Origin of the sequence: Sodalis sp. dw_96 (genome assembly GCF_018449575.1) — a bacterium.
Lineage (GTDB): Bacteria > Pseudomonadota > Gammaproteobacteria > Enterobacterales > Enterobacteriaceae > Acerihabitans.
The window spans coordinates 287,735-344,415 of sequence record NZ_JAAVUT010000003.1 but is presented as its reverse complement, the minus strand read 5'-3'; the positions used below and the strand labels follow the sequence as shown (position 1 = coordinate 344,415).

Sequence of the window (56,681 nt, the reverse complement as noted above, 5' to 3'; positions counted from 1 at the left end):
TGGGCAGCTCGCGGGATCAGCTGGATGCAGTCTGGCCGCGGGAAATCCGCGCCGCCTTGGCCACCGGCCTGTTACAGCAGGAACGGGGCGTACGCCATCAGCTGCGCCTGGCGGTGATCAAGCGCCTGACGGCGGAGAACCGGCCGGTGGATATACAGTTGATGAACCGGGTGATGAGCGAAGAGTTGCAGTACCTGAAGATGCATTGATTGCGGTAAAGCCCTGCCCGTCTCTCGGGGCGAAACGTTATAAAAATGGTTTTTTATAATTTTATCATGATGTTTTCTCTTGTTGGAGACCAAACATGCGTCATCTGCTAAGGCAAGTCTTGTTAGCGCCGATTCGTCAATCGGAAGTGCGTAAATCAAGCGCGCGTAGATCAACAATGTGGGGCTGCGTTTTCGCCTTGATGATGAGCAGCGCCGTGCCGGTGCGCGCGCTGGCGGATACGGTGAACATCGCCCTTTCCGCCGGGCTGACCACCCTCGATCCCCAGCAGGCCACGGTGGTGCAGACGGATTTAAGCGTGATCAGCCATATCTATACCCCCCTGGTGGTGCGCAACGCCGACCTGAGCATTACCGGCGTGACGGCGGTATCCTGGAAAGCGCTTGACGATCGTACCTGGGATATCAAGCTGCGCCCCGGCATCATGTTTACCAACGGCAAACCCTTGGATGCGGCGGTGGTGAAATGGAATTTTGACCATTTGCTCGATCCCAACCATAAAACCCGGGTGAAAGAGTGGTATAGCCTGATTGAAAGTGTGGATGTGGTCGCCCCCGACGAAGTGAAAATCGTCACCAGCGCCCCCTTCCCGGGATTGATTGCCCAGCTCAGCATGTTTTTTCTGATGGAGCCCACCTGGACCGCCGCCCATGATCCCAGCCGCGAGGCCATGGGCAGCGGGCCTTACCAACTGGCGCAGTACGTGCCGGGGGAACGGGTGACGTTAACCCCCAACCCACACTATTTCGGCCAGAAAGCCGCCCATGACCAGGTGATTTTTCGCATGATCAGCGAACCGGCTGTACGGGTTTCGGCGCTGCTGTCCGGCGAGCTTGATTTGGCGCTGGACATCCCTCCCACGGATATCGACCGAATCAATAAAAGCAACGTGGCCCATGCCGGCTGGGGCGAAAGCAGCCGCGCCATGATAATCAAGCTCAACAGCCTGAAAAAGCCCTTCGCCGATAACCTGAAATTACGCCAGGCGATGAATTACGCCATTGACCGCCAGTCTATTATCGATGCCATTTATAACGGCCACGGGGCCATGAGCAAGGGCCAGTTGCTGTCACCCATGTACTTCGGCTACAACGATAAACTGCAGCCCTATCCCTACGACCCGGCCAAAGCCCGGCAGCTGATTGCCCAATCGGGCCTGCCGCAGCCCATATCATTTGAACTGCAGGTCCCCCTGGGACGCTATCTGCTGAGCCAGGAAATCGGCCAGATCATCGCCGCCCAGCTGCAGGATGTGGGGCTGGATGTCAAAATCAAGGAGATGGAATACGCCAACTGGTCCAATGCCTATACCCGCGGCGATATGGGACAAGCGTCTTTCCTGGGCCAGGCCTGGCCGACCCTTGATGCCGACGGCCTGCTGGGGCTCTATCTGCCCACCGATCCCGGCGCCTACTGGAAAGACCCGGTGTTTGCGAATTTGGTGCTGAAAGCCCGCTCTACGGTGGACAAGCAAAAGCGTCTGGTCTTTTATCAGCAGGCGACGGAACGGATGCGTGATCAGGCCCCGGTGGTATTTTTGTTCAACCAGCCCCTCACCTACGCCACATCCAATAAGTTCAGTTGGAAAGTACGGGGCGATGACTGGGTACGCGTCGATGATTTGGTGGCAAAATAACAGGCGACCCGCGTGGCTAAATATATTCTGTCCAGAGTAGTGGAAGTGCTGATTGCCGTATTCGGCCTGGTGACCATTATCTTCCTGGTATCCCGTATGCTGGGAGACCCGGTATCCTTACTGTTGCCACAGGGAGCCAGCGCCGCCGACCTGCAGGCCATGCGGGAACAGTTGGGGTTGCAGCGCCCGCTGCTGGAGCAATATCTCGGTTTTCTACGCCATGTGTTGTCGGGGGATCTGGGCAACTCCTTTTTTTATCAGCGTCCGGCGCTGCAGGTGGTGCTGGAACGCATGCCGGCCACCCTGACGCTGACGTCCCTTTCCGCCCTGTTCGGCCTGGTGATCGGCTGCCTGGCGGGCCTGGTGGCGGCGCTGTACCGCAACTCCGTCTGGGAATTCCTGGTGCTCACCTTGGCCATGCTGGGGCAGGCCACCCCCGCGTTCTGGCTGGCCATCATGATGATCCTGCTGTTTTCCGTCCAGTTGGGCTGGCTGCCTACCGGCGGCACCGGCAGCGTGCTGCATCTCATTATGCCCACCGCCGTGATGTCGATTTTTGTCGCCGCCAATATTGCCCGCCTGTTCCGATCCAGCCTGCTGGAAGTCATGGGGGAGGACTATGTGCGCACCGCCTGGGCCAAGGGCTTGCCGCCGGGAACGGTCATCAGCTGGCATATGGCGCGCAACGCCGTCCTGCCGGTGGTGACCATGAGCGGATTGCTGGTGGGGGAGATGCTGGGGGGTTCGGTGGTGGTGGAAACCATTTTTTCCTGGCCCGGGGTCGGCAGGCTTATCGTCGAGGCGGTGGCCAACCGGGATTTCCCGTTAATCCAGGCGGGAGTAGCGGTGGTATCCGGCCTGTTTTTACTGGTGAGCCTGGTGGTGGATCTGTTGTATAGCTGGCTGGATCCGCGCGTGAGGCAATCCCAATGATTATCGGTACTGGCATACGAACCTTCGGCCGCAGCCTGGCGGCCAGCAAAATCGGCCTGATTGGCGGGATAGTGCTTATCATGTTGCTGCTGGGGGCGTTAAGCACCTACCTGCTGCCCCTGCCCGACCCGGTACACGGGAATTTATTGCAGCGGTTAAAGCCGCCTTCTTATCAGTTTTTCAATTTGGCATCGCACCCCCTGGGCACCGATCAGCTGGGACGGGATATGTTCAGCCGCCTGTTGTTCGGCAGCCGGGTATCCATCACCGTGGGCTGCACCGCGGTTTTGATTGGCGGCGTGGTGGGCGTGCTGGTGGGCATGATCTCCGGTTATGCCGGCGGCATCACCGATCGGGTTTTGATGCGTTTGGTGGACATGCAGCTGTCGATTCCGCTGATTTTGCTGGCGCTGATTGTTATCGCCGCCGCCGGTCCCAGCCTGGGCAATTTGATTATCGTGCTGGCGATCACCAGTTGGATCCGTTACGCCCGCCTGGTGCGCGGCCAGGTGCTGGCCCTGCGGCGGCAGGAGTTTGTCCTGTCGGCCACCGCCGTGGGGGCCGGGCCGTGGCATATCCTGCGTTATTACCTGCTGCCGAATATTCTCACCCCGATCCTGGTTATCGCCACGCTGGAGTTTTCCCGGGTCATTTTGCTGGAGGCCAGCCTGAGTTTCCTCGGGCTGGGGGTACAACCGCCCTGGCCGAGCTGGGGAAGAATGCTGGCGGAAGGACGCACCTATATCGCCACCGCCTGGTGGGTCACCGCCTTTCCGGGGCTGGCTATCGTGTTAACGGTCATGAGCGCCAATTTCGTCGGTGACTGGCTGCGCGACTTTTTTGATCCCAAACTGCATTCTGCCGGGGAGTGAACCCTATGCCGCCGCTGCTGGAAGTGCGTAATCTTACCGTCGAGGTGGCCGCTAAACGCGGGCGGCCGCCGGTGCGTATTATCGACGATATCAGCTATAACCTGGACTCTCACCAAACCCTGGGTATCGTGGGGGAGAGCGGCAGCGGTAAAAGCATGCAGGCCCTGGCGATGCTGGGACTGCTGCCGCTGCGCAAGGGTGGACGGATTCAGGGAGAGGTGCTGTTCCAGGGCAAGGACCTGCTGGCCCTGTCCCCTAAAGCGCTGCGAGAGGTCCGCGGCGGACAGATCGGCATGATCTTCCAGGAGCCTATGACCTCCCTCAATCCGGTGCTGACCATCGGGCGACAGTTGGCGGAGCCCTTGGTGCATCATATGGGCATGAGCTACGGCAAGGCGCGCCGGCGCGCCGTCGACCTGCTGGGACTGGTGGGCATTCCCGATGCCGCTGAACGGGTCAGGCAATATCCGTTTCAGTTTTCCGGCGGCATGCGCCAGCGCGCGATGATCGCCATGGCCATTGCCTGCAAGCCGAAGCTGCTTATCGGCGATGAGCCCACCACCGCCCTGGATGTCACCATTCAGGCGCAGATTATCCAGCTGATCCGGGAACTGCGCGACGAAATGCGGATGTCTATTATCTGGATTACCCATGATATGGGGGTGGTGGCCGCCATGGCCGACCGGGTGCAGGTGCTGTACGCCGGTAAAATTATGGAAACGGGGCCGGTGGATCAAGTGTTCGGCCAGCCCTACAGCGCCTACACCTGGGCATTGCTGCAATCTCTGCCCAAACGCGGCCAGCGCCCGCGGGAGCCCTTGTTTCAAATCGCCGGGCAGCCCATCAACCCGGCCCAGCGCCCGCAGGGAGATCCCTTTGCACCGCGCAACCCTTTCGCCACTCCGCGCTGCCATCTTGAAATGCCGCCGCTGCGGCCGGTGTCCGACGCCACGCCGCAGCACCGCGTGGCCGCCTGGTACGATTTGCCCCGCTGCCTGCAACAGCTACAGCAACAGGAAAACCAGCCATGACCCATGATCCGCTGCCTGCAACAGCCACGGGAAATCCAGCCATAGCCCATGATCCGCTGCCTGCAACAGCAACAGGAAATCCAGCCACCACCCGTAGCCCATTGCCCCCGGCCCGGCAGCCGTTATTGCAGGTCGAGGGTTTAAGCAAAGAGTATTCGGTCAATAGCCCGTGGTTCGGCCGGCGCGGGGTGTTCACCGCGGTGGGAGGGGTGAGCTTTTCCCTGGAGAAAGGAGAAACCCTGGGCCTGGTGGGAGAATCGGGATCGGGCAAAAGCACCGTGGCGCGCTGCCTGATGCAGTTGGAGAGGCCCAGCGGCGGCCGGGTGCTGCTTGAGGGCAGGGATCTGACGGAGCTGAGCCAGAGAGAGCTGCGGCCGCTGCGTAAAGTCATGCAGATCATCTTTCAAGACCCCTACTCCGCCCTCAATCCCCGCATGACCGCCGGCCGGTTTGTGGCGGACCCCATTCTTATTCATGAGGGAAGACAGCCCCGCCAGGCTTTAGAGCAGCGGGTGCGGGCGCTGTTCGCCAAGGTCGGACTGGACAGCAGCCATATCGGCCGTTATCCCCATGAGTTTTCCGGCGGCCAGCGCCAGCGTATCTGCATCGCCCGGGCGCTGGCGCTGTCACCCCGATTAATCGTGGCGGATGAGCCGATTACCGCCCTGGATGTCTCCATTCAGGCGCAAATCATCAACCTGCTACAGCAACTGCAAGATGAGCAGGGACTGTCTTATCTGTTTATCTCCCACGATCTGGGCATGGTTCGCCATATTTGCCATCGGGTCGCCGTGATGCTGCGGGGCTTGATTGTGGAAACCGGCTCCGTGGAGGACATTTTCAATGACCCGCGCCATCCCTATACCCAAGCGCTGCTCAGCGCCACCCTGGAAGCCGACCCGGCCCTGGAGCGCGGCAAAAAGCGGGTGTTTTATACCGGATCGCCCACGGGGTGGCAAACCGCCGGATATATGAAAGAAGTCTCAGCGGGCCATTTCGTTCGGGAAGAAACGCCGGTTCCCTGATAAAAGACCAGGCTAACAGGCAGCTTCACAATAAAATCCAAGGCTGAATTCACAACTAAATTCACTACTAAATTTACAGCTAAATTTACAGCTAAATTTGCATCACTTATGTATATACATAATATTATATTGTATATACAATAATCCTGTCATGATTATCACGCGCGCCTATGGGGCGGCGTCACCGTTAGGTTGCTTTTCGACGACAGGAGTGAGTGGTATGAGTTATACGAGCCTTGGCGATGTGATTAACGACATTCACAGCCATACCGCGCTCATCGCCAATGATGAACCCGCGGAGATCTACGCTTTTCGCACCGGCACGCTGGACAATCAGGCCGGGAGCTACGGTCAATATTTCGGTACCTGGGATATCGCGGCCGGCATGATGCGCGATTACTCCATGTATACCTATTATCCGCTGGTGCAGATCGTTGAAAACACCGATATCGACCTGTCGCAATTCATCTTTATCCTGGACAGCTTCGATCACCCCTACAGCAACTATCTGCGCTACAGCGGCTTCCCGAAAATGGGCACCCTGGCCTTTGCTTTGAGGGAGTGGCTGCCCCGGGCGCAGTCGCGACAGCAGGCGATTGAGGCCGTCAGGGCGTTCTGCATTTACACCAATAAAATGGCCGCCTGGTCTTTCCATTATTTTCCGTGGCGCCTTGGCAAAGAATTCACCTATAGCCAAACCGAAGCAGTCGCCCCCACTCTTGCCGACCCCGCGCTGCGGGTAAAGATCAACCAGGGCAGAAAGATCCGCCTGACCTGGCAACCGCTGGGAATTACCGTGGATGCCTATCTGGCGGTAAATGAAAACCCGGAGCTGTGCCAGGATGTCATTAACGCCCTGCCCTTTACCATTTTGCAGGATCATGCCGTGGTCACCGGCGAGTCCATGTATGCCTGGTGCCCGCTGGTGTCCACCGCCCCTATCCATGTGCGGGAAAGAATCTGCGATGCCCCGAAAGGGCGACTGCGTTTTTCCCAGTCCACCGGACAGAAATTTATCGTCCAATACGGCCCCACCACCGAGGATTTGGCCCAGCCGGTATTGGGAGAAGTGGCGCCGGAACATACCGATCGTCTTGACCAGGTGGGTATTGAGGTCTGGAAAAGCACCTTTGAAACCAAAACCCCCATATGGCTTACGGTAGAACTGGCCTGACCGGCGGATAAGCGGCAGGGTAACCCACTTCATAGGAAATACAGCATGATTATCTTGAAACCCGGCAAGGTGACGTTGCCGGAACTGGAGCAAATCTATCGTTCCGACGTCGGCGTCCGGCTCGATCCGGCCATGGAAGAGGCGATACAGCGCAGCGCGGCGCGCGTGGCGCAGATTGTGGCGGGAGATGTGGCGGTCTACGGTATCAATACCGGTTTCGGCAAGCTGGCGTCTGTGCGCATTCCCGCCGAAGACGTGGCCACTCTGCAGCGCAATTTGATTTTATCCCACTGCTGCGGCGTGGGAGAAGCGCTGGCCAGGCCGGTGGTGCGCCTGATCATGGCCCTGAAGCTTATCTCGCTGGGACGAGGCGCCTCCGGGGTACGCTACGATATTATCCGTCTTATCGAAGGGATGCTGGCCTGCGACGTCATTCCGGTGATTCCCGGGCAGGGATCCGTGGGGGCATCAGGTGATCTGGCGCCCCTGGCGCATATGGTGGCGGTGATGATAGGGGAAGGAGAAGCGTATATGCTTGGCCAGAGAATGCCTGCTCAACAGGCGCTGAAGCTGGCGGGACTAAAACCGGTGGTGTTGGCGGCCAAAGAGGGTCTGGCGCTGATCAACGGCACGCAGGTTTCCACCGCGCTGGCGCTTACCGGGCTGTTCGGCGCTCATCGGGCGCTGCAAACCACCATGATTTCCGGCGCCCTCACCACCGATGCCATCATGGGCTCCACCGCCCCGCTGCATGATGAAATCCACCAGTTGCGCGGCCACCGGGGACAGATAGACACCGCCCGCAGCCTCAGCCGTTTGCTGGACAAGTCCGCAATACGCCAGAGTCATCTGGAAAACGACCCGCGCGTGCAGGATCCCTATTGCATTCGATGCCAGCCGCAGGTAGCCGGCGCCGCCCTCGACTTAATCCGCCAGGTGGCGGCCACGTTATGCACCGAGGCCAACGCCGTCACCGATAATCCGCTGCTGCTGTCTGATAATACCGTGGTATCGGGGGGCAACTTCCATGCGGAGCCGGTGGCATTCGCGGCGGATATCCTGGCGCTGGCCATCGCCGAGATCGGGTCCATCGCTCAGCGGCGTATCGCCCTGATGGTGGATCCCACCTTGAGCTTCGGCCTGCCGGCGTTTTTGGTGGCCGCTCCCGGGCTCAATTCCGGCATGATGATCGCTGAGGTCACCTCCGCCGCCCTGATGAGCGAAAACAAGCAAATGACCCATCCCGCCTCGGTGGACTCCACCCCCACTTCAGCCAACCAGGAGGATCACGTCTCCATGGCCTGCCACGGCGCGCGCCGCCTGCTGAAAATGCTCGATAACCTTTACGCTATCCTGGGCATCGAAATCATGGCCGCCACCCAGGGCATTGAATTCCGCGCCCCCCTCGCCACCAGCCCTGAGCTGCTCAAGGTCACGCGGCAGGTGAGAAAACAGATCGCCTCGCTGACCACCGATCGCTACATGGCGACGGATATCGCCAATGCCGCGCAGATGGTAGCCTCCGGCGCCATCATCGGCGCCTTGGGCGGCAGCGAATTATTGCCGCAGCTGATGTAAACGTATCAACCCAGCGCCGATATAGCCGCCATGCTTCAGGTTGCGGGGGCATTGGCAATACTCGGCCCCCTCCCTTGTCCTCGCCCCTTCGGGGCCGCTGCAAGAAGCGTTCAAATCTGTTCCAGACAGATTTGTCGCTGCGTTGCCGCCTTCCTGCAATTCGAATTATTCAGGGTATAGCCTTAATTCAAGGTTCGATAATGTTTGGCCCGCAGCAGCGGCAGATTGGCCGCCAGGCGGGAGGTACGTTTATTGATATCGGCGAAGGGTTGCAGATAGGGCAGATGGACCATCATAAAAAATGACTGTTCGAAAGGATCGGTAATGGCCCGCGCTTTGGCCAGCAGTAAATCGAATACTTCACTGATGTGCGCCAAGTGATTGAGGTGGACCACATTGAGGTCGACCAAATAGTGCCGCCCCCGGCCCTCCCCCTGCGCCCACACTTTGCCATCAGCGACAAGCTGCTTCAACCAGCGCTGAAGGGTCCGTCGCGCAATGGCCGGATGTTCCGCCGACAAATCGGCCACCGTCAGAGGCTGGAATGCGTTTAAGATCGTCTGATAGACGTATTTATTGAATTCACAGGCGTAGCCGAGAGCAACGAAATGATGGCGCGATTATGGCGCGATTAATAAAATTGCACCATAAACGCGCCATCAACGCGCCATCGACATGACGTTAATGCGCTTCTCAGGCGTACACCCCGCGGTTCTTCTCGATAAAAGCCCGCACGGTAAGCGCCGGGGCGCCGGTGATGTTCTCTACGTTATCATTGGTGCCCGCGAAGATGCCCGCCTGGTAGTTTCGCGCCACTTCCACCAGGTGCTGTACCAGGAACGGCGGGAACTGGTAAACCTGCTCCATTTTTTGCTTGAATGCCTCAACGGAGGCCGGCGCATAGTCGATTTTCACCCCCAGCACCTCACTCATGGCGGCGGCGATTTCCGTATGGTTCATTTCGACGGGACCGTGCAGGGTATAGATTTTGCCTTCATGACCGACCGGATTGGCGAGAATATGCGCGATAACCCGCCCCTGATCCTCCGCGCTGATGGGGGCATGACGTCCGTTGCCGAAGGGAAATTCGATTTTTTTCCTGTCCCAAATCTCCTTGGCGAAATGATCGTATGCCAGCCAGTCGGCAAAAAAAGTCGGGCGAAGATGCGTTGTCGCCACGCCTGACCAGTCAAAGACCCGCTCGGAAATCCAATGATCCTGCGCGGCATGGCTTGCCGATTCCCGACGTGCCGATATCTGCGACATGTTGACGATCGCGGTTACGCCGGCTTCTTTGGCCGCCTGGGCAAAAAAGGCGGCGGCGCTGATAATGCCCGGCGCTATGGGATAAAGAAAATAAGCGGAGTTGATGCCCTCCATCGCGCTGCGGATATGGTCAAGGTTGGTGAAATCGCCAAAGGCAATCTCAACCCCGCGTTTGCGCAACGCCGCGACTTCTTCGTTATCCGATCGCACATAGGCCCGTACCGGCTTACCCATTTTCAGAAGTTCGTTTATGGCCGCGCCGCCGGTACGCCCGGTTGCGCCACTAACCAAGATGTTTGCTTCAGTCATTTTCTTCTCCTTATCCGAGCGCGAACCGGCCGCGAAATGATTATCCCGCGAGCGGCCTTTACGATCGATTAACCCGCCATATCGGCGAAGAATTGCTCCAATCCCTTGGGATTACTGCCCCAAAGACCGGAAATCTGTTTCGAGGTGGGATCAGGATAAATGTCTTCCTGCCCGGCAATAATGCCCTTGACGATGTCTTCGGCTGTATCAACCGTCGATGCCTTGTCGAGCGGCAAGTTTTTCGCCATGTCGGTATCAATGGGGCCGGGAAAGACGCCGATTACAGTGATATTCTTGGACTTCAAGGCCGTACGTGCCGCCTGTGTGGCGGAAAACAGCGCCGCTTTCGATGCTGAATAGCCTTCAATGCCCGGCACCGACGCCAGGCCGACAACGCTGACAAGATTTGCAATCACGCCGCCGCCGTGCTTTTCCATCAAGGGCGCAAAAGCCTGAATCATGCGAACGGTGCCATAGTAATTTACGTCCATATCCGCCGACAGCTCTGCGGTTGAGGCCGTGAGAATACCGCTGAAATTCATGATGCCGGCATTGTTCAGCAGGATATCCACAGCACCGATGTTTTGTGCGGCGGCGGCGACTTCGTCAGGCTTAGTGATATCAAGCCGTACGGGAATAACTCGCGCATCGTTAAAGTCAGGCAGGGATGAGGGATTGCGAGCACCCGCATAAACCTTGCCGATGCCGTGCTGTAAGAAGGAGCGTACAATCTCGGCACCGAGGCCGCGATTCGCACCGGTGATCAAAACTGATTTTTCTTTAAGATTCATCTTTATTCTCCTATAGCTGGCTGGGGGGTCGATGATTTAATGCATCAGCGCTGCATTGTCATGGTGGATGTTTGCACCGTTTGTCACTTGCATGATGATAGTAACAATGTCACTATCATCATGCAAGTTACTTTTGATATCTGTGGTTTTGACAGGGAGCAATCATGAAACATAAGAGTTTTGACCAGCTTGTGTGTCCTATCGCCCGCAGCCTTGATCAGGTTGGCGAATGGTGGAGCATCTTGATTCTGCGCGAGGCTTTTTACGGGGCCAGGAAATTCGACGAATTTCAGAAAGGCGTGGAAGGCATTGCGCCTAACACGTTGACGCGCCGCCTCAAAGAACTGGTGGAAGCCGGCATTTTTGAACGACGCCGCTACAGTGAACGTCCGGAGCGGTATGAATATATCCTGACGCAGTGCGGTCGCGATTTCTATCCGGTCATAGGGGCATTGCTGGAATGGGGGAACACCTATTTCGCCCCTGAGGGGGACATTGTTCAGCTCAAGAATATCAAGAGCCAAAAAATGGCTGTTCCTTTCTTTGCGGACCGAAACACCGGCAAAGAGATATCACCACAGGAGTACCGGATTGTCGCCGGACCCGGCGCCACCGACGCTGTGCGCGAAAAAATCGCCGCATCACGGCAAAACCTGGATTAGGGACTTTTAGAAGGGGCAGATGCTGATCATCAAAAACCGGGATTTACGCCAAGGTAAAAAAATGTGATGGCCGCCGATCCGACGGTGGGAGACCTCGATATATAGGGCAACCCCATCGAGATAATTCGACAGCAGCTACAGGTCATCTTCTTCGAGGAGCTGGGAGGAAGAATTTAGTCGTATAAAATCAGCTGGTTCATAAGAAGAATTGGAGCGGGAAACGAGGCTCGAACTCGCGACCCCAACCTTGGCAAGGTTGTGCTCTACCACTGAGCTATTCCCGCATAATGTTCCACAAAACGCATTTGCACAGAATGCCTTTACCGAAACGCACCCGCTCAATATTTACGAAGAGTGCCGCCGTACAAAGTATTTCTGCTGCGCTTTCAGAACATTTTCAACACAATCGATTGATTCCGTTGATATTTATTCATCTTTTTCAAAGACGGACTGCATTATGGACCAGATGTTTAAAACTGACAAGTTCTTTTTAAATGCCGGGGCTCAACCGTTCAGAACGGCAGCAGTTTCCCTAACTCGCCACCGTTTATCCCCTTGCTTAATCCCAGCGGAACCCCGGCGTCAACGTTTTGATGCGCCGTTTCCACCTAAGCCCCTCGCTGTGAGGCCGGCATTCGTCAGCATTCGTCGGCAGGTATATCGTACTATCTCGCCGCGTCCCCACGGCGATATTCAATGGTGAGTTCATCAAACCGGGCCTTGAGATCCGCCGGAAGGCTGTAATCCACCGCGGCCAGAGAATCGGTCAGTTGCTCCGCCCGGCTCGCGCCCAGAATAACCGAGGTGATGGCGGGGTTTGCCAGAATCCAGGCGATGGCCAGCTTGGTCAGCGGTTCCCCGATCTCCCCGGCGGCCACTTGCAGCTTAGCGATAGTCTCGAACTCGCGCTGATGCCAATAGCGCGCCTGATACATGGCGCCAAACTGCCCGACTTCCGCCGAGAAACGTCCCTGTTCCGGCGTCTCGTCCTGCCGGTAACGGCCTGTCAGCAATCCTCCGGCGAGGGGATTGAAGGGGATGACCGCCAGGTTTTCCTCTCTGGCCAAGGGCAACAGCTCGCGTTCGATTTCACGGAACAGCAGGTTATAACGCGGCTGCACCGAAACGAACCGAACCAATTTTAACGTTTCCTGGCGACCGATGGCGCGCGCGAGCCGATAGGCCAGGAAGTTCGATACGCCGACATAGCGCGCCTTGCCTGAGCGGACGATGGCGTCAAGTGCTTCGATTGTCTCGTCCAGGGGGGTAGCCGCATCATCCAAATGAAGCTGGTAGAGATCGACATACTCAACGTTCAATCGGCGCAGGGACGCGTCGATTGCGTCAAGCAAATGTTTACGCGAAGTACCCTGGTCCCAGGGGGAAGGACCCATGGGGCCGCCCGCCTTGGTGGCAAGAATAAAGCGGTCGCGCTTGCCCTTCAGCCAGCGGCCGGTAATCTCTTCACTGCGCCCCATGCCGGAGGCGCCGATGCCGGCCGGGTACATATCCGCGGTGTCGATGAAATTAACGCCGGCTTCCGAAGCGATATCAAAGATCCGCTTTGATTCCGCTTCGTCGGTTTGTTTACCGAAGGTTCCGGTGCCCAGGCAGAGACGGGATACGGTCAGACCGGTCCGGCCGAATGTGGTGAATTGCATATTGACTCCATGGTTGCTGAAGACAGGTCAGCCGTTGCCAACCTCCCCCGGTCGGGTAAATGTGTGAACCAACCGTAATATAGTGATCACTATATTACGATATCAGGTCTTGTCAAGATGATGTATAATGATCGCTATAATGTGAAACTATGCAGGGTGGGGTAAGCGGCAAATGGGGCGCGCGCGAGTATTCGACGTCGATAAGGCAATTGAGGCGGCAACCGAGCTTTTCTGGCGCAAAGGTTACGAACGGACATCCCTGGCTGACCTGACCAAAGCGATGGGCATTACGCCCCCCAGCTTCTACTTTGCCTTCGGCAGTAAGGACGGCCTGTTCAAGACGGTCCTGGAACGCTATGCAAAAATCCGTCTTGGCTATGCGGAAGAGGCCTTGAGTCAGCCCACCGCCCTCGGTGTCGCGGAGCATATACTGTACCGGATGGCGGATCTTTATACCGATCCGGCATGCCCGCCCGGCTGTCTTAGCGTAAATTGCTCATTGCCCTGTTTTGATGATTCGGGTCCGGTACGTCGGGAGCTCTCGTCAATACGCGAGGCCCGCCGGGCAAGGTTACGCGAGCGGTTTCAACAGGCCCGGGCAAGCGGCGATCTGCCGGAGGATCAGGATCCGGACGAGCTCGCGCGGTTTATTATGGTGGTGGGCTGGGGGATGGCGTTCGATGCGCAGTCCGGCGCGACCCGGGACGACCTTTATCGCACCGTCGCCAGGGCGCTGAAGGCGTGGCCAGGTTAATATACGCGGAGGACAGGTCTCATCGTCCCGCCACCGCCCACAATTTACATTGATATTGGCGTGCTAGGCCGCCCCGTTGTCACGGCTAAACGCATCCACCCCGGCCTGTGCGATGGACTCGTCCTGTTCAGGGGTGCCTCCCGAGACACCGACCGCACCAATGCAGACACCGTTGGCAAATATCGGCATTCCCCCTTGAATCGGCAGGCGGCCATCATTGAACGTCCCCAAGGTTGGACGAGAGAGCGTGGCGTCTTCAATCGCCTTGCTGGACTTTCTCATCATCACCGAAGTCAATGCTTTGCCCCGCGCCACCTCGGGGGTCTGGAACGAGGCGCCGTCGAACCGGACCATCAGCAGGAGATGGCCCGCTGGGTCCAGTACGGCGATACTGACCGGGACATCCGTCCTGATTGATTCGTTTCCACAGGCATCGGCAATCGATCTTGCGTCGGCGTAATCCAGTTGAAGCTCTGTTTTCATGAAAATTTATCCCCTAGCACATGTACCAGCCGCCATTAACATTGATGGTCTGGCCGGTGATATAGCCATTGCCGGCCAGCATGACGACCACAGAAGACACTTCGTCGGTCTGGCCGAAACGGCCGAGGGGGATAAGCGTCGGCTTGATGGCCGGGTTGCCTTTGAGCATCTCCGTCTCGATCAACGCCGGCGCAATCGCGTTGGAGGTGATGCCTTCCTTGGCCAGCGCGGCCGCGTAGTAGTGCGCCAGACCGATCAGGCCGGCCTTGCTCGCGGCGTAATTCGAGAAGCAAGGCGAACTCGGCACGCTGGTCATCAAGAACGGCGAGCGCGCGGCACGTCAGTTCCTGGGTCTCATCGATGAGCCGCTGCTGTGGATAAGGGTGCTGGGCCATGAGGAGACGTTCACTCAAGCGGAACGGCAGGCCGTGATTGACGAAGCAGTGGCTATCTTTCTGAACCACTATCGGGCACAACCGAAGATTTAGAACGAATCTATATGAACAGGAATGTTAAACGCAGCTAACTTGAACAGCAGTTGGATCAGCGCGTCCAGGCACTCGGCATCCCGCAGGCTTGCGCCGCAACCCTGGCCGAAACGATGGCTCGCCTGGCGCTGACAATCCTTCCCGGCCGCTGAAACGAAAAAAGGACCCGAAGGTCCTGATTTCAATGTACCGCGGAATGTCATGTAACCCCGCAGTGCTTAATTTGGAGCGGGAAACGAGGCTCGAACTCGCGACCCCAACCTTGGCAAGGTTGTGCTCTACCACTGAGCTATTCCCGCTTTGCCGATAGCGTTAAAAACGTTATCGGTATGGGGAGCGCATTATACGAGAAAACATTTTCACCGCAAGCCCCCGAGCGCCAAAAATTCCTTCTTTTCGTTTGATTGATTATTTAATCATCGATGTGCTGGTTTTCCCGGCGCCGGGAGGGGCTCGCACCGATCATAGCCGGATGAAATGCTCGCGGTAATAGGCTAATTCCGCCACCGACTCCCGGATATCGTCCAGGGCCTGGTGGGTACTATTTTTGCTCAAGCCTTCCAGTATCTCAGGTTTCCAGCGGCGCGCCAGCTCCTTAAGCGTACTGACATCCAGATAACGGTAGTGGAAATAAGCTTCCAGCGCCGGCATATAGCGAAACAGGAAACGGCGATCCTGGCCGATGCTGTTGCCGCAAATGGGTGATTTACCTTCCGGCACCCATTGGCGCAGGAATTCCAGGGTTTGCTCCACCGCGGCGTCTTCATCAATGGTGCTGGCCTTGACCCGGTCCACCAGCCCGCTGGCGCTATGGGTGCGGACGTTCCATTCGTCCATCAGCGCCAGTTGTTCATCGGACTGGTGCACCGCCAGAACCGGACCTTCCGCCAGGACTGTCAGGTTGGCGTCCGTCACCAGGGTGGCGATTTCAATGATGCGATCGCGTTCCGGATCCAGGCCGGTCATTTCCAGGTCGATCCATATTAGGCTGTTCTCGTTTACCGACATGTTTTTCTCGATGTAAAGGGTTTTACGGCGTATCTGATAGAATACTGTGTATCATAGACGTTTTAGTCGCCCCAGGCGATCCATGTGCTACAAGTGAGGCGCAGTGAGCAAAAATAAACTGTCCAAAGGCCAGCAACGCCGCGTACAGGCTAACCATCAGCGTCGCCTGAAAAAAGACCGCGGCGTCGATGTGGATGACGCGCTGCTGGGGGAGGCCCAGGAAGGCATTGTGATCAGCCGCTTCGGTATGCACGCCGACGTGGAATCCGCCGAGGGCAGCCTGCATCGCTGTAATATCCGCCGCACCCTCACCTCGCTGGTCACCGGCGATCGCGTGGTATGGCGACCCGGCACCGAAGCGCTGGCGGGCATCAGCGGTATCGTCGAAGCGGTTCATCCCCGTACCTCGGTGCTCACCCGCCCCGACTTTTACGACGGGGTCAAACCCATCGCGGCGAATATGGATCAAATCGTTATCGTCTCGGCGATCCTGCCGGAATTATCGGTGAATATCATCGATCGTTACCTGGTGGCCTGCGAAACGGTGGAGGTGGAACCGCTCATCGTATTGAATAAGATAGACTTGCTGGATGAAGAAGCCCGTTCATGGGTGGATAAGACCATGGAAGTCTACAGCCGCATCGGTTATCGGGTCATTATGGTTTCCAGCCAAACCCTGGAGGGCATGGAAGAGTTCAAGACCGCGCTGACGGATCGCATCAGCATCTTCGCAGGCCAGTCCGGGGTGGGCAAGTCCAGCCTGTTAAACGCCCTGCTCCCCGACGAACTGGCCCCCATCGTCGTCAATAATGTCTCCGACAACTCCGGTCTCGGACAGCACACCACCACCGCCGCGCGCATGTACCATTTCAAGCACGGCGGCCTGCTCATCGATTCCCCCGGGGTGCGTGAATTCGGTTTATGGCATTTGGAACCGGAACAAATCACCCGGGGCTTTGTCGAATTCAGGGAGTATTTAGGCAGTTGTAAATTTCGTGACTGTCGCCATAATACCGATCCTGGCTGCGCCATTCGCGCCGCCGTGGATGCGGGGGAAATATCGGCGGTGCGTTTCGATAATTATCACCAGATACTGGAAAGCATGTCGCAGGTAAAGACGCGTAAATCCTTTTCCGAAACCGATCACTGACCTTTATCCTTGCCGCCAGTACACTTTTTCCTCTTTTTTGTGTCAACCGCTTATGTACGAGGTTTTACGTGCTGGATAGGATGAAAATAGCATTGCAATATTTACTGCCGAAAACCGCCCTGACTCAACTGGCCGGACGGGCGGCGGATTACCGGGGCGGCTGGCTGACCAAGATGGTCATCAGCCTGTTCGTGCGTTACTACCGGGTGGACATGCAGGAAGCGCAGCAACCGGAACTCTCGGCTTACCCAACCTTTAACGCGTTTTTCGTGCGCCCGCTGCGGGACGACGCGCGGCCTATCGATGCGGACCCGAATGTCCTGGTGATGCCGGCGGACGGTATCATTTCCCAGTCCGGCCCGATCCTGGACGACCGCATATTCCAGGCCAAGGGTCACGATTATACCTTGGAAGCGCTGTTGGCCGGCAACGAGCGGTTAATGGAAGAATTCCGCGACGGGACCTTTGTCACCACCTATCTCGCCCCGAGGGATTATCATCGGGTGCATATGCCCTGCAACGGCATTCTGCGGGAGATGATTTATGTGCCTGGCGAGCTGTTTTCCGTGAATCCGCTGACGGCGGCTTCGATCCCGAATTTATTCGCCCGTAATGAACGGCTCATTTGTGTGTTCTCCACCGATTTCGGGCCGATGGCGCAAATCCTGGTGGGCGCCACCATTGTCGGCAGCATCGAGACCGTCTGGTCCGGCACCGTCACCCCGCCGCGGGAGGGCATCATCAAGCGCTGGCGTTTCCCGCAGGCAAACGACGACAGCGCGGTTGTCCTGCTGAAAGGCCTGGAGATGGGCCGTTTCAAGCTGGGTTCCACCGTGGTCAATCTGTTCGCCAAGGGCGGCGTGACGCTTAACGATCGTCTGCATGCCCGGGCCGTCACCCGCGTCGGCGAGCGTCTGGCCGACGGCATCCCGCACCAGGCCGAAAATCCGCGGCCCTGAGTTGCCCTGCAGGTTCCAGGAGGGAAAAAGCGTGCGTCTAATCATTCTCGTCATGCTGGGGTGGATGCTTTCAGCCCCGCTTTTTGCCGCCGCCTTCCCTGACGAAGCGCAGGTCAGAAAAGAGCTGCAGCAGGCTGAATCCAATAAAACCGCCCCCCACCAGGCGGATATCGTCGAATCCCTGCAAAGCACGCTGAACTTCATCACCGAAGGCAAGGCCGCCGCCGAGCGCGGCCGGCAATATCAGAAAGCCATTGACGATTTTCCCCAACTTACCGCCGCGCTGCGAAAACAGCTGGCGGGGGAACAGGGTAAGGCCGCCGAGGTCAACGGCAAACTCACCGCCGGCGAACTGGAACAGCAAATCGTGCAAACCGGCAGCCAGCTGCTGGAGCTGAGCCGTCAATTGCAGCTGGAGCAGGAACAGGCGCGGGATATCAGCGAGTCGTTGAACCACCTGCCTCAACAGCAAATGGCGGCGCGAAGAATCTTGCGAGAGGCCGAACATCGTCTTCAATCACAAAACAGCACCCCGTCATCCCCGCCGGCACGGGCGGAAAACCGAAGACTTCAGGCGGAAGCCGCCGCCCGGCGCGCCCGGGTGGATGAACTGGAGCTGGCGCAGTTAAGCGCCAATAACCGGCAGGAATTGTCGCGCCTGCGCACGGATGTGCTGAAAAAACGCCATGACGGCGTCGATCTGTATTTACAGGCGCTGCGCAACCGGCTAAACGCGTTGCGCCAGCAGGAAGCGGAACGGGCGCTGGAGCGCACCGAACTTCTGGCCGGACAGAGTGGTGATTTACCCCAGGCCATCAGCAGCCAGTTGCAAATCAATCGCGAATTGTCCGTTGCGCTCAATGAGCAGGCCCAACGCATGGATCTTATCGCCTCGCAGCAGCGCCAGGCCGCCACCCAGACCCTGCAGGTCAGGCAAGCGCTGAACACCCTGCGTGAACAGGCGCAGTGGATTGCGGATTCCCCGGCACTGGGTGAGACGTTACGCGCCCAGATATCGCGTTTGCCCGATTTACCCAAACCGCAGCAGTTGGACAGCGATATGGCGCAGCTGCGCGTCAGCCGCCTGCACTATGAGGAGTTGCTGAACAAGCTGCCGCAGCCGGCGCAGGGCAAGCAAGACGACGGCAAGCCGCTGACCGCGGAGCAGAACAGAATTTTTGCGGCGCAGCTGCGCACCCAGCGGGAATTGCTGAACTCGCTGCTGTCGGGCTACGATACCCAGATATTGGAACTCACCAAACTGAAGGTCGCCAACGGCCAGTTGGTGGACGCCATGAGTGAAATCAGGGAAGCCGCCCACCGCTATCTGTTTTGGGTGGCGGATGTCAGCCCGCTGAGCCTCGCCTTTCCGCTGCACCTGGCTCAGGATCTCAGGCGCTTGCTGTCACTGGATACCTTCACCCAGCTCAGCCACGCGTTCATTATGATGCTCACCAGCCAGGAAACCCTGATACCGCTGTTTTGCGCGCTATTGCTGGTAGGGTTCAGCGTCAGCTCCCGTCATCACTACCATGCCTTCCTGGACCGCTCCGCCAGCAAGGTGGGCAAGGTCAACCAGGACTATTTTTATCTCACCCTGCGCACGGTATTCTGGTCCATTGTGATGGCGCTGCCCCTGCCGGTGCTGTGGGCCGCCCTGGGTTACGGGTTACAGCATGCCTGGCCCTATCCGGTGGCGGTGGCGGTGGGCGACGGCCTAGTGGCCACCGTCCCGGTCTTATGGCTGTTTATGGTAAGCGCCCACTTCGCCCAACCACGCGGTTTATTCATTGCCCATCTTGGCTGGCCGGTGCATAGGGTGGCACGGGCCATGCATTATTACAGCCTGTCCATCGGGCTTATCGTGCCGCTTATCATGGCATTAATCACCTTTGATAATCTCAATGACCGGGAATTTTCCGGCACCCTGGGCCGGGTATGCTTTGTATTGCTATGCGCAGCCCTGAGCATGGTGACCAACAGTTTCAAACGGGCCGGTATTCCCCTCTATCTGGATAAATCCGGCTCCGGGGATAACGGGGTGAACCGGACACTGTGGAATTTGCTGCAGTGCGCGCCCCTGGTGGCGGCGGTGGCGGCCTGCCTCGGGCATCTGTCCACCGCCCAGGCGCTGCTCGCGCGACTGGAGACCTCGGTGGTCATTTGGTTTTTATTGCTGGTCGTCTACCATATCATTCGCCGGTGGATGTTTATCCAGCGGCGCCGAATCGCCTTCGATCGGGCCAAGCAGCGCCGGTCGGAAATCCTGGCGCAGCGGGCGCGCAACGAAGAGGATTTGTCCCCTTCTCAGCTAAACGACGCCGCCGAGGTGGACGAACCGATAGTGGATTTGGACGCCATCAGCGCCCAGTCTCTGCGTCTGGTGCGTTCGATATTGACCCTTATCGCCTTCATTTCGGTGTTATGGCTATGGTCGGAAATCCATTCGGCATTCGGCTTCCTGGAAAATATCCGGTTATGGGATGTCAGCTCAAGCGTCAAAGGCGTGGAAAGCATTCAGCCCATCACCCTGGCGTCAGTGCTGATCGCGGTGCTGGTGCTTATCATCACCGCGCAGCTGGTGCGCAACCTGCCGGCGCTGCTGGAGCTGGCGCTGTTGCAGCATCTGGATTTAGCCCCCGGCACCGGCTACGCCATCACCACGGTCACTAAATATCTGCTGATGCTTATCGGCGGGGTGATCGGTTTCTCCTGGGTCGGCATTGAATGGGCGAAATTACAGTGGCTGGTGGCGGCGCTGGGCGTCGGACTCGGTTTCGGCCTGCAGGAGATCTTCGCCAATTTTATCTCCGGTCTGATGATCCTGTTCGAGAAACCCATCCGAATCGGCGATACCGTCACCATCCGGGAACTTACCGGCAGCATCACCCGCATCAATACCCGCGCCACCACCATTACCGACTGGGATCGCAAAGAGATCATCGTGCCCAACAAGGCCTTTATCACCGAGCAGTTCATCAACTGGTCCTTGTCGGACTCGGTGACGCGCATTGTGCTGACCATCCCCGCCCCGGCGGATGCCGACAGCGAAACGGTCACTCTCCTGCTTAAACAGGCGGCGCAACGCTGCCCGCTGGTGCTGAGTAATCCCCAGCCCGAGGCGTTTTTAGTGGATTTGCAACAGGGTATCATGCTGTTTGAACTGCGGGTGCACGCGGCGGAAATGGGCCATCGCATGCCGCTGCGGCATCAGCTTAACCAGCTTATTTTGGAGGGGTATCGTGAACACGGCCTGGAAATGCCGTTCCCGCCGTTCCAGGTCCGGATGGGTGTATTGAAACGGCCCGCCGAATTCAAAGCCGGCTCGCAATAACCATCAACCCTGCCGCCAGCCGCCTTTATCACCGGCAAGGAAACCGGCGAGGAAATCTGCGGTCAACGACGATTCAAGAGCGGTTCTCACCGGCGCCAAACCGGCTTGAAGCCGTGCATCAAGACTCCTATCCATTGGAAACCGATGTTCAGCAACGTTTCAAGACTCCTATCCGTTGGAAACCGATGTTCAGCAACGTTTCAAGACTCCTATCCGTTGGAAACCGATGTTCAGCAACGTTTCAAGACTCCTATACCTTGGAAACCGATGTTCAGCGGGGGTTCAGGCTCTCTCCACCGGGAAAGCGATAACATCCGCCAGGCTGTCTGCCTTCAGCGCCAGCATCACCAGCCGATCTACACCCAGCGCTACCCCTGAGCATTCAGGGATGCCGTGCGTCAGGGCCGCCAGCAGGTGCTCGTCGATAGGCTGTTCCGGCAATGACAGGGCGGCCCGCTTACGGTTATCCTGCACAAAACGCTGGCGCTGTTCAGTGGCATCGGCTAACTCCCGAAAGCCATTGGCCAGTTCCACCCCTTTAAAATAAGCCTCAAAACGATCGGCGACCCGGTGATCCTCGGAGCTGATTTCAGCCAGGGCCGCCTGGGTGGCGGGAAAATGATAAACAAACGTCGGTTTATCGCGGCCGATAAGCGGCTCAACGCCCATGGCGAACAACATTTGCAGCAGCGTATCCCGATCCTCATCCGGCGTGCACACATCCGCCAGATCAAGTTTTGCCGCGGCGTCGCACAGCTGCGCCTTGTCGGCCGACAGGGGATCGATGCCGATATGCCGGATGAAGACCTGCTGATAGGAGACAGTCTCGGCACTATCGCAATCCAGCGTTTGCTGTAATAGATCGTCCACTTCGTTCATCAGCCGGTACATATCATAATGGGGCCGATACCACTCCAGCATGGTGAACTCGGGATTATGATGCCGACCGGCCTCTTCATTACGAAAACTGCGGCCAATCTGAAAGATCGGTCCGCTTCCGGCTGCCAGCAGGCGTTTCATATGGTATTCGGGACTGGTCATCAAGTAGAGCGTCAGGCCCTGCGCCGCTCCCGGCCCGACAAAATGGGTCTGGAAAGGCGAAAGATGCACATCCGTCACCGTCGCCTGGCTCATGGCGGGAGTTTCCACTTCCAGTAAGCCGCGATCGGTAAAAAACTGCCGGATCCGCACCATTATGGCCGCACGTTTTAATAAATTGGCGATGGAGGCGCTGGGCTGCCAGCTTGCCGTTTCGTTCATGATGAGTCCCTCCTGATTCAAACCGGGGATGAAGTCTACCCGTATCCCGCCAGCTAAACAAATTCATCGTCACGCCCGATGGCGGAGAAGTTACCGTTCTGTAGAGGGGGAGTGGCGGCCTTTTAACAGGCTAACTCGGAGATAATGGGGCGGGACGGGAAGATAGAAGAGTAAACCGTCCGCGCCAGGGATGGCGCGGATCGAGCCTCCAGGGATGGATTCACGGCGTGTTTACGATCTATCATCCTGTCCCGGCCGGACACTTGGTCAGCCGGTAAAAATATAGCATCCAAGCTATACCTAATGATATTCAGGCGAATAACACCGCCAGCAACTATACCAAATAAGCGACTAACCGATCGTCGCCATCTTTCTGCGCAGGAACGCTATCTGGGTTTGCAGCGGCAGCTGTTTCGGGCAGATATCATGGCAGGCCAGCAGCGACATACAGCCGAATACGCCGTTATCATCGCCGATAACTTCATAATAATCGTCATCGGTGCGATCATCCCGGGGATCCATACGGAAACGGGCGATTTTACCCATGCCCACCGCGCCGATAAAATCGTGCCTCATCTGTGCGGTGCCGCAGGCGGCAACGCACGAACCGCATTCTATACAACGATCAAGCTCGTAGATTTTCTCGGCCAGAGTCGGATCCATCCGCTCTTCCGCTTTGCTCAGATTGATCTCCTGCTCTTTGATATGCACCCAGGTTTGCAGCCGCTCGCTCATACCATGCATCCATTTGCCGGTATTCACGGACAGATCGCCAATCAGTTCAAAGAACGGCAGCGGGGTTAACGAAATCTCCGTCCCCAGGGATTTGGTCAACGTGCGGCAAGCCAAACCGGGCCGGCCGTTGATGGTCATCGCGCAACTGCCGCAGATACCCGCGCGGCAGACAAAATCGAATTGCAGCGTCGGATCCTGATGCTGCCGGATTTCATTTAACGCGATAAACAGGGTCATACCCACCGCTTCTTCGACCTGGTAGCTTTGCATATGCGGCTTACTGGCCGGATCCTGCGGGTTATAACGCAAAATACGCAGCGTCAGCAGACGATTCGGCGCCTGCTTCTCATTATTACCATTACCGGTGAAAGCAGCGACTTGGTCCGGGGTAAGCGGTACGTCATTGTTTTGATTTTCGTTCATAGGTAGCTCATCTATCCAGTGGCTCATCAATGCGTTCATTAAGTCCGCGCAGTTTGGCTGGCAACTTATCCGTGTAAGACATGATCGCGTTCTGAACGGCGTATCGATCTTGCCCGGCCATGCGCTGCTTGATTTCTTCAACCTCAGCGGCACGCTTGGGGGTATCGGGATGATCGATATAATCTTTGGCGCCATAACCGCGCCACCCCGGCGGAAGCTCCATCTTCATCACGTCCAGGTCTTCATACTCCAGCTCCGGCAGCGTGGCGTTATCATCCCGCCAGAACGAGAGGGTACGCTTGAGCCACTGCTGGTCATCGCGGTGCGGGAAGTCTCTGCGGAAATGGGCGCCGCGGCTCTCGGTACGCTGCAATGCGCCATAGGAAACGGTGAGCGCCAGCTTGATCATTTTCTGCACCCGATAGGCCATCACCAGCTCGGGGTTCACGCCCGGGACCCGATTGCTCACGCCGATATTACGGCTGCGCACCAACAGTTCCTGCAGTTTCGCCACCCCTTCCTGCAGGGCCTCGCCGCTGCGGAAAATCCCCACGCAGCGGGTCATGGTGTCCTGCATTTCCATATTGAGCTTAAAGGCGTTTTCAGTGCCGGTGCCTTTGAGCAAGACGTTAAGCTTCGCCTCTTCCCGCCGGCCGAACTCCTTAACCAGTCCCATGGGAATATCAAAACTGTTGCCGATGTTATCGCAGAAATCGGCGATGTATTCGCCGACGATCATGCCGGCCACCACGGTTTCCGCCACAGAGTTGCCTCCCAGGCGATTAAAACCGTGCATATCCCAGCAGGCGGCTTCGCCTGCGGCGAACAGGCCTTTCAGCGTACGGGACTCGCCGGTGGGATTGGTGCGCACCCCGCCCATGGTATAGTGCTGCGCCGGGCGGACCGGAATCCATTTTTCCGCCGGGTCGATACCCAGGAAGCTTTCGCAGATTTCCTTCACTTCGCGCAGATTGTGCTCGATATGATGACGCCCCAGCAGGGTAATATCCAGCCAGAGATGATCACCGAAGCGGGATTTGGCGCCCTTACCCTTGAGGATATGTTCTTCCATGCGGCGCGACACCACGTCCCTGGAAGCCAGCTCTTTTTTCTCCGGTTCATAGTCCGGCATAAAGCGATGTCCATCCACGTCGCGCAGCAGACCGCCGTCGCCACGGCAGCCTTCGGTCACCAGAATACCGGCCGGTACGATGGCGGTGGGATGGAACTGCACCGCTTCCATATTGCCCAACGGCGCAACGCCGGTTTCCAGCGCCAACGCATGGCCCATGCCTTCGCAAATCACCGCGTTGGTAGAGACCCGGTACAACCTGCCGGCCCCGCCGGTGGCGATAGCGGTGGCCTTGGCCACATAGGCCACCAGTTCACCGGTAATAAGATCGCGCACAATGGCCCCATAACAGCGTGAGCCGTCATGGATCAGCGCCAATGCTTCTTTACGTTCGTGAATATCGATTTTTTCGGCAATGGCGCGATCGCTGGCGGTAAACAGCATGGCGTGGCCGGTACCGTCGGAAACGTAGCAGGTGCGCCATTTCTTCGTGCCGCCGAAGTCGCGCTGGGCAATCAATCCCTGCGCCTCGTCACGCTCGGTGATGGTGACCTTTTGGCTGTTGATGATAACCTCGCGATCGCCCTTGGTAATACGGCTCCAGGGGCAACCCCAGGCGGCCAGTTCCCGCACGGCCTTGGGGGAGGTATTCACAAACATGCGCACCACATCCTGATCGGCGCCCCAATCGCTGCCGCGCACCGTATCTTCAAAATGAATGTCTTCGGTATCGCCTTGCCCCTTGATAACGTTGGCCAACGAAGCCTGCATACCGCCCTGTGCGGCGGCGGAGTGAGAGCGTTTCGGCGGAACCAGTGAAAGAAGCGTGACATCATGTCCACGGCGTTTAGCCCCTACGCCCAAACGCAGGCCCGCCAAACCGCCGCCAATAACCAGTACGTCCGTTACGATAGTTTTCATTTACCACCCTCATTTACTGATTTAACAGCCCAGGTTGGGGTGTAGCTTTCATTAGGATTATCTCTGTGTTCATAGCCGATTTTCATATAAGCCACCAGCGTAAGTAAGCCGATAACCATGAAAAATACCGTCAAACCCCATTTGATTTTTTTCAGCGTATGGCGCGGGGCATTGGGAATGCACCATTTGACCGCCAGGCGATAAATACCGATACCGCCGTGTAATTCAATGGCTATAAGCATAATCAGATAAAAAGGCCACAGCATATCGCTCCACATGCGTGCGCCGGATCCGTAAGGACCAATGAGCTGCGGCCAGAAAAACATCTGGTAGAGATGGGCGGACGCCAGGAAGAAGAGGGCAAAGCCGGTATACACTTGCCATATCCACAGCGTGGTGTCTTCGTGATGCATCCCTTTCATATGGACGCGATAGGCGCGGTATTGTTTATAGCTGCTGGGGAATTTACGCACCGCCAGCAAGGCGTGAAATACGAACAGAAAGGCTACGCAGCCCACCACGATGGAAACAATCCACGGGTAGCTTTTACCGCCGAAAAAGAAATAGCCTTCAAAAAATTTGGTAATGGTCCACATCGCATCGCGACCCAACAGGATGGATGCGACAAAAAACATATGTCCGCACATGAACAGAAATAATAACAGGCCGGATAAGCTTTGCAGCAAATCCAGCCTGGCGGGCAGACGTGACTTCTTAGCTTTATCGGCTAAACCTGCTCGGTTGATCAGTACATCTTCTTCGTTTGACATGGAGTCCCTCCATTGGAAACTAGAAAAAGCTAAAAGACTTTGTTTTGAACTGCAGAGTATAAGGGTTGGATTAGCGTGGTCTTGATTTCTGTCAATTCATAGAAGAAGCATAAGAAAAGTATTCTATTTTGTGACTAAATTAAACTGTTTTTTAATTATTTAATTAATCCAAACCTTAGAGTATAGCGGATTATATTTTGGTGACTTTTGATGCAGGTATCAAATGTCATTAAATAGTGGGGTTATAAAAATTAAGTATAGCCGACATGTGTTATTGATCGATTCAGCCTGTCGCAGCGGCGACTTTCATGAAGGCGGACCGCAGGAAGACGATTAAGGTAAACCACTCTTTTCCCTACCGTCGCGCTTGAAGCCGTAAAATAGGCTCCACAAGACCAGGGAGCCGTTTTGACGCTGTCTCACGCCACTGTCGAACCGTCATCATCGGGATAAATCTGGAGCGGTCGCCAATACGAGTTTAGTGCCCGTACCAGAGTCATGACCCGCAAGAATTCGTAGTATCAACACATCGACTATTGCGCAGTGCGCTGAATAGCCCGTCCACCGGCGGAAACATCTTCTCCAACCCCGCGAGTGGTATTACACGCCGCGAGGGAAGAAAGGATCAGCAATGCGGCGACGGCCATAATACTTTTTTTCAGCATAACAATTTCCTTTTTAGTGAGCTTTAGAAGTACGTCCCTTTAAGCTTAGTAAAAAAAGTGTATAGCGTTTGCCTTTTGCTGAAATATTTCGTGACAACTTACTTGGAGGCGGCGTGGGCGATGCTCCCGCCCAGATGTTGGACATCCTCGCCAAAACCACGAGTGGTATTGCAGCCGCTCAGTATCGCCGACATTAAAAATGTGATAACGATCAGTTTTAACGTTCTGGGTAACATAATCGCCGTATTCCTTGCTAACCTGAAAAACACCGGAAAGACCGCCCGTTGACAGAATTCCCGGTTCGTTTTTATTTCACGCGGGAGACATACTCGCCGGAACGGGTATCCACTCGGATCACTTCGCCAATCTGGACAAACAGAGGCACTTTTACAACCGCGCCGGTGGTCAGGGTGGCGGGTTTACCGCCGGTACCCGCGGTATCGCCTTTCAGGCCCGGATCGGTGTCGGTGATTTCCAGTTCGACAAAATTAGGCGGCGTTACGGCGATGGGCTGCCCGTTCCACAACGTCAATACGCACTCAGCCTGTTCCACCAGCCATTTGGCGTTGTCGCCCACGGCTTTGACATCGGCGGCCAGTTGCTCAAAGGTTTCATTATTCATGAAATGCCAGAACTCACCGTCGTTATAGAGGTAAGTCAGATTCATATCCATCACATCGGCCGCTTCAACGGAGTCGCCGGATTTAAACGTCTTTTCCAGTACTTTTCCGGAGATCAGCTTGCGAATCCTTACGCGGTTGAACGCCTGTCCTTTGCCCGGTTTTACGAACTCGTTATCAATGATCGCGCACGGCTCACCGTCTTGCATGATTTTGAGACCGGAACGGAATTCATTGGTACTATAAGACGCCATGGTGGTCCTCTTAATAAACTTGGTAATTAAGCCAAAAAAATGGCAGACATTGTAACCCGAAATACCCCAACTAGAGAAGATTGGTTGCTGCAACTTGCTGATGTCATCACCGATCCCATTGAACTGCTGCAACAACTCCATCTCGAAAACCATAAGGAATTACATGAAGGGGCCGCCGCGCGGCGACTATTCCCTTTTCGGGTGCCGAGAGCTTTTGTCCAGCGCATGGAACCGGGCAACCCCAACGATCCTTTGTTACGGCAAATATTGACGTCCCGGGAGGAATTCCTCGATGTACCGGGTTTTAGCATTGATCCCCTGGAAGAGCAACGGAGCGTGGTGCCGGGCCTGCTGCATAAATACGCTAACCGCGCGCTGTTGCTGGTGAAAGGCGGCTGCGCGGTGAACTGCCGCTACTGCTTCAGACGCCATTTCCCCTATCAGGATAACCAGGGCACCAAAGGTAACTGGGCCGCGGCGCTAGAGTATATCCGGCTCCATCCGGAACTGAATGAAATCATTTTCTCCGGCGGCGATCCGCTGATGGCAAAAGATCATGAACTGGCGGAACTGATAAGCCGGCTTGAAGCCATCGCTCATATCAAAACCCTGCGCATTCATACCCGCCTGCCGGTGGTGATCCCCGCCCGCATCACGCCCGCGTTATGCCAACGCCTGGCGGACAGCCGCCTTAAAACGGTTTTGATTACCCATATCAACCATGCCAACGAGATAGACCGGTCATTCAGAGAAAGTATGGCACAACTGCGCCGGGCACAGGTGGTATTGCTCAACCAAAGCGTGCTGCTGCGGGGTGTCAATGATAATGCCGATACCCTGGCGGCACTGAGCGAAGCGCTGTTTGCCGCCGGTATTTTGCCCTATTATTTACATGTTCTGGACAAGGTACAGGGAGCCGCGCATTTTATGGTGCCCGATGACGAAGCCCGGAAAATCATGCGGCAGCTCATGACCAGGGTCTCGGGTTACCTGGTGCCGAAGCTGGCGCGGGAAATCGGCGGCGAACGCAGCAAGACCCTGATTGACATAGGGCTGCGGCAGCAATAGTCGATGTCATCGTCCCGGTCGGCGGGACGATGGCTGGCCTGCGCTAAAACCTAAGGGCATTGATAAACCTGGCCCTGAAGCTTGCTGTCCAGCGGCACAAAACTGGACAGGTAGGTTTCCGTCTTGCTTACCGGGCTCCCGGCTTTATAAATGACGTTACCGCCCATTGCCGCGGCTTTATTGCGCAAGTCATTGGCTGCGCCGCGCATTGAGCTATCCTCGCCGCCTTGCCCCGACAGCCAGTTACTTTGTGTACCGAGCACCGAACCCAGTAGACGGCAGTTGGCGGCCGGCTGATCCTCGGTGAATTTAACCGACTGGCCGGCGGCGGTCAGTTGATTACCGGTACTGCATCCCGCTAACAACAAAGTCCCTGCGCAAAGACAGAGTAGAAATTTGATTCGCATCGTTTTCCTCGAATTTTAATTTGTCCGGCAAAAGTTTTACTGTGCGCCATGCTTCCCTTGGGCAACCGACAGCGAAATACCACTGTTAACCTTGCCCATACTGCCCACTGTTTATACCTTAAAAACGTGCCGGTTGATAATTTTTTGCCAAAAAAACAAAACCCCCGGAGGCCGGGGGTTGAGAAAACTAACGGTGAACCAGGGGCATTACATCATGCCGCCCATGCCACCCATACCGCCCATGCCGCCACCGGCGCCACCTAAATCAGGTTTGTCGTCACGGGGCAGATCGGTAATCATACATTCAGTGGTGATCATCAGACTGGCAATAGATGCGGCGTATTGCAGTGCTGAACGGGTTACCTTGGTCGGATCCAGGATACCCATGGCGATCATGTCGCCGTACTCTTCGGTTGCCGCGTTATAGCCCATGTTACCGTTGCTGGCTTTGACGTTATTGGCAATGACGGAAGGTTCTTCACCGGCGTTGGCCACGATCTGGCGCAGCGGTGCTTCCATGGCACGACGGGCAATCTTGATGCCGACGTTTTGATCTTCATTATCGCCACGCAGGTCGGTGATGCTGTTGGCAACGCGAATCAGCGCAACGCCGCCGCCGGCAACCACACCTTCTTCAACAGCGGCACGGGTCGCATGCAGAGCATCTTCCACGCGCGCTTTTTTCTCTTTCATTTCGACTTCGGTAGCGGCGCCGACTTTGATCACGGCTACGCCGCCGCTCAGCTTGGCGACACGTTCCTGAAGTTTTTCACGATCATAATCGGACGTGGCATCTTCGCTTTGCTGTTTGATGGTGGCAATACGGCTGTCGATGTCGGTTTTCTCGCCGATACCGTCGATGATAGTGGTGGTGTCTTTCGTGATAACCACACGTTTAGCCTGGCCCATGTCTTCCAGGGTGGCTTTTTCCAGTTCCATGGCGATTTCTTCAGAAATCACGGTACCGCCGGTCAAAATGGCGATATCCTGCAACATGGCTTTACGACGGTCGCCAAAACCAGGGGCTTTCACGGCGGCAACTTTGACGATACCGCGCATGGTGTTGACCACCAGGGTAGCCAGGGCTTCGCCCTCAACGTCTTCAGCGATAATCAGCAGCGGTTTGCCTGCTTTGGCAACGGCTTCCAATACCGGCAGCATTTCGCGGATATTGGAGATTTTTTTATCAGCCAACAGGATAAACGGGCTTTCCAGTTCGATGGTGCCGGTTTCCGGTTTGTTGATGAAATAAGGGGAGAGATAACCACGATCGAACTGCATGCCTTCCACGACGTCCAGCTCGTCTTGCAGGCCCGAACCTTCTTCAACCGTGATAACGCCTTCCTTGGTCACGCGTTCCATGGCTTGAGCAATAAGCTTACCCACGGTTTCGTCGGAGTTGGCGGAGATGGTCCCCACCTGGGCGATGGCTGTTGAATCGGAGCAGGGCACGGACAGTTTTTTCAGTTCTTCAACCGCGGCGATAACGGCTTTATCGATGCCGCGTTTCAGATCCATCGGGTTCATGCCAGCGGCAACGGCTTTCAGACCTTCATTGACGATGGATTGAGCCAGAACAGTGGCGGTGGTGGTGCCGTCGCCCGCAGCATCATTGGCTTTCGAGGCGACTTCCTTCAACATCTGGGCGCCCATGTTTTCGAATTTGTCTTCCAATTCGATTTCACGTGCAACGGACACGCCGTCTTTAGTGATAACAGGCGCACCGAAGGATTTGTCCAGCACAACGTTACGGCCTTTAGGACCCAAGGTCACTTTTACCGCGTCTGCCAGGACATTAACGCCGCGAAGCATTTTGATGCGTGCTTCATTACCGAATTTTACGTCTTTAGCTGCCATTTGAATTTCCCTTAAATTCGTTCAGTTCAGATGATTACGCGTGAATTACGCCTCAACGATTGCCAGAATGTCGCTTTCAGACATGATCAAGACTTCTTCGTGATCGATCTTTTCTACTTTCACGCCATAACCGTCGTTGAAAATCACGATGTCGCCTACTTTCACATCCAGCGCTTTGATTTCGCCGTTTTCCAGGATGCGACCATGGCCGACCGCCAGAACTTCGCCACGGGTGGATTTACCCGCCGCGGAACCGGTAAGAACGATACCGCCGGCCGATTTGGATTCAACTTCTTTGCGCTTGACGATAACGCGATCATGTAATGGACGAATTTTCATTGAAAGGTCTCCTTAAGAAAGTCCGTATCTGTTTCGGGATGAACGCCAGGCATGCCCTCATGCCCGGCCTCGTGGTGTTTAAGATGGGGGCGTTCAGGTACGCTTCAAGGGTAAAAAGAAGATTTTTTTTGCCCGAATGGCCATATTTTACACACTATAGATAAAACGCATTTTAAATCAAACTCTTAAATAACGTGTTTCTCCATGTACTATTTTATCTATTTTTTGTCGTCGGGGTGATGCTCGATACGGTCCTGGGGAATGTCTTTACGCTTGAACTCCCCGTCGAACGTCTCGCCGCCGCCTTGGGTACCGAATCCGCCGCCGCGCTGAAAATGCAGATAAGGCAGCAGCCGCAGGGTCAGGGAGTTCTGGACGGGGGGCAACAGCAGCAGCAAGCCGAGAAAATCGGTGAAAAAACCCGGCAAGAGCAATAAAAACCCCGCCAGCAGGACAGACACGCTTTTGATCATTTCAGCCGCCGGGCTTTCGCCATTGGCTATCTTAACCTGCATCTGGGTCAGGATGATGATGCCCTGGGCCCGCACCAGGGAAACGCCGACGAAAGAGGTCAGGATCACCAGCAACAGGGTAAACAGCACGCCGATCGCCTGCGCCACCTGGATAAACAGGGTGATTTCGATATAGACCACCAGAAAAATAACCAGCAAGGGTAACCAACGCACCAGACTCTCCTCAGAGTGAATTCGACCGCTTAATGTAACGCCTTTTGTTGTAATGGTATCCGCAGGGGCGTTATTCAACCCGTAGACCCGGCTTATTTACGTCACTTTACACCTTAAGGGTCTCTCCGGCGGGATTTGCGCACCCATTGCCGGTCTACACCGCGTGCGCTATACGTGTGGGACGTATACCGGCATCGCCGGCCAAGCCCATTTCAATTCTGTAATAAAAAAGTTAAATATTCGTGATCAAGTTAATAGCCAGCAAAGCTTTACAGCATATAATGATGCCTAGAATACCTATTGCCAGTGCAACGCGCTGGATAATAAAATGATTCCACTATTATACCTTAACACCAGTGGACATTAACGCTTTTTAAGGAAGCACGTTATGGCGAGAAATATCCGTATAGAAGAAGACCTGCTCGGCACCCGTGAAGTTCCCTCCGATGCCTATTATGGCATTCACACCCTGCGCGCCGTGGAAAATTTCCGCATCAGCAACACTAAAATCGGCGATATCCCGGAATTCGTGCGCGGCATGGTACTGGTAAAAAAAGCGGCGGCGTTGGCTAATAAAGAGCTTGAGACCCTCCCCCACGCCATTGCCGATGTCATCGTCGCCGCCTGCGACGAGGTATTGACCAAGGGCCGCTGCCTGGATCAATTTCCCATCGACGTTTTCCAGGGCGGCGCCGGAACCTCGGTGAATATGAACACCAACGAAGTGCTGGCCAATATCGGGCTGGAATTAATGGGACATCACAAAGGGGACTACCAGTTCCTCAATCCCAACGATCATCTTAACAAATGCCAATCCACCAACGATGTTTATCCCACCGGCTTTCGCATCGCGGTTTACAGCTCGATTCTCACGTTGATAGACGCCGTGGGCCGCCTGGGAGAGGGTTTTGAACGTAAAGCCCGCGAATTTTCCACCATCCTCAAAATGGGCCGCACCCAGTTGCAGGACGCGGTGCCCATGACTTTGGGCCAGGAATTTCATGCTTTCACCATTTTGCTGAAAGAAGAGAATAAAAACCTGCTGCGCAGCGCCGAACTGCTGCTGGAAGTGAATCTGGGGGCCACCGCCATCGGCACCCGGCTCAACACCCCGGACGGATATCAGGTCCTGGCGGTACAGAAGCTGGCGGAAATCAGCGGTCTCCCCTGCATACCGGCGGAAGATTTGATTGAAGCCACCTCGGACTGCGGCGCGTACGTCATGGTACACAGCGCCTTAAAGCGCCTGGCGGTAAAACTCTCCAAAATCTGCAACGACCTGCGCCTGCTCTCTTCCGGCCCGCGCGCCGGGCTCAATGAGATTAACCTGCCGCAGCTCCAGGCCGGCTCGTCCATTATGCCCGCCAAGGTTAATCCGGTCATCCCGGAGGTGGTTAACCAGGTGTGCTTTAAAGTCATAGGCAACGATACCTGCATCACCATGGCGGCGGAGGCGGGACAGTTGCAGCTGAATGTCATGGAGCCGGTTATCAGCCAGGCCATGTTTGAATCTATCCACATCCTGAACCACGCCTGCGACAATCTGCTGGAGAAATGCATCGGCGGCATCAGCGCCAATCGGGAGGTCTGTGAATCCTATGTGTTTAACTCCATAGGCATCGTTACCTTTCTGAACCCGTTTATCGGCCATCATAACGGCGATATCGTCGGCAAAATCTGCGCGGAGACGGGGAAAAGCGTCCGGGAGGTGGTGCTGGAGCGCGGGCTGCTGACACCCGCCGAACTGGATGATATTTTTTCGCTGGATAATCTGATGCACCCGACCTACAAGGCCCGGCGCTACGACGACGAAAAGCAGCTATAAGTACCCCGCCGCCAATCCAAAGGAGTGCAAGGGCACAGGACCATCAAGACTGTCGTCAGCGGGATGCACGGGTTATACTTGGCCGACATCATCACATGAGGTCATTATGGCAGCGCACCCCCCGGAACCAATCCATCCCGAAGCCCGGCCTCCCGAGGACCGCGACAGTCCAGCGACGGAGAGCGTGGTGATTCTTGCACCGCGCCCGATGAGGCCGTGGCCCGTGATTTGGCGGCCAGGCTGCTGGATGAGAAGCTGGCGGCCTGTGTTTCCCTGCTGCCCGGCGCCTTGTCTCTTTATCGCTGGGAAGGCAAAATTGAACAGCAGCAGGAAGTCCAGATGCTGATAAAAAGCCATCTACGGCATCAGCAGGCGCTGATGACGTTGATAAAAGCCCATCACCCCTATCAAACCCCTGAATTGCTGGTGCTGCCCATACTGGGCGGGGATGCGGATTATTTGTCATGGCTCAACGCGTCTTTACGCTGATTTTTTTAGCGCTGCTGCTGCTCGGTTTCCCGCCGGCGCCGGCGTCGGCCGCCCTGTTCGGCAGCAACGCCGCCCCGACTTTTGTCAAGGCCGACCAGGCGTTTGCCTTCGATTTCCAGCGGCACGGCACCGATATCCGCCTGAACTGGCAAATTCGTCCGGGCTATTATCTTTATCGCCAGCAGATCAAGCTGGAAACGGTGGATGCCGTGCTGGGCAATGTAGTCATGCCCGCCGGCAGCAGCCACCACGATGAATTCTTCGGCGACACGCAGATCTACCGGACCTCTTTGCAGATCGGGATACCGATCAAGCAGGCGTCCGAGGGCGCCTCGCTGCGGGTCACCTACCAAGGCTGTGCCGATGCCGGTTTTTGCTACCCTCCTGAAACCCGAACCGTTCCCCTGCCGATAACCTCGGGGGATATGTTCGCTGCCCTCTCCCCCGCCGGGGCCGTTTCACTCGATCCGACACCCGCCGCCTTGCCCTTCTCGTTATGGTGGGCGCTTTTGGTGGGCATCGGCATTGCCTTTACCCCCTGCGTGCTGCCGATGTATCCGCTGATTTCCGGCATCATCCTCGGTAATAACCGGGCATCCCTTAGCACCGGCCGGGTACTGGTACTGGCCCTGGTCTACGTCCAGGGGATGGCCATCACCTATACCCTGCTGGGCATCGCGGTGGCGGCGGCGGGTTTACCGCTACAGGCGGCATTACAGCAGCCGGCGGTCCTGATTGTTCTCTCAGTGCTGTTTATCGCCCTGGCGCTGTCGATGTTCGGCCTGTTCAGCCTGCAACTACCCTCTTCCCTGCAAACGCGTCTGACCCTATGGAGCAACCGGCAACGGGCCGGATCCCTGTGGGGTGTTTTTGTCATGGGCGCGCTGGCGGCCCTGTTTTGCTCACCCTGCACCACCGCCCCCCTCAGCGCGATATTGCTGTATATTGCCCAGAGCGGCAATGCCCTTATCGGCGGCGCCACCCTTTATCTTTACGCCCTGGGCATGGGCATCCCGTTGATATTGGCGGCATTGTTCGGCCACCGGCTGTTGCCCCGCAGCGGCGCCTGGATGAAACAGGTTAAAGAGGGACTGGGTTTTGTTATCCTGGCACTGCCGATTTTTTTGCTGGAGCGGATCCTGGGGGACATTTGGGGCGCCCGGTTATGGAGTCTGCTGGCGGTGGCATTTTTCGGCTGGGCTTTTTTGTTAAGCCTGAAAGGCGCCTACCGGGGCAGCCGTATCGTGCAAATCGCCTTACTGGCCGTTATGCTGGTAGCGGCGCGGCCTTTACAGGATTGGGCATTTTCCGCCGACCAGGGCGCGGGCACCGTGGAAAATCTAGCCCCTCCGCAGGCGTTTAACCCTATTGGCACGCTGGCGGAATTGACCCGCGAGGTCAATACCTCCTCCGGCAAACCGGTTATGCTGGATTTTTATGCCGACTGGTGCGTGGCCTGCAAAGAGTTTGAAAAATACACCTTTAACGCTGCCGGGGTGCGGCAGGCCATGGGGAGGATGACGTTGCTCCAGGCGGACGTGACGGCCAATACCCCGGCACATAAAACATTATTGAACGAGCTGCGCGTCATGGGCCTGCCCACCATTGTGTTTTTTGACGCACAAGGGCGTGAAATCCCGGATTCCCGGGTGACGGGCTTTATGGACGCGGCGGAGTTTCAACGGCATCTGCACCGAATTATCCCGTAAACAACCTGTTTAACGGGCATACACCAGCTTTACGGAGGCACCGATATGGAGGCACCCATGCAACGTGAACCAATTCTGAATCGCGCGTTAAACCTATTGGAGCAAAGGGGTTTCACCCTGGTCACGCTGGAGATGCTGGCGGATGAGCTTTCCATTCCTGTTGCACAGCTTCAGCAATTTTGGCCCGACCGTGAAGCCCTGCACTACGACTGCCTGCGTTATCACGCTGACCAGGTGGATAGCTGGCGCAGCAAACTTCTGCTGGATACCACCCTGGATGCACAGCAAAAATTGCTGGCGCGTTATCAGATTCTGGATGAACAGGTGCGGCTACAGCATTATCCCGGCTGCCTGTTTGTGGCCGCCTGCACGTTTTACCCCGCCACCGACCATCCGATCCACCAACTGGCCGAGCGGCAAAAGCAAGCGTCCTTTTCTTATACCCACGCGTTGCTGACCCAAATGGAAGCCGACGACGCCACCATGGTCGCCAATCAAATGGAACTGGTTCTGGAAGGTTGCCTGAGCAAATTACTGGTTAAACATCAGTTGCAGGATGTCGCTATCGCAAGGCGTCTGGCGGAGGATATTTTACGCCTGGCGCTATGCCGTAAAAACGGCGCGTTAGCATGATGCTGAGCATAAATTTGCCTGAAAAGAGAGCAATTGAGCGCAATTTGGCGTTAAAGCGCCATAAACACATTGACGAAATGCGGTCAATACGGTTTAATGCGGCCCGTTGCCCGGATAGCTCAGTCGGTAGAGCAGGGGATTGAAAATCCCCGTGTCCTTGGTTCGATTCCGAGTCCGGGCACCATTTTTGAAAAAACAGTTTTAAAGAAACCAGCTTAACGGCTGGTTTTTTGCGTTTTTGAATTGGTATGTCACATCTCCGCGCCCAGATATTAAACTTACATCTGAAAGTTTTTTATTAAGATTATCCCAGTGTATATATGCACGCTAAACGCCCTCATTTCCCTGGCCCTCTGCCCTGCCTATACCCGCTTTCGCCGATAAAAGGCAGGGCATTGTTTGTTTTGCTTTAATGATTCTCTGGTTTGCAGTATCGGGATGGCCAGATTTCCGCCGGCGTCATGCCCAGTTCTTCCGCGATTAGCTTTTCTCCTTTGGGCCAGTGTTTTGTCAGGGTATTTGCCAGGGTGGAGGAAGCCAACCCGGCTTTACGTGAAACCGCCGCCAGCGACATTCCTCGTTTTTTCAGCGCCGCAATAACCTCGGCGGGATGCCAGTCCTGCTGATTCATGCCGCCACCTCGGTAATACACCTTACGCCGTCAGGAGTGCGTATCCAGCGCGGGGCTTTTAATCCATCAGCAAGGTACCAAACCAATTCAGCCAGCAGCCCGCCGAGCGTCCTTTCCCTCTCCCGCGACAGCGCCCCGCCGGTTAAAAGCTCCGTTACAGCAAGACAGTAGTCGCAAAGCAGTTCTGAATCGGGATCAATGCCAAGAGAGACTGAGGGAAGGATATCAACCGTAAGGCTTTCGGCCAGATGGTGCGGAACGGGCTCGTCCAGCGTTGACCTCAGCAGCGCAATGCAGGCGGAAAGTCGCCCGCATAGCGCCATCCGCAGCGCCGGATCGTCGCTCTCAAGCAATGTTTCGGCAAAAAGCTCGCAGTATCCGGCCAATTCGGTGAAATCCGTAGTGGCGCTGAAAGGGATGGAAAGTAACGGGTGTAACTGGGTGAGGGGTGTAGCCATAAGGCAGCCTCCAGTGAGTAACAATTATTCCCACCACCAGAGGTTCCAATCTCAGGGTGGTGGACCGAACAAGGTTGGAACTACCGGCCTCACTGACACCGGCGCATCTTTCGATGCCCCCGCCCGGCCCACCATAATTTTGGTGCAGCTAAACGCGCGACAAAAAAAGACGCTATGGCGTCTTGTCGCCAGTGAGGTTAATCGGGGTTCCAATCCCAGCACCTGATTTTGCAGGTGCCGCTTAACGATACCGTTATCGACCATAGGCCGCAAGAGGTTTTACCAGAATAAACAGGACGTAACGCCAATTTGTAACTCGTCTCGCAAAATCGTATGGGCGCTCATGAGTTCTGGCGATGTACTTACAACGGATAAATTTAAGAAGACGCCGTTTTAAGCAGTCTAAAAAGGATCAGAAACGATAGCGACTTCATAAGACTCACAATTTGGCCCTGGCCGATATCATCATTTATATTGAAGCATTTGATAATCGCACCCGCCGACACAGCCATCTGGGCGGGGTTAGTACAGCGAGCATTCACGAGTTTCCGCGATGAAGGGGTATTCACTTAAACAGATAATTGATGAAGGTGGCTGCTGTTATGTCATCGACTCCATGCGAAACAGCAAGATTATTACCGCACAGCTAATGCTGCTGGTTCGCCTGTATCAGTTGGCGGAAAGGCGCGACCGAATAAAAGAAGCGCCCCGCCCCATTGCCATTTTTCTCGACGAGCTGAAATACCATCTGTCAAAACCTGTGCTGGAGGGATTAGGCACGGCACGGGATAAAGGCGTACACATCATCATGGCGCATCAGTCTGTTGCCGCTCTAAAAGACTGCCCGGCAGATTTGAAAGGTGACGCCGTTGTCGGCGCGGTTGTCGAGAATGCTAAATTTAAACTGGTTTACCGGATCATGGACCCGGATACGGCTGAATGGGTGGCAAGAATGTCAGGCACTATATTAGTGGATGATGAAGTCCGCAAGGCGAAAACCGATACCGTGCTGACAGAGACCATCGACAATGAACGCACCATCAGACAGGCGGAGCGCTTCTTTATCGACAGCAATATGATCCTGAACCTGCCTGATTTTGTCAGCTTCATCTTTACGACGAAAACACTCCCGTCAGCATCATTAATTTCACCGATCAAGGTGAAAAAACGCGAGCTTAAAATATTTACTGTTTCTCCTGAAATTGCCGCTTCGGCGGCATCGGTAAAAGTCTCGCTGGTTTTCAGCGAGGAAGAAAAAATACCCGTACCCACAACAACAACGCCGAATGTCATGGCAACCCGGCCCGACCTTTTCTTCACGGAGGAAGACAATAAAGCCACAAAGCCGACGCCTGACGAAGAAAAAAAACTGTCCCTTCTCGATTTTTAGGAGGCTAAATGCTTATCGCCACGCATAACGAGCGCACAGCACGCAACAGCGAGAAAATAAAAAGGCTGCTGAATTTCCTGAAAGAAGAAACCTACAGCGATTTTAAAACGCTGATGCTGCTTTTCGGCTTCAGGGATCACAAATCGCTGTATACGCTGCTGTCAAAAGTCGAGGGAATGGGGTTAATCCAAAAGCATGTGCTTGAATCACGGACGATGAAAATGTCGTTGTGGGGAATAACCAGCGACGGGCTGGTAACACTCCCTAACGGAATAGTCATCGCGGTGGAAACCGAACGCCGTCTGAAAACCAAAACCCGTTACCAATCGATCATCGCCAGCCATTTACTAGCCCGGACCCGTAAAGACTGGATTTACGTTTTTTATATCGTGCCCGACCCGCAGAAAAAACGCGCCATTGAACTGTTGTTCAACAGTATAAAATACGTCATCGTTAACCATCAGCATATCCCGCTGGAAGCACGCCACCGCCATGTTTTTCGTGTCTATACCCTCGACGAACTGCACCAACTGGAGCTGCATCACTACGCTTAAGCCAGTACTTTTGTGCTGGCAGGTTTACCCATACGGTAAGCCTGCCGCGTGGTCGATTGATGAGTAACTACTTAAGGTATATACTCACAGTATGCACAAAAAGGAGCACGACCATGAAACACAGAGTCAGCGTTACCGTGGACAAAGATAATTATCAGGTTCTGAATGCTGCCGGAGTCAATATTTCTGGTCTGGTGAATGAAGTCATCGGGAAGGAAGCCCGTCGCATAAAGGCCGAGGAATGGAAGAAAGAGAACCACGAAGGGATGGAGGAAGTCGCCAGATTTATCGCACAGAATGGCTCTTTCGCCGATGAAAACAGGAACTGGTGATCATGCAATTCACTGTTTATCAGTATAAGCGGGCAAGCCATTACAAAATGTTTGTCGATGTGCAAAGTGATATTGTCGATACGCCAGGGCGGCGAATGGTCATCCCGCTGATAGAATCGCATCACCTGTCTGAAAAAGTGAATAAAACCTTGTTCCCCCTGATCCGCATCGACGGCGAAAATTGCCGTCTGATGACAACTGAATTATCAAGCGTTTCCGTTGAGGTCATCGGTGAAATTATCGCGGATGTAAGCCATTGTGCCGATGAAATCAAAAATGCTATCAATCTCATGTTCTGGGGTGTTTAAACGCCCTCAAAAGGTTTTAAGTAAAAGAGCGGTATATCTCCCGTCACCAGAAAATACAGTAAGCACCGATAATCCGGAATGTGAATGTATGATTAAAGCCGCATTCCTTTGCGGCTTCCTCTATTTCCGTTCAAACCTTCTCCAGCAAATAACGATGCGCTTTTGATGCCGCGCTGGCGGCTTTGAAAATATAGCGTTTGTCGTTTTTCAACGCCTTCAGCCATGAAGCGATGTAGCTCTCATGCTGAACCTCGCCAACAATCCCCAAATCCGCCATCAGGAACGCACTTCCCAACTCAGCAATAATTTCTTCAAAAGCGTAAGCCTCACTGCCAAACTTCCCTTTCATTTCTCGGTTTAATCGCAACTTGCCGCCGCTCCAGTGAATCAGCTCATGTAAACCGGTAGCATAAAAATCGGCAGCCTCGGGAAAAAGGTGTCGTTCCGGTAAATAAATCTCGTCAGTAGACGGTCTGAAAAAGGCGTTTTGTCCTTTCTCGATGATATTTGCGCCACTGCTCCGGAACAGGTTTTCAGCCTGTGGCAGCGCATCGAACGTCTGTACTGAATTGCCCGGCTCAGTCGCCAGGGGCAGACCGTCAATCTGTTCAACATTAAACACGGTGAACGTTTTCAGCATCGGGATATAGTCGATCCCGCCTTCGTCGTTTTCCTTTTCCAGCGTGGTATAGAAAATTGCTGTCGTTCCGCGCTCTCCCTTACGAACCTGTCCCCCTGCCGCCTTCAACTGTTTGTAGGTCATCCAGCGGGAATCATTGAATCCCTGTTTTGAAGCACTACACCACAACAACATAATATTCATACCGCTGTAGGCAATATTGGTTGCGTAATTAGTAGGTAACCCGGACATGCCTGGCGCGCGCTGCCACGGACACGCCCACGGCTTAACCCCGGCTTCCAGTGCCGTAATGATGCTGTCGGTGACGGTCTGATAAATATCGGTTCTGGTTTTTGAACATTTCGTTTTTGAGGAGCCTGACTGCTCCAGCGGGGATACGCTGGTCGCCGCTGCGGTGTTAGGGGCGCTTGTCTGGGTATGCCCCAACACTGCACATCAGGGATCCGCATAAAGAAGAAAAAATGGCTGCAATTGAAGAGGCGTTGACCAAGAACTGCGCGGACCACCCGGTCTTTTATGAGGATGAAGTGGACATTGATCTTAATCCAAAAATCGGCGCTGACTGGCAATGTAAAGGACACCAAAAGCGGCTCCCGACACCGGGTAAAAACGAAAAACATTACCTGGCTGGGGCGTTACACGCCGGAACCGGGCGAGTAGATTATGTCAGTGCCATAGGCAAAAGCTCGGATTTGTTTATCCAGATGCTGGGCCACCTGAAAAGTACCTACCGCAGCGCGAAAACTATCACGCTAATCGTTGATAATTACGTCATTCATAAGAGCCAAAAAACGCTGGATTGGCTGGCTGAAAATCCAAAATTTATCATTATTTATCAACCTATTTACTCACCTTGGGTAAACCGAATAGAGTTATTATGGCTGGCGCTTCATGAAACGGTGACACGCAATCATCAATGCCGATATATGTGGCAATTATTAAGAAATGTGGCCCAGTTTATGAAAGCAGCATCCCCATTTCCTGGCAACGGACATGGACAAACAAAAGTGGAGCGTTAATAGGCACACCTATTTAGGATAAAAATTTTTAACATCGAGTTTTATGAAATTTTCATATTTATTTTCATCCATTTCTTTTTTAATTTTTTTTATGAATACCTGAGGAAGAATAAAATTCAAGTCATCTGAAAATTTTTCCCCTAAAAATTCGCATAATGCCCTGAGTGTTATTTTATCCCTTATAGTCGGTATTGATATTTCTCTTGGAGATTTGGATCTTCCTTTACTTATAAGCTTAAGCTTATATTTAGTGAAATTATAATCACCGGTGGCCACCTTTCTATTTATAATTTGTAGTTGATCATTAAGCATGGGCCATAATAACTTGTGAGACATATTATCAATTCCAGTTGCTGATGATAAAATAACATGCTCAAGATATAATGATTTCAACTTTTCTTCTGTGAAAAAATTGATATATTCGTCCCATACTTTCATTTAATGCAACCTCAACCAAGAATAAATAATAATAGGGCATGACAAAAGAAATAAAATATAAGCCAAATAAAATGTTTCATTTAGAACAACACTTATTATTTGTATACATGTAGGTTTTTTGTTTAAGGCGTCTCTTTTATCCTTCGTGGAATAATAATACTCACTTACGACAGCGGTATTAAAATCACCCTCTTTATGATTTTCAGATATGCTTAATATATTTTGATATTCAGATTCCAGCCCAACAAAATCGCATTCTTCAACTTTTGACTTCGAAAGTAAAATGCTAAGCTGCTCATAGCATTGTTTAACTAACATCGCTCTCCCTTTAAAATTGCGAGTGGTAATAAAAAGGCTTGCAGCAAACACAAGAACAGAGAGCGCGATCATACTTATTGTGGCATCGTCATTAAGTGAAGGTTTCTTCAATTCATAGATCTATGCACAAATCAAAAAAAAAGAATACCACAAAAGAATTAATTGAGAATGAAATTCGAAATTTAGCAATCTTTTCTCTGCTTTGATTCTTGCTTTTTTCGTCCACCATATACGATCTGGTAAGTTATTCATTTTTGCCCCTTTGGTATCTTGAGGCGTCGAACCTAGTAATAATCTAACGCCTGATGAACAGACTAGCAAAACTCTGCTAGAGAAAAAAATCTCTAAAAATTAGTTGCACCCAAAATCTGGATGATCGGCAAACCGATACACCTCAAGAGAGTAAAAGTGTATCAGTGAAATTTTCGTGATCAATATATTTTTTGGGTTTGTATGATCAAACACATGAAAAGTAAATTAACGAGGTAATTACCTGAAAACCTGGTTTTTAAAAATATTTCTTAAAAGCCACCGACAACACCACCCCCAGCATCACCGCTGCCGGCAGCAACAGCAAATTGGGCAACACCGCCGTCGGCCAGGCCAGATAAAGTATACAAGGACCGTACATTGCGGGTTTAACGTAAAGTTTGGCATGATGGTAAACAAAGCTGAACTCATAGCCGGCGCCGTAGCGGCGCAGATCCCTGCGCACCAGGCCATCCACAATGCCGGTGATGCTTACCATGATAAACAGCGGGATCGACAACACTAAAATTGACACCCGGATGGTAAAAATCACCGTAACGTGCGGCCTGCAGATAATCCCAGAGCGTCACCGCCAGCCATCTCCCGGCCTGATTGAGCAGTTGGTCAGCATTAACATGAGTCCGCGTCTGCCGGGCGGCGTTCAACCAGCTGATAAAACCGCTGTCCACAAACAGCCATTGGTAAGCCTGACTTATCCTGCCAGTGATAACCGTGACCGGCGCCGACATCAGTAGACTGCGGATAAAACCTTGAGAAAGATAACCGCTTTCAGTCAGCACAACCTGCCGGCTGTGTTCTGCGCCTTCATGGATCCATACAAAGGTCATGCCGACAAATTCAATTAACAAACTGACCAGCAGTGAGACCAGCAAAATGCCGATAATCTTCCACGGCAAGTGCCAGAATAGCGAGAGAAACAGACCTGGTTTTTTCGGTGATGGGGTGGGGTTTTGCCGGGGTTGAACATTTTCCTCTGCCATTATGCACTTGCCTCCCCGTCTAAGTAGGAAGAGGCCGCCAGCGCATCAGAGGGCAGCGCGCTGCCGGACCACCAGGTTTCCCCCGTACGGTAATTTTGCTGCATGTACCCGGCTATCCGGCTGATGCTTTCCGGCATCAACGGGTCATTACCGCCATCCGGCAGGGGCTTACGAATTTTTCACAACCGGCCACCTTCAAGCAGCGCAAACGCCTGGCCTTTTGGCAAGTTGATAACGTCTGCCGGAGTAATCATCGGCATTCGGGCCTGGCTGACCTGATCCTGAACGTTACTGTTAAAATCGACGCCTTCACCGGGACGGGAGATATCATTCACGCCGGAGGTCAGCGTTTTGTTAAAAACATCCACTTCCGGCAATTGATTGGTCAGCAGTTCGGTCGTGCTGTTTTCTCGCACCCGTAGCATGATGAGTGAGTTGAAATTGCCGACCACTTGGTTGGCTTTCGCGTGACTGCCTACCCGCGCCTCGATGTCTGAAAGCGTCTGGGTATAGCAACATAGCCCATTAACTAAGTCGACGTTAAAACCATAATAATAGGGTTTTGACGTCGACTTAAAATCATACTATAGTTATGTGGACACCAAAACCCTATAAACTTAGCATTAGCGTCCACTTATGAACCGCTCAACCGCACTTCAAAAATTGACCGAATGGGACAAACAGGGGCGTTATGTCTTTACCCTTACCGACCTCAACAAGATTTTTGCCAAAGATAGTCCCAAGACCCTTCAGGCAGGATTAAATCGTCTGGTGAAAGAAGGCATCCTTGCCCGGCCGGTGCGGGGCGTCTACCTGTTTAACCTCGCCCATAGCCGCGACAGTTTCGCAATTGAGCACATCGCCAGAGCGCTGCGCCGTGGCGAGTACAACTACGTCAGCCTTGAATCGGCGTTGAGCGAATACGGCATCATTTCACAAATTCCCATCGACAGACTCACCGTCATGACAACTGGCAGGAAAGGAACTTACCCTACGCCGTTTGGCACCATTGAGTTCACACATACCAAACGCCAACAGCAGGATATTCTGGCAGGCGTGGTTCAGACCAATCGCCCGTTAAAAATCGCCACGCCAGAATGCGCCCTGCGGGACTTAAAACGTGTAGGTCGTAATGTCCATCTGATTAATGAGAAGGCGCTATTGAATGACGAATAAAGCCAATTTTACCCAACTCACTGAGCTTGCCATGCAGGTTTCCGGGCGTTCCCATATGCGTCCGGTAATTGAGAAAGAGCTTTTGCATTACGATATCCTTTTTTGCCTTGACGCTAATGGGCTGCTGGATCAGCTAACCTTTCAGGGAGGAACGTCACTGCGTCTGTGCTATGGTGCGCCACGCTTTAGCGAAGATTTAGACTTTTCCGGCGGCGTCGATTTCAACAGTAAACAACTACAGGCAATGAAAACCTGTCTGGAGCATTATATTGGCGATCGCTATGGTTTTGAGGTCTCCGTTAAAGAACCGGCAGATTTAAAGGACGAGCCTGAATACGCAGGCCTGAACGTGGATAAATGGCAGGTTTCCATTACTACTGCGCCAGAACGTAGAGACCTACCCAGACAACGGATCAAAATCGAGGTGGCGAATATTCCTTCTTATTCGCGAGAGCCCAAAGCGTTGCTGGCAAACTATGACTTTCTGCCCGAAGGCTATTTCGACACGCTGGTATTAGCCGAAACGCTGGATGAAATTATGGCAGATAAGTTAGTTTCACTGGTTAATACGCAGCGTTATGTACGCTACCGCGATATCTGGGATCTACGCTGGCTGAAGCAGCAGGGAGCGATGGTACGTACTGACTGGGTACGCAATAAAGTGGCCGATTATTTTATTGACGATTACCCAGAAAAACTAGCTACTATGCTGGAGCGCCTACCAGATATCATTAAAGGCGATGCTTTCCGTAACGAAATGGCGCGCTTTATCCCTCAGGACGTGCAGGAACGCACACTGCATAAAGAGAAGTTCTTCGTGTTTTTAACGGCAGAAATCACTGGATTATTGCAGCGGGTACAACGGAATTTTCAGAGTAATTCTGCGCCAGAGTTTTGAAAATCATGACGGGGAAAGGCTACGATACTCAAAGGAATCGAACCAGAGTATCGAACCGAGAATGTTTTTAAACACTCAAACCCATTATTCTGATTTAAAAGCAAAAATACGTGTCAATCCGCGGGTCTTGACAACCGGCGGGGATAATATTTATGATGAAATTCAATTTAATAAATAACTGAATGACCCCGAGTCCGGGCACCATTTTTGAAAAAAACAGTTTTAAAGAAACCAGCTTAACGGCTGGTTTTTTGCGTTTTGGGATTGGTGTGTCACATCCCTTCATTCACCCTTTTCCTATTTTTACCCGCTTTAGCATGTTTCGCCCCATTCCGATCGCCGATTACCGGCAGCTTTAGTCGATAAAGGTCGGACATTGTCTGTTTTGCTTTAATGACACATTGTTCTGAACTTAATGATGTGTGGCCCAGTCCGATAATAGTACCTGGCCATGAGACCGGGTTAACTTAATTCAAGGAATGTGCAAAGAGATTAGCGCTTACCCTGATTGAGACGCAGCTCATGGTCCTCGCAGTTTAAAATGTCAGCATCAAGGTCCTTAACGATGGCATTTATTATCTGTTTAAATGTACTACAATCTTTCAAGTCTAATGGCTTTTCTGGATAACACTGTGCATGATCTGTTGGCTCAAGATTCCTATTTTCAGCTAGTATATTTTTGTCGATATCTGTTTCTTCATCTGTTTCTTCAAAAAAGGGTAAATTATTTAAAATCTGTAATTTTTTGTTGCCCGCCGGATCAAAAGATAAATCTGATTCCATTTGACTCTCTAATGTAAATTTCTGGATATAGTTTGTAAAATACCACTTTGGTTCAAGCCCACCGCATAAATATCTAGTATCTGGGAAAGCGAATTCACTGAGGTATTGCCGTAGTGCTTTAAATCTTTCCTTCGTATAAGTATGATATTGCGAGTTGTCTTTGATCTCAGAATATTGATTGAAATTATTCGAAATCGATAAATCATCAGGGCAACGGCTATCAGGTCTATTACTAGAGTCGTTGACGTTATGATTTTGTTGCAATTCTTTTTTTATTGGTAACTCATTTGGACTAATACTGACAGAAGCCAAATTGTTTATCAGGTTACACTTATTATCGGTAGTCTCGTTTTGTGTTTCAGGAGAAGGGTTTGAAGAGTGAGATACTGGAAGATTGATAGTATTTTCCATCATTTTATCCTTGTACAGGTGTATTGAAATAACATTATATCTTGTAAGATTAAGCTTTAATTAAACCTAAGGTCCCCCGCTTACACATTTGTCACGCTGATGTCATAACAATATTTCTGCTATCCACGGAATTGAAACAGAAAAAATGACCGGGAATGACAAGTAAGCAGTGTCCTAATCTCGGTCGAGAGGGTTTGAAACTCCAATGTACCCACCATCATGGCAATGCATCTGGCTCCGGCAGAGCCGCCGCCGTCGAAGGTCCTTTTGCGGCCTTGCCGTGATATCCGGGCTTCGCCTGGTCACACTTTGATATAGCGACCAGGGAAAAAACCGGTTAGGCCATCTTCCTGGCTGTAAACCGTTTCGCCCCGTAAAATGGTCCGAACAATCCGGGCGCCGATTTTCCGACCGACATAAGCACTGATTTTATTCCTGTATTCTAATTCCTCAGCTCTGAGGGTATAGGGCGAGTTCGGCTTGATAAATGTAAAGTCGGCATCCTTGCCAATCGCAATTCTGCCTTTTGTATGCAAAGCAAAGCGGTCGGCAGGATTTGTCGCGATGAGTCTGGCAAAATGTTTCAATGGCATACCCCGTTTCTGTACGCTTTCATCGAAAAAAATATCAACGTCATTTTGTACTCCGGCAATGCCGCCCCAAGCGTCAAACGCATTGTTTTTATTTTTTAGTTTTGCCGGACAAGGTGAATGATCAGAAGTAATAAAGTTTATATTGCCGGCTAGCACATGCCGCCATAAGCCATCCTGCGCCTTTTTGTCGCGAATAGGCGGTGAGCATTTTGCCAACGGGCCGATCTCATCCAGCTCATCAGTAATAAAATACAAATACTGATTACAGGTTTCACAGGTAATGTTAACTCCTTCCTCGCGGGCTTTTATCACCTCCTCCACGGCTTCAGGGCTCGATACATGGCAAAAATTAATTGGACAGCCGGTCGTCTTCGCAAACAATACCGCACGCCGGATGGCTTCAACTTCTGCGAAAACCGGACGAGAGGCCACATAGGATTTTAACGTTACGCAGCCTTTTTTATGGGCAATTTGCCCTAGTCGGTCGGTAATTGCGGCGTTCTCAGCATGAATCATCAAAACTTTGCCTGTTTTGGCTATTTGTCGCATGCCTTCATAAAGGGAATAATCATCAACGTTCAGAAAGTCACCTTTAATGGAGGGATCTCCGCACGTTGCCATAAAACATTTGTATCCAACAACCCCACAGTCGCTCTGCTCTTGGATTCCATTATTTTCTAAATTATAAGGAACCAAGCCGCCATGAGACGCTACATCAATGACTAGTTTTCCTTCTCCGGCAGCATATTTTATTTCCAGCGTTTTTTTATCGACTGTGGCAGGCAATTGATTCAGTGGCATTTCTATGATAGTGGTGACACCTCCTTTGGCGCATGCCCGGGTTCCGGTGACATACCCTTCCCAGTCGTCGCGAATGCCGCCCCCCGGTTCATTTATGTGAACGTGCGCATCCACCATTCCCGGGCTTACCACCAGACCCGCTGCATCAATCACCCGTTCAGCCCCCCTTAATGCCGAGCCGATGGCGGCAATTTTACCGTTTTTAATGGCGACGTCAGTAACCATTTCGCCCTGTTCCAAAATAACCAAGCCATTGGCAATGATCAAATCGTAATCACGAACTCCTGTCTGGCGGGCGGGCAAGGCGGCGCGACTATTCTCCTCACTGGCTAATACGGAATTTGGTACCGATCCCAACACGCCTATTGCAGCCATACCGGTAATTTCTTTTAAGAGGTTTCTTCTATTTTCTGAAAATAAAGTGTCTTTTTCATGATTTCCTTCTTTAACCGCAGCGGTCTTTCCCAACTTCGATTTCATTATTTATTTCCTTATTTTCCTTTGTCATAAAAAAATAGTCGTGTTGATATACACTATTTAGTTATCTGTTCTTTTTATTTAGAAGCAGCCGATATAATTTTGATCTCTTGTAGTAGTTACAAGCTTTATTGAAGATTTATTCAATCTTTTGAAAACACAAAAAATAATTACCAAGATTGCTTCTTTGGTTAAAATCTCATTGACCATTTCCAAATAGCCTCCGGCAAGGATATTTTACGATATAGGCTCCGATAATCTTTCAGAACGGCGAGGCTAACTAGTGGATACTACTCACTGTGTGAGACTAAGTCAGCATAGCGGCAGGGTCGCCATAAACCAAAAAATTAAGGCAGGCAGGAGGGCATTGTGTTTTTAAGCTATTCGCCACAACGGTGATCGGAGCTGTCGCCACCTTTCCCTACGGCCCCCTTTCCACAGTTTATTACCCGGAGATTGACCATGAACGTCAGTACGCCTAAACCTGCTACCGGACCCCAGCTGCCAGACGGCTTCGAGCCTCGGCTGCTCTCCTTCGACGTGTACGGTACCCTGATCAACACGCCGCCAGCGAACCTCGGCGCCTTCCGGGCTATCCTTGAGGACGCGGGGCGGCCGGATCTGGATCCCAATAAGTTCTACTCGTTCTGGGAGAAGCGGAACATCGCCCACTACTATGAGCCGTACCGCACGTACAAGGACATATGCCGCCTTTCTCTCTCCGAAGCCTATGAGAGGTTCGGCGTGGTGACAGGCAGGAAGGGGGCCATCCAGCGTTATTTCGACTGCTTCTCCTCAATGGAGCTGTACCCGGATGTCCTGCCGACCCTCGATGTCCTCGCGCGGCGCCACAAGCTCGCCCTGGTCTCCAACATCGACGACGATCTCCTTAACATGACGCCGCTGGGGCGCGAATTCGACCTCGTGTGCACCGCCGAGAAGGCGCGCGGTTACAAGCCGGACGGAACGCTTTTTCGCTACCTGCTAGAGGCGTCAGGGCTGCCCGTCTCGCACATACTGCACTCCGGGCAGTCGCAGTTCACCGACATGGTGGGCGGAAAGCCGCTCGGCCTCACCATCGCCTGGATCAATCGGCGCGGCCTCGATTTGGACCCTGGCGTTCCCCCTCCCGACCTCATCCTATCCGGGCTGCAACCGCTGTGCGGACTGCTCGGCGACAACTCTTGGCAAACCATAAGTTGACGTAAGGGTTTTACAGTCTCGAGCAACGGTATTTTCGCCTGTAATCAAGTGCAAAATGCCCAAGTATTATGTATCTGATAATGACTATACCAACCAAAAGTCACTTTTTCTGCTACTCCTATAAGAGAATGAGAAGCTGTTTGCAAAATGGCTTCACCTGCAAATCAGAGACCTAGGAGATAATAGTGGTTGATTCGAGCAAGAAAGTGGCGGTTGTTACCGGGGCTGGTCAGGGTATTGGCAGAGCCATTGCGCTGCGGTTGGCTAAAGATGGCTTTGCTATCGGCAGCCTGGACTTTAACACCGTTACAGCGAAGGAGACGGTGGCATTGATTGAGGCAGCCGGCGGCAAAGCCTTGGCAGTATCGGTGGATGTGTCAAAGCGAGAACAGGTCATATCCGCTGTGGACCAGGTGGTGGCAAAGTTCGGCCGGCTCGATGTCATGATCAATAATGCCGGTTTAGGCCCCACCACTCCCCTTGAGGATATTACGCCGGAAATCTACCATACCGTTTTTGACGTTAATGTGGGTGGCGTCTATTGGGGTATCCAAGCCGCGCTTAAACACTTTAAAGCCAGAAAACCCGCCAAACCGGGCGAAATCGTCGGCAAGATAATCAATGCTTCATCCCAGGCCGGACAGGTGGGCAACCCTGACCTGGCAGTCTATGGCGCCACCAAGTTTGCCGTCCGGGGCATTACCCAAACGGCGGCCCGCGACCTGGCCAAACTCGGCGTTACCGTCAATGCCTATTGCCCGGGTATTGTGCGTACCCCGATGATGGAGAACATCGCCAAAAAAGTCGCTGATGAAAATAAGCAGTCGCTGGAATGGGGTTTGCAGCAGTGGGCAAAAACGGTCACGCTGGGCCGAATATCCGAGCCGGAAGACGTGGCGGCCTGCGTATCCTATCTGGCGGGGCCCGACTCAGATTATATGACCGGACAAGCGCTGATAATTGATGGCGGCATGGTATTCAACTAATCGTCTTTCCATCTATAAAGCGCGCCCGCGCGCTAACGGGCGGGTGCGCTGAAGCGGGCATAACATTTTCAGTGCTGGGTGGATTCGGCCTCTTTACTACAGGCGGAAAGCTGAAAACGGCCTTACTATCATGAAAAACGCGCATGAAAAACGCGTCTGGAGATAAATAAAATCGTTATTTTCCCGGCTTGGCTGGAAACAGGCTGATTCAAGAATTATTTTTCGGCCCCGGCGTGCCAGCGGTTTCTCAGGTAGTTCACCGCGTCTTCAGTCTGCGGGTGGCAGAGATAGGCTTCCCTGAACAGGATTGTTCCATCGACTTCCGGCAATGCGTCATTCAGATCCAGTTGCCTTTTCAGTTCCGGCACACCGCCATCCGTCGACCAGTCGGGCTCAGTCACCGAAGGTATTCCAATCTTGTACAACGCCACGCCGATATACAACCGGGTATGGGTCGGTTTCACCACCTCCGACCACCACCTGGCCAGCACGTCATATCTGACAATTTTGCGGGCAAATGGCCAATACAGCTGGGGGGCGATATAGTCCAACAGTCCCAACTCCACCCATTGCCGGGTATCGGCATAGGCCGTGTCATACGCGGGCCGTCCCCCCTGTGTATCAGACCCCCTCGGGTCATCAGACACATTACGCCAGACCCCTGCCGGACTGATACCAAACTCTACCTCAGGCCGCAGTGCTTTAATCGTTGAGGAGATCTGTTTTACCAGTTGCAGGGTATTGTTCCTTCTCCAATGGGCTTTATCGGTGAAGCCTTGCCCATATTCCCGATATGTTTCTTCATCATCCAGTTGGGATTGCGGTGTTTCATAGTAGAAGTAGTCGTCAAACTGAATACCGTCAACATGGTAGTTTTTGATAAGCTCGGTCACCACGCTGGTGATCCATTTACGTACATCGGGAAGGCCCGGATCGAGAACAAAACGATCACCGGCCTTTCGTATCCAGTCATGATGGAGCGCGTAGACGCTGGCCGGTTTATTTTGCAGCGTACCATCAAGCGCCACCATGGTTTCCGGCCGGGTATCCATGGATACCCGATAGGGATTCAGCCACGCATGTACCCTGATCCCCCGCTTGTGCGCTTCCGCCAGCATGAACGCCAGAGGGTCGTATCCGGGATTTTTTCCCGTGACGCCGGTCAGGACATCCGACCACGGCAGAATGGAGGATTGATAGAGTGCCGTTCCGTCAGGCTTCACCTGGAAAAATACCGTATTGATACCGGTTCTTAGCAGATTATCCAGCTTGTCGGTCATGGCTTTTTTTTGCATGCGTATCCTGTCGGCATCCGTTGCTGCTTCCAGGGATGAGCGCGCAGGCCAGTCAAGCCCGGACACCGTGGCAAGCCAAACACCTCGCATTTGCTCCCTTTTTACTTCTGGTGCAGGGGGTTTTACCGTGGCTTTGTTATGTGAACAGCCGGCAAGCAGCCATGAACAGAGAATCACTATCGGCCACAGCAGTACCTTTTTATGTACCGGCATCGGCCACTCCTCCTGATGGGTGCGTTGGGGGCTATCACATGTCATCAAACGAACCTACTCTGCATCTTTTATGCGGCAAGATAGCAGCCGGCAAATCAACATTGGCTAAAGAGCTGGCCTTTTTACCGCGGACCCTCATTATCAGCGAGGACCAATGGCTGTCACGTATTTATCCAAATGAGATGGTCACCGTGGATGACTATATTCGCTGCTCGGCTCGTCAACTCCGTTACCTCGACGCGTCCTTATCTTGGCGCTCGGAACTGTCAAGGGCGTGCTACTGTTGATATTTGCGGTATTTTGGTAAAATTTTCTTAGCATTATCGTTTCCGGCAAGGCCATTGTCCTTATTAGCTCGTTTTCTATTAAGGGAATTATTCGTTATCTCACAGCTTTTGAGTATCTGTACAATTGTATCGTGCTTATTTATAATCGCCATATCCAATGCCGTTTTCCCGTGCCTATCGGTAGCGTTTAAGTCAATGTTTCCGCGTATGACTAAATCCACTACCATGCTGCCAAAATTTTTCGCCGCAGCCAGCATCAAAGGTGTCACATTGAATTTATTTTTACTGTTGGTATAAACATAGAGCTTATCCTTTAGCTTTTCGTATGCCTCCGTGTCGCAATGATAAGCTATAATGTGGAGAAGGGTGTTACCGTTTTTATCTTTACTATCAACATCCACCATTCCTATTTCAACGTTATCGATAGCCAATTTATAAATACTATTATTTGTCAAGCCATCACAGATGCTGTTGTTATTTTTATTCAAAACGCTGCAGATATTTTTTTCCGATTTTTTTCCTTGCGGGACGACAATTACAGAACGAACACGTTTATTACTTATGGCATTATCTATTTTTCCCATGCTCAAAGGCACCTGCGCTACCGGCTCCTTATAATTACCTCGATTGACCCATGAAAAGCTTTTGAAAGTCTCGACAGTGTTTCGTGCACCTTTAGGTTCACGCTTTATGCAATAAGAATAACCCCTATTTTCCGCCACGAAAAATTCAAATAAATCCCCATAAATTGCATCGGAGTACTCCAATAAATAAATATAACCATTATTTGCTAAGTTACGTCCCAAGATCGCATTTAGGTCCACCGGCAGATTGGTTGAGCGGGTAAATTGCAACACTTCTTCATGGCCGCGGCTACTCAAATACCTCATATCTTTTATGTCAGTGTAATTACCAGGCTTATTAAAAATTTCCTCTATTTTTTGGCGGATTGAATCGCCAATAGATTTTATGATGCTAACGATTTCTGTCTTTTGAATGATTTGATTGTACAGCGTGAGAAATTTGTTTTTCGTGATGGATTCAATATCCACACCAACATTTTTATCTTCAAATTGAAGCGCATATTTCCATTTGGCTTCTTTCAAATACTGCTTGTACGCATCAATGTAACGCGCCGTTTGGTTCTCCGCACCATCAGCATGATGAAGCTTGACGAATTCCGTTAAAACCGCGTTCATAACTTCATCTATTTTATTGTCTACCTGTTTGCTAACACTTTTCTCAGAAGGGCTATTCATTACAACAAACGCATTCTTTATATTTGAAAGCATCATCCAGAAATCATTCTTTCCTAAACTCAAAAAAGCGTCATTTAACATATCCCTTATAAATAATTTTTCATCAGGAAGATTATTGATGTTTAACTGACTTATACTATATAAAAATTCGTCAAGATCGGTATACAGAAATTTTTTTAGAGTAGAGTCTATAAGCTGATGATGTGAAATTTGAGCGCAAAACATGTTTAGGCTTTCACCGAATGGTTCATGAAACCCTATACTCTTCGCAATAGCATCGAAATCGTTTTTGATCTGCTCGAGGTAGTAAGCGAAATATTTGCTACTTTCGAAATTTTCGAAACAACCATATTTTTCCGTCGAAAAAGATATTCTATTCCCCTCACTCCATTGCGTCGGAACTGTTTCCGTTGATTTTGGGATGTTTGGAAATACCAACGTGTTAATATAATTTATGGCCGGCATGCATTCTCCTGAAAATCTATTTTGAATTTATTAAACAAATATCCCACCAAAAGATAAATCCAAAGCGCAATCTCAAATTAACAAGACAATATGCTGCGCTGTGTTTGCTGATTTGCATGACGGCTATGTTCTCTACCCTATAAAAATAGAGTTTCCACAAATAAGTATGCTTATCACGATTTTCAGCCGCCTCCGCACAATGAATTGGCGGGGGTTTTGCGGGTAGTTTAGGATAACAATACCTTCAACGCTTGCATAAATCGCTGTCGGGCAAATAACAGCCCCTAAGGGCGCTTTTGCTTTCACTCTTACCCTAGCCAACCTATCGATATCAAATTGTCCTTCACTGATCCAATATAATAACGGGTCCTAAACATTGGCTCAAGATGAACGGGATTTTTGCTTAATATATTTATTACCTGGACGACGTTCAGGCTGTTTTACTCTGCTTTCGGATAATCACGGTGTCTTGCCATTATTAACGTATTCGGATCGGCCGGAAGTCAAAACTGGCTTAACCGCCGGATGATACCTTCCCTGACATTATCGATATGTGTGGCAATCAAACTCTGCGCAAGCTCAGGCTGGTTGTCACGCAGCGCCTGTATAATTTCCAGATGCTCATTATGCCCGGCCTCAAATCGTTCAGGAACCTGCGTGAGATGGAACATATGGGTTTTGAGACGTAGAGTCCGGATGAAATTCACCAGCATCCTGTTACCGCTGTAATGGGCTATCGTTTCGTGGATCCGTGAATCCGCGGCCCAATCAGCCTCCGTATCGGGCACTTTCTTCAACAGCAGCGCCCTGACCTGCTTTTCAATTTCATCCAGCTCACTGAGCGGGATCTTGCCGGCCGCGAGGCGGGTCGCTTCGGTTTCCAATATTCTGCGAATATGCAGGGTTTCAATCAACTCCTGAATGGAGAACTCTTTAACAGAGGGCGTTCTGCCGCCATTTCTGGCGATGAAACCTTCATTTTCCAATCTGTTCAGCGCATTCCGTACCGGAGTACGGGAAATATTCATCATGTCGGCAAGACGACGTTCCTGCAGGACGGTATTGACCGGCAGTTCCCGCTTGAGGATCATTTCAAGAACGGTTTCGTACGCTCTTTTGCTCAGGTTCTGCTCAACCTCATCGGCGGCATTGAATAACTGGTCAGCAAGCTTCATGATATATCACCATAAAAGAGAGATTTTCTTATTTTTACGTTTTAGCTATGGGTGATGCTAGCTTTTTCAGGTTACGTTTTTGACGCGAGCACCTTGTCCATTGTGGCGAATTCAATGCCTTGCTTTTCAAGCAGCCGGCGAACCGACCGGGCCATTTCAACCGCACCAGGCGTATCGCCATGCACGCAGAGGGAATCTATCGGCACAGGAAGCAGGGTGCCGTTTACCGTAACGATCGCGCTTTGT

Annotated in this window: 54 protein-coding genes, 3 tRNA genes and 5 pseudogenes (2 of these 62 running past the window's edge); 30 read left to right on the top strand and 32 right to left on the bottom strand. The window is 53.0% G+C overall.

Going from position 1 to position 56,681, the window contains the following annotated elements:
• The 8 genes from HB631_RS07035 to hutH all read left to right on the top strand — a co-directional run.
• A protein-coding gene (locus HB631_RS07035; protein ID WP_213990431.1) for a hydantoinase B/oxoprolinase family protein crosses the window boundary here: on the top strand, positions 1-209 show its final stretch. 1,756 nt of this gene lie to the left of the window's left edge; 209 of the gene's 1,965 nt are visible here — the last part of the coding sequence; its start codon lies beyond the left edge, outside the window; it ends in the stop codon at positions 207-209.
• A 95-nt stretch (positions 210-304) separates the two neighbouring features.
• Positions 305-1,864, top strand: coding sequence for an ABC transporter substrate-binding protein (locus tag HB631_RS07030; RefSeq protein WP_213990430.1), 1,560 nt, complete (start codon positions 305-307; stop codon positions 1,862-1,864).
• 12 nt (positions 1,865-1,876) lie between these two features.
• Positions 1,877-2,797, top strand: coding sequence for an ABC transporter permease subunit (locus HB631_RS07025; protein WP_213990429.1), 921 nt, complete (start codon positions 1,877-1,879; stop codon positions 2,795-2,797).
• Complete coding sequence (locus tag HB631_RS07020; RefSeq protein WP_218626951.1) at positions 2,794-3,669, top strand: ABC transporter permease; 876 nt, start codon at positions 2,794-2,796, stop codon at positions 3,667-3,669. Before HB631_RS07025 ends, HB631_RS07020 begins: the two co-directional genes overlap by 4 nt.
• Positions 3,670-3,674: 5 nt before the next feature.
• Positions 3,675-4,700: an ABC transporter ATP-binding protein gene (locus HB631_RS07015; RefSeq protein WP_213990428.1), complete on the top strand. Its 1,026-nt coding sequence runs from the start codon at positions 3,675-3,677 to the stop codon at positions 4,698-4,700.
• Complete coding sequence (locus tag HB631_RS07010; protein WP_213990427.1) at positions 4,697-5,725, top strand: ATP-binding cassette domain-containing protein; 1,029 nt, start codon at positions 4,697-4,699, stop codon at positions 5,723-5,725. Before HB631_RS07015 ends, HB631_RS07010 begins: the two co-directional genes overlap by 4 nt.
• Before the next feature lie 220 nt (positions 5,726-5,945).
• Complete coding sequence (locus tag HB631_RS07005) at positions 5,946-6,899, top strand: hypothetical protein (protein WP_213990426.1); 954 nt, start codon at positions 5,946-5,948, stop codon at positions 6,897-6,899.
• A gap of 45 nt (positions 6,900-6,944) precedes the next feature.
• Entirely contained in the window at positions 6,945-8,477 is a 1,533-nt protein-coding gene (gene hutH / locus HB631_RS07000; protein ID WP_213990425.1) for a histidine ammonia-lyase, read from the top strand.
• Between the two features lie 182 nt (positions 8,478-8,659).
• Here hutH and HB631_RS26955 read toward each other — a convergent pair whose 3' ends face one another.
• The 3 genes from HB631_RS26955 to HB631_RS06985 form a co-directional block, all read right to left on the bottom strand.
• The gene (locus tag HB631_RS26955) at positions 8,660-8,998 is read right to left on the bottom strand and encodes a Fic family protein (RefSeq protein ID WP_255556850.1); all 339 of its coding nucleotides are present in this window, start codon (positions 8,996-8,998) and stop codon (positions 8,660-8,662) included.
• A gap of 172 nt (positions 8,999-9,170) precedes the next feature.
• Complete coding sequence (locus HB631_RS06990; RefSeq protein WP_213990424.1) at positions 9,171-10,052, bottom strand: NmrA family NAD(P)-binding protein; 882 nt, start codon at positions 10,050-10,052, stop codon at positions 9,171-9,173.
• Between the two features lie 68 nt (positions 10,053-10,120).
• Complete coding sequence (locus HB631_RS06985; protein ID WP_213990423.1) at positions 10,121-10,843, bottom strand: SDR family oxidoreductase; 723 nt, start codon at positions 10,841-10,843, stop codon at positions 10,121-10,123.
• Between the two features lie 164 nt (positions 10,844-11,007).
• On the opposite strand from HB631_RS06985, the gene HB631_RS06980 reads away from it, so the two are divergent.
• Positions 11,008-11,505 carry a helix-turn-helix domain-containing protein gene (locus HB631_RS06980; RefSeq protein WP_213990422.1) on the top strand — a complete coding sequence of 166 codons (498 nt, stop codon included), beginning with the start codon at positions 11,008-11,010 and terminating at the stop codon, positions 11,503-11,505.
• A gap of 209 nt (positions 11,506-11,714) precedes the next feature.
• Here HB631_RS06980 and HB631_RS06975 read toward each other — a convergent pair.
• Both HB631_RS06975 and HB631_RS06970 read right to left on the bottom strand, forming a co-directional pair.
• Positions 11,715-11,789: transfer RNA gene (locus HB631_RS06975), tRNA-Gly, on the bottom strand.
• Between the two features lie 381 nt (positions 11,790-12,170).
• Complete coding sequence (locus HB631_RS06970) at positions 12,171-13,166, bottom strand: aldo/keto reductase (protein WP_213990421.1); 996 nt, start codon at positions 13,164-13,166, stop codon at positions 12,171-12,173.
• 172 nt (positions 13,167-13,338) lie between these two features.
• Between HB631_RS06970 and HB631_RS06965 the strand changes: the two genes are divergently transcribed.
• Positions 13,339-13,920, top strand: coding sequence for a TetR/AcrR family transcriptional regulator (locus tag HB631_RS06965; protein ID WP_213990420.1), 582 nt, complete (start codon positions 13,339-13,341; stop codon positions 13,918-13,920).
• 63 nt (positions 13,921-13,983) lie between these two features.
• On the opposite strand, the gene HB631_RS06960 is transcribed toward HB631_RS06965, so the two are convergent.
• The 4 genes from HB631_RS06960 to orn all read right to left on the bottom strand — a co-directional run bounded on the left by HB631_RS06960 (position 13,984) and on the right by orn (position 15,899).
• Positions 13,984-14,403: a heme-binding protein gene (locus HB631_RS06960; protein ID WP_213990419.1), complete on the bottom strand. Its 420-nt coding sequence runs from the start codon at positions 14,401-14,403 to the stop codon at positions 13,984-13,986.
• Between the two features lie 13 nt (positions 14,404-14,416).
• Positions 14,417-14,719 (bottom strand): SDR family oxidoreductase, encoded by a 303-nt coding sequence (locus tag HB631_RS06955; protein WP_213990418.1) that lies wholly within the window; start codon positions 14,717-14,719, stop codon positions 14,417-14,419.
• Positions 14,720-15,115: 396 nt separating this feature from the next.
• Positions 15,116-15,190, bottom strand: a tRNA-Gly gene (locus tag HB631_RS06945).
• 163 nt (positions 15,191-15,353) lie between these two features.
• Positions 15,354-15,899, bottom strand: coding sequence for an oligoribonuclease (orn, locus tag HB631_RS06940; RefSeq protein ID WP_213990417.1), 546 nt, complete (start codon positions 15,897-15,899; stop codon positions 15,354-15,356).
• A gap of 103 nt (positions 15,900-16,002) precedes the next feature.
• Here orn and rsgA point away from each other — a divergent pair, with 103 nt between their 5' ends.
• The 3 genes from rsgA to mscM all read left to right on the top strand — a co-directional run bounded on the left by rsgA (position 16,003) and on the right by mscM (position 21,342).
• The gene (gene rsgA, locus HB631_RS06935; protein WP_213990416.1) at positions 16,003-17,049 is read left to right on the top strand and encodes a small ribosomal subunit biogenesis GTPase RsgA; all 1,047 of its coding nucleotides are present in this window, start codon (positions 16,003-16,005) and stop codon (positions 17,047-17,049) included.
• 68 nt (positions 17,050-17,117) lie between these two features.
• Positions 17,118-18,008, top strand: coding sequence for an archaetidylserine decarboxylase (gene asd / locus HB631_RS06930; protein ID WP_213990415.1), 891 nt, complete (start codon positions 17,118-17,120; stop codon positions 18,006-18,008).
• 31 nt (positions 18,009-18,039) lie between these two features.
• Positions 18,040-21,342: a miniconductance mechanosensitive channel MscM gene (gene mscM / locus HB631_RS06925; protein WP_345945695.1), complete on the top strand. Its 3,303-nt coding sequence runs from the start codon at positions 18,040-18,042 to the stop codon at positions 21,340-21,342.
• Positions 21,343-21,624: 282 nt separating this feature from the next.
• Here the strand turns inward: mscM and epmA are convergent, their stop codons facing one another.
• The 7 genes from epmA to efp form a co-directional block, all read right to left on the bottom strand.
• Positions 21,625-22,602 carry an elongation factor P--(R)-beta-lysine ligase gene (gene epmA / locus HB631_RS06920; protein WP_213990413.1) on the bottom strand — a complete coding sequence of 326 codons (978 nt, stop codon included), beginning with the start codon at positions 22,600-22,602 and terminating at the stop codon, positions 21,625-21,627.
• A 351-nt stretch (positions 22,603-22,953) separates the two neighbouring features.
• The gene (locus HB631_RS06915; protein WP_213990412.1) at positions 22,954-23,760 is read right to left on the bottom strand and encodes a fumarate reductase iron-sulfur subunit; all 807 of its coding nucleotides are present in this window, start codon (positions 23,758-23,760) and stop codon (positions 22,954-22,956) included.
• Between the two features lie 7 nt (positions 23,761-23,767).
• Positions 23,768-25,753, bottom strand: a complete 1,986-nt coding sequence (locus HB631_RS06910; protein WP_213990411.1) for a fumarate reductase flavoprotein subunit — start codon at positions 25,751-25,753, stop codon at positions 23,768-23,770.
• A complete protein-coding gene (locus HB631_RS06905; RefSeq protein WP_213990410.1) occupies positions 25,750-26,523 on the bottom strand; it encodes a fumarate reductase cytochrome b subunit in 774 nt (257 codons plus the stop codon). The genes HB631_RS06910 and HB631_RS06905 overlap by 4 nt, the downstream gene beginning before the upstream one ends.
• Positions 26,524-27,056: 533 nt before the next feature.
• Complete coding sequence (locus tag HB631_RS06900; RefSeq protein ID WP_213990409.1) at positions 27,057-27,188, bottom strand: entericidin A/B family lipoprotein; 132 nt, start codon at positions 27,186-27,188, stop codon at positions 27,057-27,059.
• 98 nt (positions 27,189-27,286) lie between these two features.
• A complete protein-coding gene (locus HB631_RS06895) occupies positions 27,287-27,424 on the bottom strand; it encodes an entericidin A/B family lipoprotein (protein WP_213990408.1) in 138 nt (45 codons plus the stop codon).
• A gap of 71 nt (positions 27,425-27,495) precedes the next feature.
• The gene (efp, locus tag HB631_RS06890) at positions 27,496-28,062 is read right to left on the bottom strand and encodes an elongation factor P (RefSeq protein ID WP_213990407.1); all 567 of its coding nucleotides are present in this window, start codon (positions 28,060-28,062) and stop codon (positions 27,496-27,498) included.
• 39 nt (positions 28,063-28,101) lie between these two features.
• On the opposite strand from efp, the gene epmB reads away from it, so the two are divergent.
• Positions 28,102-29,130 (top strand): EF-P beta-lysylation protein EpmB, encoded by a 1,029-nt coding sequence (epmB, locus tag HB631_RS06885; RefSeq protein WP_213990406.1) that lies wholly within the window; start codon positions 28,102-28,104, stop codon positions 29,128-29,130.
• Between the two features lie 50 nt (positions 29,131-29,180).
• Here the strand turns inward: epmB and HB631_RS06880 are convergent, their stop codons facing one another.
• The 4 genes from HB631_RS06880 to HB631_RS06865 form a co-directional block, all read right to left on the bottom strand.
• A complete protein-coding gene (locus HB631_RS06880; protein ID WP_213990405.1) occupies positions 29,181-29,537 on the bottom strand; it encodes a DUF4156 domain-containing protein in 357 nt (118 codons plus the stop codon).
• Between the two features lie 207 nt (positions 29,538-29,744).
• Positions 29,745-31,394: a chaperonin GroEL gene (gene groL / locus HB631_RS06875; protein WP_213990404.1), complete on the bottom strand. Its 1,650-nt coding sequence runs from the start codon at positions 31,392-31,394 to the stop codon at positions 29,745-29,747.
• Positions 31,395-31,439: 45 nt separating this feature from the next.
• The gene (locus tag HB631_RS06870) at positions 31,440-31,733 is read right to left on the bottom strand and encodes a co-chaperone GroES (protein ID WP_213990403.1); all 294 of its coding nucleotides are present in this window, start codon (positions 31,731-31,733) and stop codon (positions 31,440-31,442) included.
• A 218-nt stretch (positions 31,734-31,951) separates the two neighbouring features.
• On the bottom strand, positions 31,952-32,419 hold the full coding sequence (locus HB631_RS06865) for an FxsA family protein (protein ID WP_213990402.1): 468 nt from the start codon (positions 32,417-32,419) through the stop codon (positions 31,952-31,954).
• Positions 32,420-32,807: 388 nt separating this feature from the next.
• Here HB631_RS06865 and aspA point away from each other — a divergent pair, with 388 nt between their 5' ends.
• The 5 genes from aspA to HB631_RS06840 all read left to right on the top strand — a co-directional run bounded on the left by aspA (position 32,808) and on the right by HB631_RS06840 (position 37,259).
• A complete protein-coding gene (gene aspA, locus HB631_RS06860; protein ID WP_213990401.1) occupies positions 32,808-34,244 on the top strand; it encodes an aspartate ammonia-lyase in 1,437 nt (478 codons plus the stop codon).
• A gap of 216 nt (positions 34,245-34,460) precedes the next feature.
• On the top strand, positions 34,461-34,733 hold the full coding sequence (gene cutA, locus HB631_RS06855) for a divalent cation tolerance protein CutA (RefSeq protein ID WP_213990400.1): 273 nt from the start codon (positions 34,461-34,463) through the stop codon (positions 34,731-34,733).
• Positions 34,709-36,442 carry a protein-disulfide reductase DsbD gene (locus HB631_RS06850; protein ID WP_213990399.1) on the top strand — a complete coding sequence of 578 codons (1,734 nt, stop codon included), beginning with the start codon at positions 34,709-34,711 and terminating at the stop codon, positions 36,440-36,442. The genes cutA and HB631_RS06850 overlap by 25 nt, the downstream gene beginning before the upstream one ends.
• Positions 36,443-36,499: 57 nt before the next feature.
• Positions 36,500-37,075 carry a transcriptional regulator gene (locus HB631_RS06845; RefSeq protein ID WP_213990398.1) on the top strand — a complete coding sequence of 192 codons (576 nt, stop codon included), beginning with the start codon at positions 36,500-36,502 and terminating at the stop codon, positions 37,073-37,075.
• A 108-nt stretch (positions 37,076-37,183) separates the two neighbouring features.
• Positions 37,184-37,259 (top strand) — tRNA-Phe (locus HB631_RS06840).
• Positions 37,260-37,484: 225 nt separating this feature from the next.
• On the opposite strand, the gene HB631_RS06835 is transcribed toward HB631_RS06840, so the two are convergent.
• Complete coding sequence (locus HB631_RS06835) at positions 37,485-37,706, bottom strand: helix-turn-helix transcriptional regulator (RefSeq protein WP_213990397.1); 222 nt, start codon at positions 37,704-37,706, stop codon at positions 37,485-37,487.
• Positions 37,703-38,164: a hypothetical protein gene (locus tag HB631_RS06830; RefSeq protein WP_213990396.1), complete on the bottom strand. Its 462-nt coding sequence runs from the start codon at positions 38,162-38,164 to the stop codon at positions 37,703-37,705. The genes HB631_RS06835 and HB631_RS06830 overlap by 4 nt, the downstream gene beginning before the upstream one ends.
• Positions 38,165-38,568: 404 nt before the next feature.
• Between HB631_RS06830 and HB631_RS26950 the strand changes: the two are divergent.
• From HB631_RS26950 to ccdB, 5 genes and pseudogenes are all read left to right on the top strand, one after another.
• Positions 38,569-38,721 (top strand): annotated as a pseudogene (locus HB631_RS26950) (IS3 family transposase); the annotation flags it as partial.
• A pseudogene (locus HB631_RS06820) lies at positions 38,709-39,554 on the top strand (type IV secretion system DNA-binding domain-containing protein); the annotation flags it as partial. The pseudogenes HB631_RS26950 and HB631_RS06820, both read left to right, overlap by 13 nt.
• Positions 39,555-39,562: 8 nt before the next feature.
• On the top strand, positions 39,563-40,108 hold the full coding sequence (locus tag HB631_RS06815) for a molybdopterin-guanine dinucleotide biosynthesis protein MobC (protein WP_213990394.1): 546 nt from the start codon (positions 39,563-39,565) through the stop codon (positions 40,106-40,108).
• A gap of 113 nt (positions 40,109-40,221) precedes the next feature.
• A complete protein-coding gene (gene ccdA / locus HB631_RS06810) occupies positions 40,222-40,440 on the top strand; it encodes a type II toxin-antitoxin system antitoxin CcdA (protein ID WP_113867773.1) in 219 nt (72 codons plus the stop codon).
• 2 nt (positions 40,441-40,442) lie between these two features.
• Entirely contained in the window at positions 40,443-40,748 is a 306-nt protein-coding gene (ccdB, locus tag HB631_RS06805) for a type II toxin-antitoxin system toxin CcdB (RefSeq protein ID WP_213990393.1), read from the top strand.
• Between the two features lie 130 nt (positions 40,749-40,878).
• Here ccdB and HB631_RS06800 read toward each other — a convergent pair whose 3' ends face one another.
• Positions 40,879-41,817, bottom strand: coding sequence for a zincin-like metallopeptidase domain-containing protein (locus tag HB631_RS06800; protein WP_213990392.1), 939 nt, complete (start codon positions 41,815-41,817; stop codon positions 40,879-40,881).
• On the opposite strand from HB631_RS06800, the pseudogene HB631_RS06795 reads away from it, so the two are divergent.
• A pseudogene (locus tag HB631_RS06795) lies at positions 41,808-42,407 on the top strand (IS630 family transposase); the annotation flags it as partial. The gene HB631_RS06800 and the pseudogene HB631_RS06795 sit on opposite strands and share 10 nt — an antisense overlap.
• A gap of 9 nt (positions 42,408-42,416) precedes the next feature.
• Here HB631_RS06795 and HB631_RS06790 read toward each other — a convergent pair.
• From HB631_RS06790 to HB631_RS06770, 3 genes and pseudogenes are all read right to left on the bottom strand, one after another.
• Entirely contained in the window at positions 42,417-42,845 is a 429-nt protein-coding gene (locus HB631_RS06790; RefSeq protein WP_213990391.1) for a hypothetical protein, read from the bottom strand.
• 826 nt (positions 42,846-43,671) lie between these two features.
• Positions 43,672-44,413, bottom strand: a pseudogene (locus tag HB631_RS06775) (TIGR03747 family integrating conjugative element membrane protein).
• A pseudogene (locus HB631_RS06770) lies at positions 44,413-44,925 on the bottom strand (TraM recognition domain-containing protein); the annotation flags it as partial. The pseudogenes HB631_RS06775 and HB631_RS06770, both read right to left, overlap by 1 nt.
• A 124-nt stretch (positions 44,926-45,049) precedes the next feature.
• On the opposite strand from HB631_RS06770, the gene HB631_RS06765 reads away from it, so the two are divergent.
• Together HB631_RS06765 and HB631_RS06760 are read left to right on the top strand one after the other, a co-directional pair.
• Positions 45,050-45,589 (top strand): type IV toxin-antitoxin system AbiEi family antitoxin domain-containing protein, encoded by a 540-nt coding sequence (locus HB631_RS06765; protein WP_213990388.1) that lies wholly within the window; start codon positions 45,050-45,052, stop codon positions 45,587-45,589.
• Positions 45,579-46,487, top strand: a complete 909-nt coding sequence (locus HB631_RS06760; RefSeq protein ID WP_213990387.1) for a nucleotidyl transferase AbiEii/AbiGii toxin family protein — start codon at positions 45,579-45,581, stop codon at positions 46,485-46,487. The genes HB631_RS06765 and HB631_RS06760 overlap by 11 nt, the downstream gene beginning before the upstream one ends.
• Positions 46,488-46,979: 492 nt before the next feature.
• Here HB631_RS06760 and HB631_RS06755 read toward each other — a convergent pair whose 3' ends face one another.
• Together HB631_RS06755 and allB are read right to left on the bottom strand one after the other, a co-directional pair.
• A complete protein-coding gene (locus HB631_RS06755) occupies positions 46,980-47,684 on the bottom strand; it encodes a hypothetical protein (protein WP_213990386.1) in 705 nt (234 codons plus the stop codon).
• 299 nt (positions 47,685-47,983) lie between these two features.
• Positions 47,984-49,555 carry an allantoinase AllB gene (gene allB, locus HB631_RS06750; RefSeq protein WP_255556849.1) on the bottom strand — a complete coding sequence of 524 codons (1,572 nt, stop codon included), beginning with the start codon at positions 49,553-49,555 and terminating at the stop codon, positions 47,984-47,986.
• 459 nt (positions 49,556-50,014) lie between these two features.
• Here allB and HB631_RS06745 point away from each other — a divergent pair, with 459 nt between their 5' ends.
• The gene (locus HB631_RS06745) at positions 50,015-50,755 is read left to right on the top strand and encodes an HAD hydrolase-like protein (RefSeq protein ID WP_213990385.1); all 741 of its coding nucleotides are present in this window, start codon (positions 50,015-50,017) and stop codon (positions 50,753-50,755) included.
• Between the two features lie 185 nt (positions 50,756-50,940).
• Complete coding sequence (locus HB631_RS06740; RefSeq protein WP_213990384.1) at positions 50,941-51,741, top strand: (S)-acetoin forming diacetyl reductase; 801 nt, start codon at positions 50,941-50,943, stop codon at positions 51,739-51,741.
• Between the two features lie 215 nt (positions 51,742-51,956).
• On the opposite strand, the gene HB631_RS06735 is transcribed toward HB631_RS06740, so the two are convergent.
• The gene (locus tag HB631_RS06735) at positions 51,957-53,249 is read right to left on the bottom strand and encodes a glycoside hydrolase family 10 protein (protein WP_255556847.1); all 1,293 of its coding nucleotides are present in this window, start codon (positions 53,247-53,249) and stop codon (positions 51,957-51,959) included.
• 38 nt (positions 53,250-53,287) lie between these two features.
• Here HB631_RS06735 and HB631_RS06730 point away from each other — a divergent pair, with 38 nt between their 5' ends.
• Entirely contained in the window at positions 53,288-53,536 is a 249-nt protein-coding gene (locus HB631_RS06730) for an AAA family ATPase (RefSeq protein WP_213990383.1), read from the top strand.
• Here the strand turns inward: HB631_RS06730 and HB631_RS06725 are convergent.
• The 3 genes from HB631_RS06725 to HB631_RS06715 form a co-directional block, all read right to left on the bottom strand.
• Positions 53,527-55,260, bottom strand: a complete 1,734-nt coding sequence (locus tag HB631_RS06725; RefSeq protein ID WP_213990382.1) for an ankyrin repeat domain-containing protein — start codon at positions 55,258-55,260, stop codon at positions 53,527-53,529. The genes HB631_RS06730 and HB631_RS06725 overlap by 10 nt on opposite strands.
• A gap of 503 nt (positions 55,261-55,763) precedes the next feature.
• Positions 55,764-56,435 carry a GntR family transcriptional regulator gene (locus tag HB631_RS06720; protein WP_213990381.1) on the bottom strand — a complete coding sequence of 224 codons (672 nt, stop codon included), beginning with the start codon at positions 56,433-56,435 and terminating at the stop codon, positions 55,764-55,766.
• Between the two features lie 71 nt (positions 56,436-56,506).
• Positions 56,507-56,681 carry the final stretch of a 5-oxoprolinase subunit PxpA gene (locus HB631_RS06715; protein ID WP_213990380.1) on the bottom strand. The gene runs 605 nt beyond the window's last position, so the window shows 175 of its 780 coding nt (coding positions 606-780); its start codon lies beyond the right edge, outside the window — the gene reads right to left on this strand; its stop codon occupies positions 56,507-56,509.

What these genes read in the sequence shown, in the direction of transcription:
- HB631_RS06880 (WP_213990405.1), bottom strand. Translation starts at nt 29,537, where the DNA reads ATGCGAATCAAATTTCTACTCTGTCTTTGCGCAGGGACTTTGTTGTTA.
- HB631_RS06990 (WP_213990424.1), bottom strand. Translation starts at nt 10,052, where the DNA reads ATGACTGAAGCAAACATCTTGGTTAGTGGCGCAACCGGGCGTACCGGC.
- HB631_RS06735 (WP_255556847.1), bottom strand. Translation starts at nt 53,249, where the DNA reads ATGCCGGTACATAAAAAGGTACTGCTGTGGCCGATAGTGATTCTCTGT.
- ccdA (WP_113867773.1), top strand. Translation starts at nt 40,222, where the DNA reads ATGAAACACAGAGTCAGCGTTACCGTGGACAAAGATAATTATCAGGTT.
- HB631_RS06960 (WP_213990419.1), bottom strand. Translation starts at nt 14,403, where the DNA reads ATGAAAACAGAGCTTCAACTGGATTACGCCGACGCAAGATCGATTGCC.
- HB631_RS06765 (WP_213990388.1), top strand. Translation starts at nt 45,050, where the DNA reads ATGAACCGCTCAACCGCACTTCAAAAATTGACCGAATGGGACAAACAG.
- HB631_RS06850 (WP_213990399.1), top strand. Translation starts at nt 34,709, where the DNA reads ATGGCTCAACGCGTCTTTACGCTGATTTTTTTAGCGCTGCTGCTGCTC.
- groL (WP_213990404.1), bottom strand. Translation starts at nt 31,394, where the DNA reads ATGGCAGCTAAAGACGTAAAATTCGGTAATGAAGCACGCATCAAAATG.
- epmA (WP_213990413.1), bottom strand. Translation starts at nt 22,602, where the DNA reads ATGAACGAAACGGCAAGCTGGCAGCCCAGCGCCTCCATCGCCAATTTA.
- HB631_RS06955 (WP_213990418.1), bottom strand. Translation starts at nt 14,719, where the DNA reads ATGACCAGCGTGCCGAGTTCGCCTTGCTTCTCGAATTACGCCGCGAGC.
- HB631_RS06845 (WP_213990398.1), top strand. Translation starts at nt 36,500, where the DNA reads ATGCAACGTGAACCAATTCTGAATCGCGCGTTAAACCTATTGGAGCAA.
- HB631_RS06980 (WP_213990422.1), top strand. Translation starts at nt 11,008, where the DNA reads ATGAAACATAAGAGTTTTGACCAGCTTGTGTGTCCTATCGCCCGCAGC.
- HB631_RS06830 (WP_213990396.1), bottom strand. Translation starts at nt 38,164, where the DNA reads ATGGCTACACCCCTCACCCAGTTACACCCGTTACTTTCCATCCCTTTC.
- HB631_RS06910 (WP_213990411.1), bottom strand. Translation starts at nt 25,753, where the DNA reads ATGAAAACTATCGTAACGGACGTACTGGTTATTGGCGGCGGTTTGGCG.
- HB631_RS06970 (WP_213990421.1), bottom strand. Translation starts at nt 13,166, where the DNA reads ATGCAATTCACCACATTCGGCCGGACCGGTCTGACCGTATCCCGTCTC.
- HB631_RS07010 (WP_213990427.1), top strand. Translation starts at nt 4,697, where the DNA reads ATGACCCATGATCCGCTGCCTGCAACAGCCACGGGAAATCCAGCCATA.
- HB631_RS06725 (WP_213990382.1), bottom strand. Translation starts at nt 55,260, where the DNA reads ATGCCGGCCATAAATTATATTAACACGTTGGTATTTCCAAACATCCCA.
- HB631_RS06895 (WP_213990408.1), bottom strand. Translation starts at nt 27,424, where the DNA reads ATGTTACCCAGAACGTTAAAACTGATCGTTATCACATTTTTAATGTCG.
- HB631_RS06915 (WP_213990412.1), bottom strand. Translation starts at nt 23,760, where the DNA reads ATGAACGAAAATCAAAACAATGACGTACCGCTTACCCCGGACCAAGTC.
- HB631_RS07015 (WP_213990428.1), top strand. Translation starts at nt 3,675, where the DNA reads ATGCCGCCGCTGCTGGAAGTGCGTAATCTTACCGTCGAGGTGGCCGCT.
- HB631_RS06730 (WP_213990383.1), top strand. Translation starts at nt 53,288, where the DNA reads ATGTCATCAAACGAACCTACTCTGCATCTTTTATGCGGCAAGATAGCA.
- HB631_RS06835 (WP_213990397.1), bottom strand. Translation starts at nt 37,706, where the DNA reads ATGAATCAGCAGGACTGGCATCCCGCCGAGGTTATTGCGGCGCTGAAA.
- HB631_RS07005 (WP_213990426.1), top strand. Translation starts at nt 5,946, where the DNA reads ATGAGTTATACGAGCCTTGGCGATGTGATTAACGACATTCACAGCCAT.
- HB631_RS06965 (WP_213990420.1), top strand. Translation starts at nt 13,339, where the DNA reads ATGGGGCGCGCGCGAGTATTCGACGTCGATAAGGCAATTGAGGCGGCA.
- HB631_RS06760 (WP_213990387.1), top strand. Translation starts at nt 45,579, where the DNA reads ATGACGAATAAAGCCAATTTTACCCAACTCACTGAGCTTGCCATGCAG.
- orn (WP_213990417.1), bottom strand. Translation starts at nt 15,899, where the DNA reads ATGTCGGTAAACGAGAACAGCCTAATATGGATCGACCTGGAAATGACC.
- HB631_RS07030 (WP_213990430.1), top strand. Translation starts at nt 305, where the DNA reads ATGCGTCATCTGCTAAGGCAAGTCTTGTTAGCGCCGATTCGTCAATCG.
- HB631_RS06720 (WP_213990381.1), bottom strand. Translation starts at nt 56,435, where the DNA reads ATGAAGCTTGCTGACCAGTTATTCAATGCCGCCGATGAGGTTGAGCAG.
- allB (WP_255556849.1), bottom strand. Translation starts at nt 49,555, where the DNA reads ATGAAATCGAAGTTGGGAAAGACCGCTGCGGTTAAAGAAGGAAATCAT.
- HB631_RS07020 (WP_218626951.1), top strand. Translation starts at nt 2,794, where the DNA reads ATGATTATCGGTACTGGCATACGAACCTTCGGCCGCAGCCTGGCGGCC.
- hutH (WP_213990425.1), top strand. Translation starts at nt 6,945, where the DNA reads ATGATTATCTTGAAACCCGGCAAGGTGACGTTGCCGGAACTGGAGCAA.
- HB631_RS06870 (WP_213990403.1), bottom strand. Translation starts at nt 31,733, where the DNA reads ATGAAAATTCGTCCATTACATGATCGCGTTATCGTCAAGCGCAAAGAA.
- HB631_RS06900 (WP_213990409.1), bottom strand. Translation starts at nt 27,188, where the DNA reads ATGCTGAAAAAAAGTATTATGGCCGTCGCCGCATTGCTGATCCTTTCT.
- HB631_RS06745 (WP_213990385.1), top strand. Translation starts at nt 50,015, where the DNA reads ATGAACGTCAGTACGCCTAAACCTGCTACCGGACCCCAGCTGCCAGAC.
- HB631_RS06755 (WP_213990386.1), bottom strand. Translation starts at nt 47,684, where the DNA reads ATGATGGAAAATACTATCAATCTTCCAGTATCTCACTCTTCAAACCCT.
- HB631_RS06790 (WP_213990391.1), bottom strand. Translation starts at nt 42,845, where the DNA reads ATGAAAGTATGGGACGAATATATCAATTTTTTCACAGAAGAAAAGTTG.
- aspA (WP_213990401.1), top strand. Translation starts at nt 32,808, where the DNA reads ATGGCGAGAAATATCCGTATAGAAGAAGACCTGCTCGGCACCCGTGAA.
- efp (WP_213990407.1), bottom strand. Translation starts at nt 28,062, where the DNA reads ATGGCGTCTTATAGTACCAATGAATTCCGTTCCGGTCTCAAAATCATG.
- epmB (WP_213990406.1), top strand. Translation starts at nt 28,102, where the DNA reads ATGGCAGACATTGTAACCCGAAATACCCCAACTAGAGAAGATTGGTTG.
- HB631_RS06985 (WP_213990423.1), bottom strand. Translation starts at nt 10,843, where the DNA reads ATGAATCTTAAAGAAAAATCAGTTTTGATCACCGGTGCGAATCGCGGC.
- HB631_RS06905 (WP_213990410.1), bottom strand. Translation starts at nt 26,523, where the DNA reads ATGTCAAACGAAGAAGATGTACTGATCAACCGAGCAGGTTTAGCCGAT.
- ccdB (WP_213990393.1), top strand. Translation starts at nt 40,443, where the DNA reads ATGCAATTCACTGTTTATCAGTATAAGCGGGCAAGCCATTACAAAATG.
- HB631_RS06815 (WP_213990394.1), top strand. Translation starts at nt 39,563, where the DNA reads ATGCTTATCGCCACGCATAACGAGCGCACAGCACGCAACAGCGAGAAA.